Origin of the sequence: Solirubrobacter soli DSM 22325 (assembly GCF_000423665.1) — a bacterium.
GTDB lineage: Bacteria > Actinomycetota > Thermoleophilia > Solirubrobacterales > Solirubrobacteraceae > Solirubrobacter > Solirubrobacter soli.
On sequence record NZ_AUIK01000016.1, the window covers coordinates 222350 to 278486 of the forward strand.

Annotated in this window: 54 protein-coding genes and 2 pseudogenes (2 of these 56 cut by a window edge); 32 read left to right on the top strand and 24 right to left on the bottom strand. The window is 71.8% G+C overall.

Annotated elements, in window-relative coordinates; translation table 11 throughout:
- The 5 genes and pseudogenes from G569_RS48060 to G569_RS64560 form a co-directional block, all read left to right on the top strand.
- Window positions 1–1088 carry the 3' portion of an LVIVD repeat-containing protein gene (locus G569_RS48060; RefSeq protein WP_157592002.1) on the top strand. Its footprint begins 487 nt before the window's first position, so only the last 1088 of its 1575 coding nucleotides appear in the window; the start codon falls outside the window, past its left edge; its stop codon occupies window positions 1086–1088.
- 112 nt (window positions 1089–1200) lie between these two features.
- Complete coding sequence (locus G569_RS0113145; protein ID WP_053226297.1) at window positions 1201–2037, top strand: HD domain-containing protein; 837 nt, start codon at window positions 1201–1203, stop codon at window positions 2035–2037.
- A gap of 10 nt (window positions 2038–2047) precedes the next feature.
- Window positions 2048–3421 carry a protein adenylyltransferase SelO gene (locus G569_RS0113150; RefSeq protein ID WP_028063743.1) on the top strand — a complete coding sequence of 458 codons (1374 nt, stop codon included), beginning with the start codon at window positions 2048–2050 and terminating at the stop codon, window positions 3419–3421.
- Window positions 3422–3448: 27 nt separating this feature from the next.
- Window positions 3449–5071: a peptide chain release factor 3 gene (locus G569_RS0113155; protein ID WP_053226298.1), complete on the top strand. Its 1623-nt coding sequence runs from the start codon at window positions 3449–3451 to the stop codon at window positions 5069–5071.
- Window positions 5072–5080: 9 nt separating this feature from the next.
- Window positions 5081–5869, top strand: a pseudogene (locus G569_RS64560) (BNR-4 repeat-containing protein); the annotation flags it as partial.
- 282 nt (window positions 5870–6151) lie between these two features.
- Here G569_RS64560 and G569_RS66335 read toward each other — a convergent pair.
- Complete coding sequence (locus G569_RS66335; protein WP_037496295.1) at window positions 6152–6808, bottom strand: TetR/AcrR family transcriptional regulator; 657 nt, start codon at window positions 6806–6808, stop codon at window positions 6152–6154.
- A gap of 99 nt (window positions 6809–6907) precedes the next feature.
- On the opposite strand from G569_RS66335, the gene G569_RS48070 reads away from it, so the two are divergent.
- Window positions 6908–8197: an MFS transporter gene (locus G569_RS48070; protein WP_053226299.1), complete on the top strand. Its 1290-nt coding sequence runs from the start codon at window positions 6908–6910 to the stop codon at window positions 8195–8197.
- A gap of 79 nt (window positions 8198–8276) precedes the next feature.
- On the opposite strand, the gene G569_RS0113175 is transcribed toward G569_RS48070, so the two are convergent.
- Complete coding sequence (locus G569_RS0113175) at window positions 8277–8573, bottom strand: GNAT family N-acetyltransferase (RefSeq protein WP_028063746.1); 297 nt, start codon at window positions 8571–8573, stop codon at window positions 8277–8279.
- 34 nt (window positions 8574–8607) lie between these two features.
- On the opposite strand from G569_RS0113175, the gene G569_RS0113180 reads away from it, so the two are divergent.
- Together G569_RS0113180 and G569_RS0113185 are read left to right on the top strand one after the other, a co-directional pair.
- Complete coding sequence (locus tag G569_RS0113180; protein WP_028063747.1) at window positions 8608–8949, top strand: nuclear transport factor 2 family protein; 342 nt, start codon at window positions 8608–8610, stop codon at window positions 8947–8949.
- A gap of 51 nt (window positions 8950–9000) precedes the next feature.
- Entirely contained in the window at window positions 9001–9558 is a 558-nt protein-coding gene (locus G569_RS0113185; RefSeq protein WP_028063748.1) for a hypothetical protein, read from the top strand.
- A 789-nt stretch (window positions 9559–10347) separates the two neighbouring features.
- On the opposite strand, the gene G569_RS57855 is transcribed toward G569_RS0113185, so the two are convergent.
- The 4 genes from G569_RS57855 to G569_RS0113210 all read right to left on the bottom strand — a co-directional run bounded on the left by G569_RS57855 (window position 10348) and on the right by G569_RS0113210 (window position 17963).
- Window positions 10348–12999 carry a SpoIIE family protein phosphatase gene (locus tag G569_RS57855; protein ID WP_157592004.1) on the bottom strand — a complete coding sequence of 884 codons (2652 nt, stop codon included), beginning with the start codon at window positions 12997–12999 and terminating at the stop codon, window positions 10348–10350.
- A 59-nt stretch (window positions 13000–13058) separates the two neighbouring features.
- Window positions 13059–15155 (bottom strand): penicillin-binding transpeptidase domain-containing protein, encoded by a 2097-nt coding sequence (locus G569_RS0113195; RefSeq protein ID WP_028063749.1) that lies wholly within the window; start codon window positions 15153–15155, stop codon window positions 13059–13061.
- A 103-nt stretch (window positions 15156–15258) separates the two neighbouring features.
- A complete protein-coding gene (locus G569_RS0113205) occupies window positions 15259–15711 on the bottom strand; it encodes a LuxR C-terminal-related transcriptional regulator (protein ID WP_028063750.1) in 453 nt (150 codons plus the stop codon).
- 62 nt (window positions 15712–15773) lie between these two features.
- Window positions 15774–17963, bottom strand: coding sequence for a hypothetical protein (locus G569_RS0113210; RefSeq protein WP_028063751.1), 2190 nt, complete (start codon window positions 17961–17963; stop codon window positions 15774–15776).
- A gap of 198 nt (window positions 17964–18161) precedes the next feature.
- Here G569_RS0113210 and G569_RS0113215 point away from each other — a divergent pair, with 198 nt between their 5' ends.
- Both G569_RS0113215 and G569_RS48080 read left to right on the top strand, forming a co-directional pair.
- Window positions 18162–18515 carry an ArsR/SmtB family transcription factor gene (locus G569_RS0113215; protein ID WP_028063752.1) on the top strand — a complete coding sequence of 118 codons (354 nt, stop codon included), beginning with the start codon at window positions 18162–18164 and terminating at the stop codon, window positions 18513–18515.
- Window positions 18512–19159: a cation diffusion facilitator family transporter gene (locus tag G569_RS48080; protein ID WP_053226301.1), complete on the top strand. Its 648-nt coding sequence runs from the start codon at window positions 18512–18514 to the stop codon at window positions 19157–19159. Before G569_RS0113215 ends, G569_RS48080 begins: the two co-directional genes overlap by 4 nt.
- On the opposite strand, the gene G569_RS48085 is transcribed toward G569_RS48080, so the two are convergent.
- The 5 genes from G569_RS48085 to G569_RS0113245 form a co-directional block, all read right to left on the bottom strand.
- A complete protein-coding gene (locus G569_RS48085) occupies window positions 19143–19913 on the bottom strand; it encodes an META domain-containing protein (RefSeq protein WP_169542136.1) in 771 nt (256 codons plus the stop codon). The two genes, G569_RS48080 and G569_RS48085, sit on opposite strands and share 17 nt — an antisense overlap.
- Window positions 19901–20248 carry a DUF1294 domain-containing protein gene (locus G569_RS0113230; protein ID WP_169542137.1) on the bottom strand — a complete coding sequence of 116 codons (348 nt, stop codon included), beginning with the start codon at window positions 20246–20248 and terminating at the stop codon, window positions 19901–19903. The genes G569_RS48085 and G569_RS0113230 overlap by 13 nt, the downstream gene beginning before the upstream one ends.
- 215 nt (window positions 20249–20463) lie before the next feature.
- Window positions 20464–20817, bottom strand: a complete 354-nt coding sequence (locus G569_RS0113235) for a hypothetical protein (RefSeq protein ID WP_028063754.1) — start codon at window positions 20815–20817, stop codon at window positions 20464–20466.
- 29 nt (window positions 20818–20846) lie between these two features.
- The gene (locus G569_RS0113240; RefSeq protein ID WP_028063755.1) at window positions 20847–22070 is read right to left on the bottom strand and encodes a hypothetical protein; all 1224 of its coding nucleotides are present in this window, start codon (window positions 22068–22070) and stop codon (window positions 20847–20849) included.
- Between the two features lie 2 nt (window positions 22071–22072).
- On the bottom strand, window positions 22073–23398 hold the full coding sequence (locus G569_RS0113245) for a hypothetical protein (protein WP_157592006.1): 1326 nt from the start codon (window positions 23396–23398) through the stop codon (window positions 22073–22075).
- A gap of 70 nt (window positions 23399–23468) precedes the next feature.
- Here G569_RS0113245 and G569_RS48090 point away from each other — a divergent pair, with 70 nt between their 5' ends.
- The 3 genes from G569_RS48090 (at window position 23469) to G569_RS0113260 (ending at window position 25674) form a co-directional block, all read left to right on the top strand.
- Window positions 23469–24602 (top strand): low temperature requirement protein A, encoded by a 1134-nt coding sequence (locus G569_RS48090; RefSeq protein ID WP_053226303.1) that lies wholly within the window; start codon window positions 23469–23471, stop codon window positions 24600–24602.
- Entirely contained in the window at window positions 24603–25130 is a 528-nt protein-coding gene (locus G569_RS48095) for a methyltransferase family protein (RefSeq protein WP_053226304.1), read from the top strand. It abuts the gene before it with no gap.
- A 91-nt stretch (window positions 25131–25221) separates the two neighbouring features.
- Complete coding sequence (locus tag G569_RS0113260) at window positions 25222–25674, top strand: DUF4188 domain-containing protein (protein ID WP_211232978.1); 453 nt, start codon at window positions 25222–25224, stop codon at window positions 25672–25674.
- Here G569_RS0113260 and G569_RS0113265 read toward each other — a convergent pair.
- From G569_RS0113265 to G569_RS0113275, 3 genes are read right to left on the bottom strand one after another with little or no spacing between them, the layout of a single operon-like run.
- Entirely contained in the window at window positions 25655–26038 is a 384-nt protein-coding gene (locus G569_RS0113265) for a nuclear transport factor 2 family protein (RefSeq protein WP_028063758.1), read from the bottom strand. The genes G569_RS0113260 and G569_RS0113265 overlap by 20 nt on opposite strands.
- A 10-nt stretch (window positions 26039–26048) precedes the next feature.
- Window positions 26049–27158 (bottom strand): AAA family ATPase, encoded by a 1110-nt coding sequence (locus G569_RS0113270; protein ID WP_053226305.1) that lies wholly within the window; start codon window positions 27156–27158, stop codon window positions 26049–26051.
- Window positions 27136–27786, bottom strand: a complete 651-nt coding sequence (locus G569_RS0113275; RefSeq protein WP_028063760.1) for an RNA ligase family protein — start codon at window positions 27784–27786, stop codon at window positions 27136–27138. The genes G569_RS0113270 and G569_RS0113275 overlap by 23 nt, the downstream gene beginning before the upstream one ends.
- 30 nt (window positions 27787–27816) lie before the next feature.
- On the opposite strand from G569_RS0113275, the gene G569_RS48100 reads away from it, so the two are divergent.
- From G569_RS48100 to G569_RS0113295, 4 genes are all read left to right on the top strand, one after another.
- Window positions 27817–28728: a LysR family transcriptional regulator gene (locus tag G569_RS48100; protein ID WP_053226306.1), complete on the top strand. Its 912-nt coding sequence runs from the start codon at window positions 27817–27819 to the stop codon at window positions 28726–28728.
- 55 nt (window positions 28729–28783) lie between these two features.
- Window positions 28784–29260 carry a quercetin 2,3-dioxygenase gene (locus tag G569_RS0113285; RefSeq protein WP_028063761.1) on the top strand — a complete coding sequence of 159 codons (477 nt, stop codon included), beginning with the start codon at window positions 28784–28786 and terminating at the stop codon, window positions 29258–29260.
- 92 nt (window positions 29261–29352) lie between these two features.
- Window positions 29353–30195, top strand: coding sequence for an HAD family hydrolase (locus tag G569_RS0113290; protein WP_211232979.1), 843 nt, complete (start codon window positions 29353–29355; stop codon window positions 30193–30195).
- Window positions 30192–30836 carry a 2'-5' RNA ligase family protein gene (locus G569_RS0113295; RefSeq protein WP_028063763.1) on the top strand — a complete coding sequence of 215 codons (645 nt, stop codon included), beginning with the start codon at window positions 30192–30194 and terminating at the stop codon, window positions 30834–30836. The genes G569_RS0113290 and G569_RS0113295 overlap by 4 nt, the downstream gene beginning before the upstream one ends.
- Before the next feature lie 18 nt (window positions 30837–30854).
- Here G569_RS0113295 and G569_RS0113300 read toward each other — a convergent pair whose 3' ends face one another.
- Window positions 30855–31202, bottom strand: a complete 348-nt coding sequence (locus G569_RS0113300; RefSeq protein ID WP_028063764.1) for a hypothetical protein — start codon at window positions 31200–31202, stop codon at window positions 30855–30857.
- Between the two features lie 76 nt (window positions 31203–31278).
- Here G569_RS0113300 and G569_RS48105 point away from each other — a divergent pair, with 76 nt between their 5' ends.
- Window positions 31279–34161: an AfsR/SARP family transcriptional regulator gene (locus G569_RS48105; protein ID WP_053226307.1), complete on the top strand. Its 2883-nt coding sequence runs from the start codon at window positions 31279–31281 to the stop codon at window positions 34159–34161.
- Window positions 34162–34239: 78 nt separating this feature from the next.
- The gene (locus G569_RS0113310; protein WP_028063765.1) at window positions 34240–34977 is read left to right on the top strand and encodes a tetratricopeptide repeat protein; all 738 of its coding nucleotides are present in this window, start codon (window positions 34240–34242) and stop codon (window positions 34975–34977) included.
- Between the two features lie 15 nt (window positions 34978–34992).
- Here the strand turns inward: G569_RS0113310 and G569_RS0113315 are convergent, their stop codons facing one another.
- Window positions 34993–35556, bottom strand: a complete 564-nt coding sequence (locus G569_RS0113315) for a dihydrofolate reductase family protein (RefSeq protein ID WP_028063766.1) — start codon at window positions 35554–35556, stop codon at window positions 34993–34995.
- 83 nt (window positions 35557–35639) lie between these two features.
- Window positions 35640–36089 (bottom strand): MarR family winged helix-turn-helix transcriptional regulator, encoded by a 450-nt coding sequence (locus G569_RS0113320; RefSeq protein WP_028063767.1) that lies wholly within the window; start codon window positions 36087–36089, stop codon window positions 35640–35642.
- 61 nt (window positions 36090–36150) lie between these two features.
- Between G569_RS0113320 and G569_RS0113325 the strand changes: the two genes are divergently transcribed.
- The 7 genes from G569_RS0113325 (at window position 36151) to G569_RS0113355 (ending at window position 42974) form a co-directional block, all read left to right on the top strand.
- The gene (locus tag G569_RS0113325) at window positions 36151–36969 is read left to right on the top strand and encodes an NAD-dependent epimerase/dehydratase family protein (RefSeq protein ID WP_028063768.1); all 819 of its coding nucleotides are present in this window, start codon (window positions 36151–36153) and stop codon (window positions 36967–36969) included.
- A gap of 60 nt (window positions 36970–37029) precedes the next feature.
- On the top strand, window positions 37030–39753 hold the full coding sequence (locus G569_RS0113330; RefSeq protein WP_028063769.1) for an AAA family ATPase: 2724 nt from the start codon (window positions 37030–37032) through the stop codon (window positions 39751–39753).
- A 97-nt stretch (window positions 39754–39850) separates the two neighbouring features.
- Window positions 39851–40783, top strand: a complete 933-nt coding sequence (locus G569_RS48110; RefSeq protein WP_053226308.1) for a calcium-binding protein — start codon at window positions 39851–39853, stop codon at window positions 40781–40783.
- A gap of 135 nt (window positions 40784–40918) precedes the next feature.
- Window positions 40919–41530 (top strand): hypothetical protein, encoded by a 612-nt coding sequence (locus G569_RS0113340; RefSeq protein WP_028063770.1) that lies wholly within the window; start codon window positions 40919–40921, stop codon window positions 41528–41530.
- Between the two features lie 64 nt (window positions 41531–41594).
- On the top strand, window positions 41595–41816 hold the full coding sequence (locus G569_RS0113345) for a hypothetical protein (RefSeq protein WP_028063771.1): 222 nt from the start codon (window positions 41595–41597) through the stop codon (window positions 41814–41816).
- 274 nt (window positions 41817–42090) lie between these two features.
- A complete protein-coding gene (locus tag G569_RS0113350) occupies window positions 42091–42450 on the top strand; it encodes a hypothetical protein (RefSeq protein ID WP_028063772.1) in 360 nt (119 codons plus the stop codon).
- Window positions 42447–42974, top strand: coding sequence for a dihydrofolate reductase family protein (locus tag G569_RS0113355; RefSeq protein ID WP_028063773.1), 528 nt, complete (start codon window positions 42447–42449; stop codon window positions 42972–42974). The genes G569_RS0113350 and G569_RS0113355 overlap by 4 nt, the downstream gene beginning before the upstream one ends.
- Here the strand turns inward: G569_RS0113355 and G569_RS0113360 are convergent.
- Both G569_RS0113360 and G569_RS0113365 read right to left on the bottom strand, forming a co-directional pair.
- Complete coding sequence (locus G569_RS0113360) at window positions 42942–44138, bottom strand: hypothetical protein (RefSeq protein WP_028063774.1); 1197 nt, start codon at window positions 44136–44138, stop codon at window positions 42942–42944. The two genes, G569_RS0113355 and G569_RS0113360, sit on opposite strands and share 33 nt — an antisense overlap.
- Window positions 44139–44180: 42 nt before the next feature.
- The gene (locus G569_RS0113365; protein WP_028063775.1) at window positions 44181–45185 is read right to left on the bottom strand and encodes a hypothetical protein; all 1005 of its coding nucleotides are present in this window, start codon (window positions 45183–45185) and stop codon (window positions 44181–44183) included.
- A 42-nt stretch (window positions 45186–45227) separates the two neighbouring features.
- Here G569_RS0113365 and G569_RS0113370 point away from each other — a divergent pair, with 42 nt between their 5' ends.
- From G569_RS0113370 to G569_RS0113380, 4 genes and pseudogenes are all read left to right on the top strand, one after another.
- A complete protein-coding gene (locus tag G569_RS0113370) occupies window positions 45228–45779 on the top strand; it encodes an ester cyclase (RefSeq protein WP_157592007.1) in 552 nt (183 codons plus the stop codon).
- A gap of 155 nt (window positions 45780–45934) precedes the next feature.
- Window positions 45935–46273, top strand: a pseudogene (locus G569_RS66340) (glycosyl hydrolase); the annotation flags it as partial.
- 130 nt (window positions 46274–46403) lie between these two features.
- Window positions 46404–49151 (top strand): glycosyl hydrolase, encoded by a 2748-nt coding sequence (locus tag G569_RS48115; protein ID WP_064750343.1) that lies wholly within the window; start codon window positions 46404–46406, stop codon window positions 49149–49151.
- A 10-nt stretch (window positions 49152–49161) separates the two neighbouring features.
- Window positions 49162–49914, top strand: coding sequence for a class I SAM-dependent methyltransferase (locus G569_RS0113380; RefSeq protein ID WP_028063777.1), 753 nt, complete (start codon window positions 49162–49164; stop codon window positions 49912–49914).
- Between the two features lie 4 nt (window positions 49915–49918).
- Here the strand turns inward: G569_RS0113380 and G569_RS0113385 are convergent, their stop codons facing one another.
- Window positions 49919–51829, bottom strand: coding sequence for a hypothetical protein (locus G569_RS0113385; RefSeq protein ID WP_157592008.1), 1911 nt, complete (start codon window positions 51827–51829; stop codon window positions 49919–49921).
- Between the two features lie 74 nt (window positions 51830–51903).
- On the opposite strand from G569_RS0113385, the gene G569_RS48120 reads away from it, so the two are divergent.
- Window positions 51904–52467 carry a hypothetical protein gene (locus tag G569_RS48120; protein WP_037496309.1) on the top strand — a complete coding sequence of 188 codons (564 nt, stop codon included), beginning with the start codon at window positions 51904–51906 and terminating at the stop codon, window positions 52465–52467.
- Here G569_RS48120 and G569_RS0113395 read toward each other — a convergent pair.
- Together G569_RS0113395 and G569_RS0113400 are read right to left on the bottom strand one after the other, a co-directional pair.
- Window positions 52442–53296 (bottom strand): LLM class flavin-dependent oxidoreductase, encoded by an 855-nt coding sequence (locus G569_RS0113395; RefSeq protein ID WP_037496311.1) that lies wholly within the window; start codon window positions 53294–53296, stop codon window positions 52442–52444. The two genes, G569_RS48120 and G569_RS0113395, sit on opposite strands and share 26 nt — an antisense overlap.
- A 65-nt stretch (window positions 53297–53361) precedes the next feature.
- Entirely contained in the window at window positions 53362–53859 is a 498-nt protein-coding gene (locus tag G569_RS0113400) for a DinB family protein (RefSeq protein ID WP_028063780.1), read from the bottom strand.
- A 29-nt stretch (window positions 53860–53888) separates the two neighbouring features.
- Between G569_RS0113400 and G569_RS0113405 the strand changes: the two genes are divergently transcribed.
- Entirely contained in the window at window positions 53889–54776 is an 888-nt protein-coding gene (locus G569_RS0113405) for a GNAT family N-acetyltransferase (RefSeq protein ID WP_028063781.1), read from the top strand.
- Here G569_RS0113405 and G569_RS0113410 read toward each other — a convergent pair.
- Together G569_RS0113410 and G569_RS0113415 are read right to left on the bottom strand one after the other, a co-directional pair.
- Entirely contained in the window at window positions 54742–55398 is a 657-nt protein-coding gene (locus tag G569_RS0113410; protein WP_053226309.1) for a GntR family transcriptional regulator, read from the bottom strand. The genes G569_RS0113405 and G569_RS0113410 overlap by 35 nt on opposite strands.
- Window positions 55395–56137, bottom strand: partial view of an aldehyde dehydrogenase gene (locus tag G569_RS0113415; RefSeq protein ID WP_028063783.1) — the 3' portion only. 739 nt of this gene lie beyond the right edge of the window; the window shows 743 of its 1482 coding nt (coding positions 740–1482); its start codon lies off the right edge, out of view; it ends in the stop codon at window positions 55395–55397. Before G569_RS0113415 ends, G569_RS0113410 begins: the two co-directional genes overlap by 4 nt.

The window sequence follows — 56137 nt, forward strand, 5'->3', positions numbered from 1 at the left end:
TGCCGTCCGGGCACACGTCGAGCTGCATCCAGGACTGCAAGTACATCTGGACCGGCGGCCCGGCCCGGCGCAGCGACATGCTCAACCTCGGGCCGATCCTGAGCCCGACGGCGCCCGCGCCGTACACGTTCAACCGCCTCGTGGGTGACGGGCGGCCGATCTGGGTCACCGACCTCACGAACCCGGCCAAGCCCGAGGTGTCCGACCAGCCGGTCGACATCTGGCGCAACGACGGCTACACGGACTACTCGCACGACGTCGACGAGGACGACGAGGGCATCGCGTGGGTGAGCGGGCGCGGCGGCGTGCGTGGTTACGCCACGTCGGGCTGGCATCGCGACCCGTACACGAACCGTGACCGCAAGGCCACGCCGTTCGAGCCGGTCCTGGTCGCCGGCGGCGGCGTCGCCGGCACCGCGCAGCCGGTGATGCTGATGCACAACTCCGGTCGTCCCACCGACGGCTCGGTGCGCGCCTCCGGCATCAAGAAGGGCAACGTGCTCGTGGGCACCGAGGAGGAGTTCACGCGCCCGTGCGAGGCCTCCGGCAAGATCGTGTTCTCGGACCTGACGGACTCGTGGGGCGGCGAGCCGGCATCGCAGTCGACGCTGGCCGCGCCATACCGGATGAAGGCGCTCGACACCTTCCATCCGTTCATCGACACGCCCGAGACCGCCAACCCGGCCGCGGGCTGCTCGGCCCACTACTTCGAGATCGAAGGGCCGATGCTGGGCGCCGGCTGGTACGGCCAGGGTCTGCGCCTCGTCGACATCTCCAACGCGCGTGACGTGCGCCAGGTCGGCTACTACCGCGTCACCGGGACCTCGACCGACAACCCGTCCTCGAACTCCTGGGACATGGCGTTCCGGACCGACAAGCGCAAGGGCGATCTCGTCTACCTGTTCGACATGAGCCGCGGCGTCGAGGTGCTGCGGATCAAGAAGGGCGCGTACCACTCGAAGGCCATGAAGGCCGTGACCGCGCCGAGCGTGAAGCAGGACAAGTTCGCCGCGCAGCCGGTGGGCGCGCTGGATGCGTCGCTGACCGCCAACGGCGACACGGCGTTCATCTGCCCGCTCTTCCTGTGAAATAACGGCAAGCAGGGGGGCTGCCGCCCCCCCGCACCCCCCCGCAGCGGGACCCTCGTCGGCGCGTCGCGCGGGCGCGGGTCCCGCCTGAGGTGGCACACTGCGGAGCGCGATGCCCCAGCCCTCCGAGGAGACCGCTCCCGTCGGTCCGCGCCCGCCGCGCGAGTCGGTCGCGGCGATGCGCATCCACGCGCCGACCGAGCGCAACCCGAAGCTCGGCCGCTTCCTCGAGGCGGCCAACGCCAACGACAAGCTCAAGGCGCGCTGGCTCGGCCAGCAGGTGACCGCCGACCGGCTGGAGATGTCCGACCACTCCTGGGTCCACCTCCAGATCGTGCTCAACCGCGCGCTGCACCTCTTCCGCATCCTGCACCGGTCCGGGCTGAAGGCCTCGATCGAGACCGACTACGCGATGTCACACAAGGACGCGGAGGTGGTGATCGCCGGCGGCTGCCTGCTGCACGACCTCGGCATGTCGATCCACCGCAACGGCCACGAGGAGTTCAGCCTCTTCCTCGCCGCCGACCTGCTCGACGTCCTGCTCGAGGACGTCTACGACGACCCCGAGCGGACCGTGGTCGCGTCGGAGATCCTGCACTCGATCATCGGCCACCGCAAGGACGGGCGGCCGCTGACCTTCGAGGCCGGCGTCGTCCGCGTCGCCGACGCGCTCGACATGGAGCACGGCCGCTCGCGCGTGAACGTCGAGACGTCGCTGGCCAACATCCACTCGCTCTCCAGTGCCGCGATCGAAGAGGTGCGGATCGTGCCCGGCGAGCAGCGCGCGGTCCGCGTCGAGATCCAGATGAACAACTCGGCCGGCATCTTCCAGGTCGACTCGCTGCTGGCCAACAAGCTGCGCGGGTCGGGGCTCGAGTCCCACGTCGAGGTCGTCGCCCGGATCGACGCCGAGCACGAGAAGCGCCTGCTGCGCGTCTACCAGATCTAACCTGGACGGTATGACCGTCGCCGTCGCCTTCGAGAACACCTTCGAGCGCGAGCTCGAGGGCCTGTACGAGCCCTGGAGCGCGACGCCCGCCCCGGCGCCGCGGCTGCTCGTGGTCAACGAGGACCTGGCGCGCGAGCTCGGGATCGACCCGGCCGCGCTGACCCCCGACGCGCTGACCGGCGACGGCGTCGCGATGGCCTACTCGGGGCATCAGTTCGGCGGCTTCTCACCGCGGCTGGGCGACGGGCGGGCGCTGCTGCTGGGCGAGATCGTCGACGTGCACGGCCGCCGCCGCGACCTCCATCTGAAGGGCTCGGGCCGGACGCCGTTCGCCCGCGGCGGCGACGGCAAGGCCGTGGTCGGGCCGATGCTGCGCGAGTACGTGGTCGGCGAGGCGATGCATGCGCTCGGCATCCCGACCACGCGCGCGCTCGCCGTGTTCGCGACCGGCGAGCAGGTCGCGCGCGACACGCTCCTGCCCGGCGCGGTGCTCGCGCGGGTCGCCGCCAGCCACATCCGCGTCGGGACGTTCCAGTACGTGACCTTGCGGCGCGACCCGGAGCTCCTGCGGCGCCTGGCCGACTACACGATCGCCCGCCACTACCCGGGCGCCACGTACCTCGAGTTCTACGAGCAGGTCGTCGGCGCCCAGGCCGCGCTGATCGCGCAGTGGATGCTCGTCGGCTTCATCCACGGCGTCATGAACACGGACAACATGGCGATCTCGGGCGAGACGATCGACTACGGCCCGTGCGCGTTCATGGACGCGTTCGACCCGGACACGGTCTTCAGCTCGATCGACCACGGCGGCCGCTACGCCTATGGCAACCAGCCGCACATCGCGCAGTGGAACCTCGCGCGGCTGGCCGAGACGCTGCTGCCGCTGCTCGACGCCGATCAGGCGGTGGCCGTCGAGCGTGCCACCGACGTCCTGAACACCTTCCCGGATGCGTATCGCGACGCCTACGCGCGCGGCATGCGCGCCAAGCTCGGCGTCGAGGCCGACCTCGGCGGCGAGTTGATCGAGCTGCTCGGCGGCGTCGACTACACGACGTTCTTCCGCGCGCTCGCGACCTCGCTGCGCCGTGACGGGGACCCCGCGCGGGCGCTGTTCGACGACCCGTCGGCCTACGACGCGTGGCGGGAACGCTGGCTCGCCGCGCAGCCCGACGCCGACGCGATGGACCGCGTGAACCCCGTCTACATCCCGCGCAATCACCTCGTCGAGGAGGCGCTGACGGCGGCCACGAACGACGATCTCGCGCCGTTGCACCGCCTGATGGAGGTGCTCACGAGCCCGTACGACGAACGCGCGGGCTTCGAGCGCTACGCCGAACCGGCGCCCTCCACGTTCGGTCCCTTCCAGACCTTCTGCGGCACCTGACGAGCGCTCGCTAGCCTGAGAGGCACCGTGTCCACGATCACCGGAAACGCGGTCGTGGAGAGCGGGCGGGTCCTCGAAGAGGCGGCGCGCCGGCGGACCTTCGCGATCATCTCGCACCCCGACGCCGGCAAGACGACGCTCACCGAGAAGCTGCTGCTGTACGCCGGTGCGGTGGCGGAGGCCGGGTCGGTCACGGCGCGCAAGGGGCGGCGCGCGTCGACGTCTGACTGGATGGAGCTCGAGCAGCGTCGCGGGATCTCCGTGAGCTCGACCGTGCTGCGCTTCGAGCACGGCGGGGTCGTCTTCAACCTGCTCGACACCCCGGGCCACAAGGACTTCTCCGAGGACACGCTGCGGGTGCTGGCCGCCGTCGACGCGGCCGTGATCCTGATCGACGCCGCGCGCGGCGTCGAGCCGCAGACCGAGCAGCTCTTCCGGGTCGCGCGGGCGCGCGGCATCCCGCTGATCGCGTTCGTGAACAAGTACGACCGGCCCGGCATGGAGCCGCTGGAGATGGTCGACCACCTGACCGAGCGGCTCGAGTTGCCGCTGACGCCGTTGACGTGGCCGGTCGGCATCCCAGGTTCGTTCCACGGCGTGATCGACCGCCGCGACGAGACGTTCCACCAGTTCGAGCGGGTGACCGGCGGCAGCGCGATCGCGATCGAGCGCGTCGTCTCCGCCCGCGGCCAGGCTGACGAGGAGGCCGAGGCCGCGTGGACGGTCGCCGACGAGGAGCTCGAGCTGGTCTCCGAGGTGGGCGAGAAGTTCGACGCCGAGGCGTTCGGCCGGGGCGAGCTGATCCCGCTGCTGTTCGGCTCCGCCGCGTGGAACTTCGGTATCGGCCTGCTGCTGGACACGCTGAGCGAGCTCGCCCCGTCGCCGCGTCCGCGCCCGCTGAGCGACGGAACGCTGCGCGCCATCGACGAGCCGTTCGCCGCGCTCGTCTTCAAGGTGCAGGCCAACATGGACCCGCGCCACCGCGACCGCGTGGCGTTCATGCGGATCTCCTCCGGACGCTTCGAGCGCGGGATGCGGGTGGACAACGCGCGCACCGGCCGCACGCTCGCGCTGAGCTTCGCGCACGAGGTCTTCGGCGCCGAGCGCTCGTCGCTGGACGAGGCGTTCCCGGGCGACGTCGTGGGCGTCGTCATCGGCGGCGACGTGCGGGTGGGGGACACGCTGCACGTCGGCCCGCCGGTGCGCTTCCCGTCGATCCCGACGCTCACGCCCGAGTCCTTCGTGACGATCTCCAACCGCGACGTGAGCCGGTTCAAGCAGTTCCGCCGCGGCCTGGAGCAGCTCGACCAGGAGGGCGTCGTCCACGTGCTGCGTCGCGAGCACGTCCAGGACCCGGTGCCCGTGCTGGCGGGCGTCGGGCCGATGCAGTTCGAGGTGGCGGTCGAACGGATGCGGACCGAGTTCGGTGCCGAGGTGTCGACCAAGCCGCTCCCGTGGACGGCCGCCCGCCGCACCGACGCCGAGGGGGCGGCGAAGGTGCTGGCCGACCTCGGCCAGACCGACGTCTACGTCCGGGCCGACGGCACGCAGCTCGCGGTCTTCGCCAACCGCTTCGCGCTGGAGCGCTTCGCGCAGGCCAACCCGACCGTGCGCCTGGAGCGCCTGATCGGCGCCGACGAACCGCTGTAGAGTCGCGCCATGGAAGTCGGCTCCGGCGCCTGGTGCTGGTTCGCCGATCCGCGGGCGGTGACGGTCGGCGATGTCACGTTCGTCGGTTGGATCGACGGCGCGGGCGACGTGCGGGTGGCGCGCGTCGACGGCGACCTCGTCACGACCTCGCTGCTGCACCACGGCCTTGGCGTCGACGATCACGACAACCCAGCGCTGCTGCTGCGCGCCGACGGGCGCCTCCAGGTCTTCTACTCGGGCCACGGCGGTCCCGAGCTGTACTTCCGCCTCGGTGACGGGGTGCACTGGGAGGCCGAGCGGCGCCTGGGCACCAACACACCCGGCAACCGCGGCTACACCTACCCGAACCCGGTACAGCAGACGGACGGGCGCATCCACCTGTTCTGGCGCGGCGGCGACTGGAACCCGGCCTTCTCCACCTCGGCGGACGGGCTCGACTGGTCCCCCGCCGCGACCTTGATCCGCGTGCCGCGACAGCGGCCGTACGTGAAGGTCGCCGGAGACGGGCGGGACACGATCCACGTCGCGTTCACCGACGGGCATCCGCGCGAGACCCACACGAGCCTGTACTACGCCCGCTCGACGGGCGGCGCGTGGTATCGCGCCGGCGGCAAGCGCATCCCGGCGCCGCCGTTCACCCCCGCCGACGCGGACCGCATCCACCACGGCGACCGTGCGTGGGTCCACGACGTCGCCTTCGACGCCGACGGGCACCCACGCGTCGTCTACGCCGTGTTCCGCTCGCCCACCGACCACCGCTACCGCCATGCGCGGTGGACCGGCAGCGCGTGGGAGGACCGTCAGCTCACACCCGCCGGCGGGTACTTCGACGAGGACGGGGCCGAGCAGCAGTACTCGGGTGGCATCGTCTTCGACCACGACGACCCGGACGTCGTCACCTCTCACGACCGATCGGCGCGCAGTGGGAGATCGAGCGCTGGCATGGCCCGGCGTGGACGCACGCTCCGGTCACGTCGAACTCGGCCGAGAAGAACGTGCGCCCCGTGGTCGCCCGCGGCGGCGGCCCGCTGTTGTGGATGCGCGGGGCCTACCTCAACTACCGCCGCTACCGGACCGCGATCACGCGCTATTGAGGCGGGAGCGCATGCCGGTGGCGGCGCGGTCGAAGATCGCGCGGTCGTGCGTGAGTTGGAAGTGCTGGTTGGCGAGCGAGCCGAGGGCGTCGAACTCGAAGGCGAGCTGGGCGGGGTCGAGTGACGGGTCGAGCTCGCCCGCCTCCTGCGCCTTACGGATCTCACGCTCGATGAACGCGTCGAACTGGCGCATGTTCTCGCCGATGACCTCGCGGACGGGGTTGTCGGGCCGGCTGTCGAACTCGGCCTGGATGTTGCAGAAGAAGCACCCGCCCGAGAAGACCTCGGCGCGGAAGTAGCGCAGCCAGTCCTCGAGCAGCGCCTCGAGGCGGGCACGGCCGCGGGGGAGGTGCCGCGACGGGCGGACGACGTGGTCGACGAAGCGCCGGCGGGCGGCGTCGATCGTCGCCAGCTGCAGCTCCTCCTTGGAGCCGAAGTGGGCGAAGAGGCCGCTCTTGCTCATGTTCAGCTCGGTCGCGAGGCGGCCGATCGTCAGGCCCTCGAGGCCTTCGACGGAGGCGAGGTCGGCGGCGGCCTGGAGGATCGACTCGCGGGTCGCGTTGCCGCGCCGCTTGCGGCCGTCGGGGTCGTCGGCGACCTCGGGTTCGGCGCGGGCGAGGGCTTCGAGCGATTCGGCGTCCATTTGCGGACGAGAAATTAGCACGATCGTTCGATTGTGTGATACAAAGCACGACCGATCGTGCTTTTAGTTGCTGACACCACACCGCGGCGAGCAGAGAACGTGCTCGCGGTCGCGGCCGGCGCGGCCTTCCTCGCGCTGCTGGACACCACGGTCGCGAATCTCGCGGTCGCCGACGTGCAGACCGACTTCGCCGGGACGTCGGTCCACGGAGCAACCTGGATCATCACCATCTACGCCGTCGTCTTCGCGGCGCTGCTCGCGCCCGCGGGGCGGGTCGCGGACGCGGTCGGACGGCGCAAGCTGTTCGTCGCCGGGGTGGGCGGCTTCACGGTGTTCAGCGCGTTGTGCGCGCTCGCGCCGAGCCTGCCGACGCTGCTGATCGCGCGCGGGCTGCAGGGCGCCGCCGCCGCGGCGATGATCCCCGCCTCGCTGGCGGTCGTGCTCGCCGACACGCCGCCGGAGCGGCGGGCGAAGGCGATCGGCGCGTGGAGCGCCGCGGGCGCTCTGGCCGCCGCGGCCGGGCCGGCGCTCGGCGGCGTGCTCGTCGACCAGATCGGCTGGCGGGCGCTGTTCATCATCAACGTCCCGTTCGGGGTCGCGATCCTCCTCGGGGCGCGGCTGATCCCCGCCGGCGGGGCGCGCGGCGGCCTGCCGGACGCGGTCGGGACCGTGCTGCTGGGCGTGGGTGTCGGTGCGGCCGCTCTGGGCATCTCACAGGGCGAGTCGTGGGGGTGGAGCGACCCGCTCACGCTGATCGCGATCGTCGGGGGCGTGGGTGCGGTCGCGCTCGCGATCCTCCGCTCCCGCCATCACCCGCGTCCCGCGTTGGAGACCGGGCTGTGGCGCTCGCGGGCGTTCGCCACCGCGAATGTGGCATCGCTGCTCTACGGCGCCGCGCTGTTCCCCTGGATGCTCGTCGGCGTCCTGGTGCAGGTGACGCTGTGGGACTACTCGCCCCTGCAGGCGGGGCTGGGGATGACGCCGGGCGCGATCGTCGCGGCCGTCATCGCCGTGCTGGCCGCGCGGCGGACGCCGCGGCCGATCATCCTCGGCGGCGCCGTCCTGCTCGCCGCCGCGGGGGCGATCCTCACCCTCTGGCTGCCCGCGGAGCCGAACTTCCTCGGGTTCTGGCTGCCTGTCGGCGTGCTGATCGGCGCGGGCATGGGAGCGATCACGACGGGCGTCTCGACCGCCGCGGCGCTGTCGGTCACGCCGGAGCGCTTCGCCGCCGCGGTCGGCTTGAACTCCGCGGCGCGTCAGGTGGGCGGCGCGCTCGGCGTCGCGGCGCTGGCGGGACTAATCGGTACTGACATGGCGTCATTCAAGGACATCTACCTGTTTTGCACACTCGCGACGCTCGGCGTCGCCATCACCGGGAGCCGGCTATGAAGATCGAGATCACGATGGAGGAGATCCTCGAGGATCTCTGTCACCCAGGGCTCCCGCCAGGGCGCTGGAACGTGCCGGGTCAGAGCCCGAACTCGGCGCGGAACTCCTCCGGCACGAGCTCGGCGTACTCGGGGTGGCGCGAGATGTATCCGTTGGCGAACGGGCAGAACGGGAGCACTGCCGTTCCGGCGGTCCGCGCCTCGTCCAGGACGGCCGCGATCAGCTGAGACGCGAGCCCCCGCCCTTCGAAGCGTGTGTCGATCTCGGTGTGGATCAACGCGATCAGACCCTCGCGACGGCGATACTGCACGAAACCGGCGAGCTCGTCGTCGACGCGGATCTCATAGCGGTGCTGGTCCGGGTTGTCGGTGATCACGACGGCTGACCCTACCGTCGCAAAGGAGGAGCAGATGGCCAGGACTCCGCAGGAGGTCTTCGCCCACCACGCCGAGGTGCTGATCGGGGGCGATCTCGAGGGGATCGTCAGCGACTACGCCGACGACGCGGTCTTCATCACGCCCGCGGGTGTGCTGCGCGGGAAGGACGGGGTGCGCGAAGGCTTCACGAAGCTGCTCGCCGACGTCCCGAACGCCGAATGGGACGTCCCGACGCAGATCTTCGAGGGCGACGTGCTGTTCATCGAGTGGTCCGCGAAGGCCGCCAACTCCCGCGTCGAGGACGGAATCGACACCTTCGTCTTCCGCGACGGCGAGATCGTCGTGCAGACCGTCCGGTACACGTTGATCACCTGAACATCATTTAAGGTTTGGCGAGCGCGCCATCTGGACACTTCGCGCGGCGAGATGATGAGGCCCCTCCTCGCCGCGCTGGGCGCGCTCGCCGCCCTCGCCGTCGCCGCTCCCCAGGCTCGCGCCGCCTGCCCCGACAAGCCGCTGGACCGGACGTTCCTCCCGTGGCTCGACCCCGCCTTCTACCAAGAGGCGCCCGACAGCGGCTTCGAGATCGGCGGGACCTGGACCCTCGCCGGCGGCGCTGCCGTCGTCGACGGCAACCAGCCGTACCTCTCCGGCTCGAAGTCCCTTGCGTTGCCTGCGGGCTCGTCGGCGACCACCGCGCCGATCTGCGTCACCGTCGCCCACCCGACGATCCGCTTCTTCGCCCGCAACACCGGCGCCGCTCTGGCCCCGCTCACGGTCACCGTGAAGTTCAAGACGCTCTTGGGCCTGTCGGTGGAGCTGCCGGTCGGCGTTCTCATGGGCGGCGATCAGTGGCAGCCCACGCTGCCGCTGCTGCTCGTCGGCAACCTGTTGTCCGACGAGGTCCGCTTCACGTTCAGTGCCGCGCCCGGGAGCGAGTGGCAGATCGACGACGTCTACGTCGATCCGTACAGCAAGGGCTGAGGGGGCGTGGCATCGGTGGGCGGCATGGCGTTTTGAGGCCGTGCCGGTATTCGGGGAACGGCCTAGCACTGAGGGAGGGGGAGCGCTGCTGCGCCCTGGCCTGATCGGTCGTGCCGCCGTCCAGCGCGGCGCCTGGCCGTGCTGACTCGCCGCGCCGTGCCTTGACGAAGTCAAGTTACGGTCCACGGAGACCGTGCGAGATCGGTTGTGATCACTTTCGCCGGTGGTGGCGCTTCTCGACCGAAACCGCACTGTTCGACGTGGCACGTTCGTGGGGGTGTTCGACGTTCCGCCCCCGTACAGGGGCGAAACGTTCGCCACCCCCCCTCGGAGTGCAGATGGACGTTCCTTGGGCCGATAGGGGTGTCCAGTAGACGCGCGGGACGAAGGCTCGAGCACCCGCCGGCTCTCTGCCCCTCCCCCTCAGTGCTAGGCCGTTCCCCGAATACCGGCACGGCCACGCAACCACGCGACCGCCCACCGATGCCACGCGAGATCGTTTGCGCTCGCTTTCGGCGGCCACGGCGCTTCTCGACCGAAACCGCACTGTTCGAGCTGGCACGTTGATAGGGGTGTTCGACGTTTCGCCCCCGTACAGGGGCGAAACGTACGCCACCCCCTCGGAGTGCAGATGGACGTTCCTCACGCCGATAGGGGTGTCCAGTAGACGCGCGGGACGAAGGCCCGAGCACCCGCCGGCTCTCTGCCCCCTCCCCCCTCAGTGCTAGGCCGTTTCCCGAATACCGGCACGGCCACACAACCACGCGACCGCCCACCGATGCCACGCCCCTACGAACGCACACGCAACGCCAGCAACGCCAAATCGTCGCGCGGCGGGCCTTCGGCCTCGGCCTCCGCGGTCTCGGCGAGGTGGGCGACGATGCCCGCCGCGTCGAGGCGGTGGGCGCCTGCGACGGTGCGGTCGAGGTGGGCGCGCGACCAGACCTTCGGGGCGGTGACCTCGGTGAGGCCGTCGGTGTAGAGGACGAGGGCGTCGCCCCGTGCGAGGTGGGTGACGCGGTCCTCGAGGTCGACGTCCTCCAGGACGCCGAGCAGGGTGCCGGTCATGCCGATCTCCTCGACCAGGCCCGTTGAGCGCAGGACGCGGGGGAGCGGGTGGCCGCCGCTGGAGACGGTGACGATCACGGAGCCGTCGGGGTGGATCTCGAAGCGGGCGATCGCCAAGGTGACGAAGCGGCCGGCGCGCTGGCGCAGCATCGCGGCGTTGAGCCAGCGCAGGATGCCGGCGGGGGAGCGGTTGCGCATGACGGCGGCGCGGATCGTGTAGCGGACCATCGCGGTCACGGCGGCGGCCTGGGCGCCCTTGCCGCAGACGTCGCCCATGACCGCGAACCACTCGTGCTCGCCGGTGGAGAAGACGTCGTAGAAGTCGCCGCCGACCTCGATGCCCTCGCCCGCGGGGCGGTAGTGGGCGGCGATCTCCAGCCCCGGGATCTCGGGGAGCTCGGGCGGGAGGAGCGACTGCTGCAGCGTCTGGGCGATCGCGGCGCGGGTGCGGTAGAGGCGGGCGTTGTCGACGGCGGCGCCGATCCGCAGCCCCAGGTCCTCGGCCAACGCGATCTCGGGCTCGGAGAAGCCGTCGCCGTAGAGGACGATCGAGCCGGCGGTGCCGTCGCGGACGAGGATCGGCACGGCGAGGATGGTCGGCCGGCCGGTCTGGACCCAGAGCCGCGGCGTGCCCCGCGCGACGACGTCCTCGAGCCCGGCGGGCGGCTCCAACCCGCCCCGGCTGGCGCCGAGCACGCGCAGCCGGCCGTCCTCGAGGAGATGGATCGCGCATCCGTCGCCGAGGGTCGACGCCGCGAGCCGCGCGACCTCCGGCAGCGTCTCCTCGACCTCGAGCGAACGCGCCAGCGCCCGCGAGGACTCGGCGAGGAAGCGCTGCGCCTCCTCCGCCTGCTTGATCTCGGTGATGTCCTCGATGACGCTGATCGCCAGCCGCGCGCCGCCGTTCTCGAGCACGGGGGACGCCTTGACCCGCGACCAGCGCGACTCGCCGGGGTGGCGCACGACCAGCGGGTCCGCCGGTGCGCCCCTGAACACGCGCCGGCCGGGGAGCAGGTCGGCGGGGATGCCGAGCCGCGAGCCGAGCTCGTCCGCCCCGCCCAGCAGCCGCGCCGCGGCGGCGTTGACGTACACCAGGTGCCCGTCGGGGTCCTCGGCCGCGACCGCGTCGGCGACGCCTTCGAGGATCGCCCGCAGCTCGGCCGACGTGCGCCGCATCAGCTCCTCCAGGCGCAGGTTCTCGAGTGACACCGCGGCCTGCGCGGCGAGGTGTTCGAGCAGATCGCGCTCGACGGCCGAGAACGGGTTCCCGGTGCGCGCGACGGCCAGCACATGACCGCGCCCGACCGCGATCGCCAACGCCCCGTCGCGCTGCACGCCCAGCGCGAGCTCCGCGGCGGCCAACGCCCCCGAGTCGCCGATCGTCAACCGCGGGGTCAGGACCCCCTCGTCGTCCAGCGCGCTCAACTGCCCGCACTCGGCCTGCAGCGCCTCGATCGTCGTCGTCAGCAGCATCCGCTCCAGGGCCGCGCGATCCTCCACGGGCGACTCCGACTCACCCGCCTGCAACCGCCCGGCCTGGCGCCGCAGGTCCTCGGCGCGCGCGTCCAGCGCGCGGGTGGACCGCCGGAACGCGCGCTCCAAGGCCAGCTCGTGCGCGATCCGCCCGCTCCGCTCGCGCGCGATCAACCCGAGCAGCGCCCCCGGCGCGATCGCCAGCAGGTACGCGTGCTCGTGGACCTGTGAGGCCAGCACGGCGAGGAACCCGATCGGCGCCAAAGAGGCATCGATCACGTAGACGAGCGCCAGCACCGGCGCGAGCTCGGAGGGCGAGATCCCGGAGCCGAGCCACTCGCGCAGCGTCGAGGCGGCGAAGTCGAAGCACAGCTGCGCCGCCAGCGCGAGCAGCAGGATGCCCCAGGCCGCGTCGACCGCGTTGCCGTCGGAGAACGCGGCGATGATCAGCGCCGCGCCGATCGAGTACCAGCCGTCGGCGATGACCACGAGCAGCCGCTCGGGGTGCGCGCGGCGCCGGAACAGTTCGGGCAGCTCGCCCAGCAACGCCCCGATCGCGACCAGAAGCGGCACCGCCGCCGCCGGGGTGAGGAAGAGCATCGGCACGAAGACGAGCTCGGTCGGGCGGATCAGCCCCGGCCCGAGCTGGAAGCGCACCCGCCGCATCAGCGCGTAACAGACGGTCAGCAGCACCGTGCTGGTGACATCGTCGGCCGCGGGCGCGAGCACGGCCATCACGACGGCGACCGCGATGAACAGCCCGGCGGCCGCGCTCTCCACCCGCCGCTCGCGCGGTGCCAGGCGCCGCGACACCGCGGGCCGGCGCCGTTCGAGCAGCGCTTCGGCGACCGCGGCTGCGGCGCCGACGGCGACCGTCGGCTTCTTCAAAGCCGCACCCATGCAGGGAGTATCCGGATCCGGACACCGGAGCTCGCCGGTTGTCAGCGCGCAGACGATTCTCAGAGGGTTGCGCTCGACCCCGCGTGGAACGCGTCGTCCTTGACCCCGAACCAATGCGAGAGGATCAGCCGGGCAGCCGGCGCCGCGGTCTCAGCCCCAAAGCCGCCTTTCTCGACTGTCACCACGACGACGATCGGGCGCTTGGGGTCGTTGACGAAGCAGACGTACCAGGCCTGGTCCGGGTTCGGCGCGCGCTCGGCGGTGCCGGTCTTGCCGTAGACGCGGTAGCGCTTCGGGAAGCCCTTGAAGACGTCGGCCGACGTCCCGCCCTGCTGGTTGGCCGCGCGGTAGAGCCCGTCGAGCACGGCCTGGCGGTCGTCCGGGTCGAGCTTGATGTGGCGTCTCGGGTCGGCGGGGATGCCGTGGATCGGGAACCCGTTGCCGTCCTCCACGGTCATCCCGAGGTGCGGTTTGACGATCGTGCCGTCGTTGGCGATCGCGCTGTAGGCGACGGCGAGCTGCAGCGGCGTCGCCTGCAGGTCGCCCTGGCCCACGGCGAGGTTGACGTTGTCGCCGGGCGTCCACGGCTTGTCGATCCCGTCGCACTTCAGGAAGGCCGCCCACGTGCCCGCGGTCAGGTGCGCCTTCTCCACGCACGCGAGGTACGCCTTGTAGCCCGCGGTGCGCCACTTGGCGTCCGGGACGAGCCCCGCCTGCTCGCCCGGCAGGTCGATCCCCGTCTTGTGCCCGAATCCGAACCGCGCCGCCCAGCGCTGGATCAGGTTGTCGTGGTCGTCGGCCGCGGCACCGAGCTGGAAGAAGAAGATGTCCGAGGAGACCTTCAGCGCGTCCGAGACGTCGATCGTGCCGAAGCTCGCTTTGCCGGCGTTCTGGTAGTGCTGCGTGCCGAGGTCCCAGCTGCCCGAGTCGTCGATCGTCGTGTCCGCGTCGATCAGCCCGCCGGACAGCGCGGCGAACGCCGTGATCGGCTTGAACGTCGACCCGGTCGGATACGCGGACTCCGTCGCGCGGTTCACCAGCGGCGCGTCCGTGGCCTGCGACGTCAGCTCCCGGTAGGTCTGCTGCGAGAACGGCTTGGCCAGCCTGCTCGCGTCGAAGCTGGGGGAGGACCCCATGCCGTAGATCGCCCCGTCGCGCGGATCCATCGCCAGCCACGCGCCCGCGCGGGTCGGGTTCTTGGAGGCCTGCATCGCCCGGGCCAGCGCCGAGTCCCCCGCCTTCTGCAGCCCGAGGTCGAGCGTCAGCTGCAGCCGCTCGCCCTGCTTGGGCTCGGTCGTCCGCACGCCCGCCTGCTCGTCGAGCCGGCCGTTGGCGTCGACGGTCACGCGGCTGGACCCGTCCACCCCGCGCAGGACGTCGTCGTAGTGCCGCTCGAGCCCGCTCGTCCCCTTGCGCGTGCTCTGCGAGACGGTCCCGAACAGCTGCGCCGCCAGCGACCCGTGCGGGTAGTCGCGCACGTACGCGTCGGTGATGACGACGCCCGGGAACTCCTCCGGCCGCTCGCGCATGTAGTCGAACTCGGCGCGCGGGACGTCGGTGCGGATGGTGATGTTCGCGTACGGCGCCTCCGCGAGCCCCCGGATCACCCGCTCGTGCACGGTCTCCGGCTTGATCTCGAGGACCCGCCCGATCCGCCGGTAGAGCTCGTCGTCGCCGGTCAGGGGCGGGATCGGCACCGGCGGCGCCGCGCTCGCCGCCTTGCGCAGCCGCCTCGCCTCCACCCGCTCCGCGCGCGTCGAACGGCGCCCGTCGTCACGCAGCTGGCGCTCGAGCGCCTTGCTGCGCGTCTCGGCGTCGACCCGCACGCGTTCGGCGGCGGAGAGCGCGTCGTGGTAGTCCTGGCCCTGCTTGCGCTCCGCCTTCGGCAGGGTGGACGGGACGATCTGCACGACCGCCGCCCGCCGCGTGGTCACGAGCTTGTGGTTGCCGCGGTCGACGATGTCACCGCGCGGCGCCTCGATCGGCAGCACGCGCCGGCCGTTGTCGCGGGCGAGCGCGACGAAGCGGCTCCCCGAGAGGACCTGCAGCGACCAGAGCCGGAAGAAGACGGTCGCGAACAGCACGAACGCGATCGCCCCGAGCACGGCGACCCGCCACGCGAGCTGCGGCGTGATCGGCGGGATCCGTTCGTCCATCGGCTAGGAGTTGCCCCTCACGCCGTTTCTGTGACGCCGGCGCGCACCGCCTCCACCCGGTTGCGCACACCGAGCCGCACGTAGATCTCGCGCAGGTGGAACTTCACGGTGTTGCGGAGATGAACAGCCGCTCGGCGATCTCGTCGTTGGAGCGGCCGAGCGCGACCTGCTCGAGCACCTCGCGCTGGCGCTCGGAGAGCAGCTCCGGCTCCTCGAGATGCTCGATGAAGCCGCGCGGGTAGACGACGTGGCCGTCGAGCACGTCGCGCAGGATGCGGACCGCCTCGCTCGAGTGGGCGGCCAGCGGGATCACCCCGTTGACCGCGTGGCGGACGAGCGCGCGGGCGGTCGGGCCGTCGAGGTCGCCCAGCAGGGCGATGATCGGCACCTCCGGCCAGTCGGCGCGGGCGGCGGCCAACCCGTCGTGGGAGACCACGACGGCGGCGGGCGCGCCTGGTCCGGTGACATCGAATCCGGCCTCGCTCAGGAGACGGCTGAACGCCTCGGCGATCAAGGTGTCAGGGAGGCCGATGAGAATCCGTTCGCTCTCGGGCACGGGTCGAACCTAGTGATCCGACATGAACCGGAGAACAGACCATCGGCCTCCCCACATGAGGATCAGCCCGCGAGGCTGATCTTCGCCGCGGTCACCTTGGAGGAGACCCGCATCACCTTCACGGTGTGGTTGGTCGCGATCGTGCGCGTGTCATGGCCGACGACCTTGGTGTGGTCGAGCAGCCGGATCGCGATCCTCGCGTGCTTGTCCGACGAGGAGACCTTGACCTCGAGCCAGCGCGTCTTGTGCACGCGGGCGATCAGGGCGCGGTCGAGCTTGGTCTTCTCGGTCTTGGCCGGCTTTCCGCTCAGGACGGCGTCGGCCGCGGGGGCGCCCATCGTCGCGATCGCCTGGGCGGTCGACGGCGTGTCGGTGCTGGGGCCCACGCTCGGGGTGGCGGGCGCGGGGCCGGTGCTCGGCGGCGGGGTCGGGTCGGCGGTCGCCGTCGAGAAGTCCACGTCGCGGCTGCGCAGCAGACCCTCGTCGATGTACTCGGCGATCACGTTGACCTTGTCGCCGTTGGAGTCGAAGACCTCGAGCGCCGCGTTGCCGTTCCTGTCGAGCGCCGCGCAACGGACGCTCGGGTCGATCTGGCTCGGGGTCGGGACCTGCGCGGTGTTGACCGCGAAGGCGGTGCTGCCGGTGCCGACCGTGCCGCTGAACAGCCGGTAGGAGTCGGCGTCGTGGTTGACGTAGAAGCACACCCGCTCACCCGCGAACGCCGTGCCGTCGACGTCCTGCCCGTGGGCGACGAGGATGCGCGCGTTGGCGTTCTCCGCCCCGGCGCCCTTCGTGTACACGTGCAGCGACTTGTCGAACAGGTTGGGGACGGTCTTGGTGACCGGCACCGAGGGCATCGCCGGGTAGTCGACCGGCTGGCCCGGGTACTTCGCGGTCGCGGTGATCGCGGCCGTGCCGATCGTCGGGATGCCCTGCAGGTCGCAGCCGCGGTTGGCGTTGTGGATCGCCGCGGGCAGCGCGTCGTAGTAGAAGCCGCCGGAATACGGCTTGAACTCGACCTGTGCCTCGCCGTGCTCGTCGGTGAAGAGGGCCACGTCGCGGTCGCCGGACGGGGTCGTGCGAGGCGTGTCCCAGCTCCCGCCGCCGGGGAACGCGACGGTGCGGTTGCACGTCGTCGGGGTCGGGACGTTCGTGCGCAGCGGGATCGTGCTCCAGTCGGTGTACTTGCCGAAGTAGTTCAGCCCGAAGTCGTTCTGGACCAGCCAGTCGGTGCCCGACGAGTCCTCGCCCGCGGCGGTCGCCGGGACGTACTGCTGGTAGTACGGCGCGTACAGGTTGTGCGGCTTGGACGAGCCGGTGCCGTCGCGGCTGTCGACGACGGCCTTGCTCACGCCGAGCAGCGATCCGGCGCCGTCGATCTGGCCCGGCGTGTTGGGGGCGATCTCGATGTCGACGCGCGCGGCGGGCATCGGGGCGTCGTCGGCGGTCAGCTGGCCGTCGGACAGCAACGTGTTCGGCCGTGCAGGGTCGAACGGCCCGACGACGTTGTTGACGCTGTCGCCGAAGACGCGGCTGAACGGTCCGTTCATCGTTCCGCCGTTGCAGTCGTCGACCTGGTCGATCAGCGCCTTGGGATCGACGCCGCTCGTGCAGAAGCCCGGGACGTGCGTGTCGGGCGTGGGCGAGCTCGTGTCATGGATGTCCCACAGCGTCGACGGGTCGTCGACCTGCGTGTCCGACGTCGTGGCGAGCGCCTTGGCCAGCGCGGGCCAGTCGGTCGGGAGCGTGTACTTGCCGCCGGGCGCGGCCGGGTCGGTGAACGTCCCGGCCTCCTTGACGTCGAGCCGGTTGGTCGTCGGCACCGCGGTCAGCGACGGCGTGCCCAACTGCATCCAGATCGCCAGGAACTGGTGCTCGAAGAGCTCGTCGTGCAGCTTGTTGTCGCTGAACGCCTTGAGCTTGATGCGCGCCAGCCCGTCCTTGAGCGAGACCACGTTGACCCGCAGGCAGTCGCCGATGTGCGCGATGCTCGGGTTGAACACGCTGACGTTGTCGACGTCGCCGTTGGTGAACGACTCCACCGACACCGCCACCTGATCGGGATCGACGTGCTCGAGGATCGGCGAGCACGTCATCAGCCGCAGCTGCGTTCCCGCCCAGGCGGTGTACGGGATGTTCGTCGCCTGCAGGTCCGGCGGCGTGGGCTTGGCCTGAGCGGCACCCGTGCCGGCCAGTACAGCGGCGGCGCCGATGCCGAGCGCGAGGCCCAGGCGCCTTGCTGAATTCGTCAATGCTCCTCCTTTGTGAGCACTGGCGGGCACCATCCGTCTGCGGTGCCCTTTGCGTCGTTCAGGTTCTCGGGTCTCAGGGTTCGCTCGCGACGGCCTCACGGGCGGTTCGCCCCGGTCTTCACAGGCGGTCCGCGCCCACCCGACCGGGCAGGTGAAGGTTCGTACATCTGAAGAGTCATTCAGCTATCCTTGGCGTGGATGGGGCACCGGACCGGGCATAGCGATGTCACACGGTTGCTCGGCGACGACGGCTTCGCGCAGGTCGCGGCGGACTCGATCCAGGCGCTCTCGGCGCCGAGCCGGCTGCGGATCCTCGCCCGGCTGCACGCCGGGTCGGCATCGGTGAACGAGATCGCGCTCGCGGCCGGGATGGAGGGCTCGGCGGTCTCGCACCAGCTGCGGCTGCTGCGTCACCTCGGGCTCGTGACCGGCCGGCGGGTGGGGCGCCAGGTGGTCTACGAGCTCTACGACGATCACGTCGCCGAGCTGCTCGAGCAGGTCGTCGGGCACGTGGAGCACGTGCGGCTCGGCCAGGCGGGGCGGGCGGCGTGAGCGCGCATACCCACGGCCACGGCCACGCCGCGCACGGCCATTCGCACGGTCTCGTCGACGACTCGATCAAGCGCTCGCGGGAGGGCGTGCGGGCGGTGTTCCTCGCGCTTGTGGTGCTCGCGCTCGCGGCCGCGCTGCAGCTCGCGGTCTTCGCCGCCTCCGGCAGCATCGCGCTGCTCGCGGACCTGATCCACAACGTGGGCGACGCCGCGACCGCGATCCCCCTCGGCATCGCCTTCGCCCTGCGCAGCGCCCGCGCCGAGCGCTGGGCCGGCCTCGCCGTCGTGCTCGCGATCTTCGTCAGCGCGTGCGTCGCCGGCTTCGAGGCGATCGACCGCTTGATCACGCCGGTCGAGGTCGACCACCTGGGCGCCTTGGCCGCCGCGGGGGTGATCGGCTTCGCCGGCAACTGGCTCGCCGCGCTGATCCGCTCCCGCGCGGGTCGCCGGCTCGACAGCCCCGCCCTGGTCGCCGACGGCGCGCACGCCCGCGCGGACGCCTACGTCTCCCTCGCCGTCGTCGCCTCGGCGGCCGTGGTCGCGGCCGGCGTGCCGATCGCGGACCCGCTGATCGGCCTCGCGATCACGCTCGTGATCCTGCGCATCACCTGGCAGTCGTGGAAGACCGTCAGGGGCTCTGCGTGAAGATCGCGGTGAACGTGCCTTGGGCGGTGAGCAGCGAGAGCTGCGAGCCCTCGACGCGGTAGCTCTTGGTCGCTGTCAGCGCGGCGAGGAAGGCCTGTTCCTGCTCCATCACGCCGTCCGGAGTGGCGCACAGCTTGCGGGTGGCGGCGGGCTTCGCGATCGTGATGGTCCCGCCGCTGAGCTGGTAGGTCGTCGTGTACGTGTTGCAGCCCGCCGAGCCGGTGAGCTTCCCGTCGCGGGTGAACGTCGCGGTCAGCTCGGTGCCGGGCTCCGGCGACTTGACCGCGTCGCCGTTGAGGATCGACGTCGCGACCCAGTCCCCGACCGGGCTCGGGACCCGGAAGCGCAGGAGCTCCTTGCCATCGTCGCCCAGCAACACGAGCTCGCCGTCGTCGATCCGCCATGACCGCACGTCCTTCAGCGCCGCCAGGAACGCCTGCTCGACCTCGGCGGCCGCGCCGGTGCAGGCCATCTGCGTCGCGGCGACCTCCCCGATGTCGAGCGTGTCCCCGTCGACGGTGGCGGACGCGGAGAAGCGGTTGCACCCCGTCGACCCCGACACCTGCCCGTGCGCGAACGTGATGCTCGGGGCGACCTTCTCCCAGCCGGGGACGTCGATCCCGGAGACGAGCGTCCACGGCGTCCCGGGGATCGTCGCCGTGGAGGCTTCGCCCTGGTTGTCGTCGCCGCATCCCGCGATCGCGAACAGGGCGAGCAGGATCGCGCAGGCGAGCGCCGGTCTCACAACAGCCACAGCGCCGCTCCGATCACGACGGTCCCGACGACCTGGGCGAGCCAGAAGGACGTGTGCCTGGTCTTGTGGCGCAGGATCAGCATCCCCGCCCACCCGCCGAGCGCGCCGCCGATCAGCGAGATGACCAGGAGCGCCGTCTCGGGTACGCGGCGCCCGCCGCGCTTCGCCTGCAGCTTGTCGTAGCCGTAGACCAGGAAGGTGACGACCCCCATGCCGACCACGTAGGCGATGATCGCCGCGACATCGGTTGCGACGACGAGCGCCGCGGCGAGGGCGATGCCGGCGACCAGGGCGCCGGCGATGGCTCTCCTCGTGAGCGTGCGCTTGCTCGGCATGAGCGCTCCAGTCTGACGATGCGACCATTTCCGCGTGGCCTTCGTCCCAGACGACTTCCAACGCCACGCGGCCTCGATGAGGCGTGGCCGTTCGAGCGCGTCGCCTCCGCCCGGCCGGCGTAGCGAAGGGATGTCGAGCAGGGGTGCCCCTCGGCAGTCCCGCGTGACGAAACCCGCGAGGGTCACCCCACGCGGGCGATGACCGCAGCGGGCGCTCAGGGCGCCGCGTCGATCAGCCAGCGGCCGTCGACCTTGCGCAGCCGGGTGACGGAGCCGCTGCTGTAGCGGGCGCGCGCGGTGTCACCGTCGACGTCGATGCCGGTCAGCCGCTCCTTGGACGGGATGAACGTGATGGCGACGATCGGCTCGTTATCCGTGGGATCTGGCGTCCAGGCCTCGGCGCACGTCTTCGCGTCCGGGCGGAGCGAGGTCTTGAGGAACTCGCGCCGACCGGCGGCGGTGCGCCCGGCGCACACCGCGTCCCAATCCTTGTTCGCGTACGCGCGGCCCTCGTCCGCGATCGTCGCGCGGATCTGCTTTTCATCATTGCCGCCGCAGCCGGCGAGCAACAGAAGCAGTGCGATAGGCGTTCGTGCGTTCAGTACGCGGACTGTAGACGGGCTCGCGCGGTGGCGCCGCCGGAGCGGGCCGTGAGCGTCACGACGCCGCGCTCTTGGCCCAATCGTCGCGGGGGACGGAGCACGACGTCGCGTTTGCCGGCGCGGGCGAACCGGATCGTGCGGGCGTAGTCGCGCTTGCCACGGCGCAGCAGCAGACGCACGGTGCCCCGGTGCGAGGAGCGGACCGTGACGCGGAGGTTGGCGAGCGACTGGACGCGGGCGTTGACCTCCAGCGAGAGCGGCGGGCGGGGGCCCCGGACGTCGGGTCCGGCGGTCTCGTCGCCGCCGGCGAGGTCGCGGCCTTCGGCGGAGACGGAGAAGTACGCGTCGCCGGGGCCGAGGTCGGGGACGACGAGGCGGACGGTCCGTCGCTCGCCGGCCGCGAGGGGCGCCAGGAGGCAGGACTGCAGGCGCGGGTCGTCGTTCCCGCCGCGGAGCCCGTAGTAGGGGGCCTGCTCGCCCACGCACGCGGGGCTCCAGGTGCCCAGGCCCGGGCTCGGGAAGAACGAGGCGTCGACCTTCGGACGGTCGGCGGTGCGCGGGCCGGCGTTCTCGACCGTGACGTCGAACGCACGGCGCCAGCCGGGCAGGCGCCGCGTGGTCGCCGAGGCGCGCAGGTTCGTGCGGTCCTCCGTCTCGTCGCCCGCGCCGTCGCCGTCGACGTCCGGCTCGGTGATCGGGTCGATCGTGAGCTCGCGGCCGCGGAGGACCTGGCTCGCGGTGCGGCGGTCGGGGATCGCACCGCCGAGCGGCGGCTGGTAGACGTCGACCGACTGGTCGTTGCAGATGTCGCTCTCGCCCTCTTCGGGCGAGCAGCGGATCTGGGCCGTGATGGCATGGCCGCCCGTCTCCTGCTCGATGCCATACGTCACGCTGCGGTAGTCGGCGAACACGTGCGGCGCGGGGAAGGTGTAGGCGCCGGGCTCGGCCGGGAGCAGCACGGGCTGGCCGACGTGCACCATCCGCGGCCCTTGCTCGCCGAACGGCGGATTCTCGAAGACCAGCAGGCGGATCGTGCCCGCGCGCCCGCCGGGCTGGACCGTGACGCGGTACCCGGTCAGCAGCTCGGGATGGTCGCCCTCGAGCGTCATCGCCCCGTGCCAGTCGCTGTAGAGCGTCGCCGGGCCGTCGGGCGTGAACGAGTCGGGCCCCTGCGCGGCGAACGCGAGCACGGCGAGCGGTGCGATCAGGAGACGGCGCACGATCAGTCCCTCCCCGGCAGGTAGACGCCCAACTCCGCGCTGCCCTCGCCGCCGGCGCCGATCCGCCCGTGCGGGATGCGCGCATCCATGACGAGGTTCCCGAAGCCCTCGCGGCGGAACTGCGCCAGCGCCGCCCGCGTCACCCGCATCTTCACGACGCGGCTCTTGCCGACCCTGATCGCGAAGCGCCCACTCGCGGCGGCCTTGCCGTCGCCCTCGAAGATGCGCGCGATCGCGGTGCCGCGGCAGACGCCGTGGGGCGCGGCCACACACGCCACCGGAACGGTGATCGTGCGGCCGCGCAGCCGCGTGCTGGCGATGTACGCGTAGGCGATCTCGGTGGTCGGGCATGGGTCGGTCGACGGCGTCGGGGCGGACGAGACGGGGATCGCGGCGACGCGGGCGCACCCGTTCGCGATCCACGCATACCCAGAGGCGTCGCCCGCGGCGTCCACGAACACGTTGGTCGGCGGGCCGAGCGCGGTGAGTTGCCCGCCACCCACCGGCAGCGCGACGGCGCGGCCGGTCTTGTCGATCCCGGTGAGCGTCTCACCCGCCAGATGCACGCGCCGGAGCCCCTTCGTCTGAGGCACGAGGCGAGCCGCAGCGCCCGGCCCGGCGACCATGACGCCCGCCTGCGTCGCCACCGCCAGGCGACCATCCGGCGCCAGGCTCAGGTCCGCGCCGCGCTCGCGGTCGGCCAACGGGACCGTGACCAGTTCCGCGCCCGTCGCGAGATCGAGCACCGCCACGCGGTTCGGGCCGGCCATGGCCGCGGCCGCCAAGCCGCCCGAGATCTCGATCGGCGCCGCCGACGCCCGCGCCCACGGGATCGGCGTCAGGCCCGAGATCGAGTCGAGCAGGAAGGCGCGGATCGGCCCGTCCGGCTCCGGCCGTGCCTCGACGATCAGGGCGCGATCGCCGTCGACGTCGACGAGCGCGGGCTCCCACCCCTCACGGACCGGCAACGTCCGCGCGACTCCGATCGGCCCTCGCGGCGGCCCGCTGTACACGCGCCACTCGACCGTGTGGTCACGCGCGTCCTCGATCTCCGCGATCAACGCCACTCGCGAAGCGGATCCCGCGAGTCGCCACTGCTCGTCCTCGAAGACGTGGTTCATCCGGGGGACCGTCAGCACGGTCTGCGGCGTACCCCCGCCGCGCGGGACCGCCACGAGCCGGCTCTGCCCGTTCCACGGCTGCTCGAGGACGACCGCATCCGGTCCCGCGAGCGTGACCGCGGTGAGCTCCGGACCGTCGTAGACACCGACCGTCGCGGCACCCGCCGGAGCGGCCGCGAGCGCCCACAGGACCACGGCGGCTGCCACCACTCGGCACATGCTCACCGCATACCCTGCGCCTGGGCATTCGATGCGTCCAGGCAATAGGATCGCGGCGATGCGGCTTGCGGTCTCTCGGGCGCCCGGTGCGGAGCGCGCGGTCTCCCCGCTGGAGCTGTTCTTCGACCTGGTCTACGTCTTCGCGATCGGGGAGCTGTCGCACCATCTGATCGAGCACGTCGACCTGCGGACGGGTGCCGAGACGCTCGTGCTGGCGCTCGCGGTCGTCTACGCGTGGTACATGATCGCGTGGGGCGCGAACTGGCTGGACCCGGACCGGCTGCCGGTGCGGCTGCTGCTCGTCGGACTGATGTTCGCGAGTCTGCTGATGTCGGTGGCGATCGCCGACGCGTTCGACGAGCGGGCCTGGCTGTTCGTCACCGGCTTCCTGTTGATCCAGATCGGGCGCTGCGTGTTCCTGATCGTCGCCCAGCGCGGGCGGCCGCTCGGAGAGCACTTCGTCAACGACCTCGTCTGGGAGCTGGCGGCGGGCGTGCTGTGGGTGGCGGGAGCGTTCGCCGACCATGACTCGCGGCTCATCCTCTGGGGCCTGGCGGTGGCGGTCGGCTACGCCGGGGTGACGACGCTGCACTGGCTTCCCAGGCGCGGGAAGCGCATCGACCTCCGGCACGCGGAGATCGCCAGCGAGCATCTGATCGAGCGGTTCCGGCTGTTCTTCATCATCGCTCTGGGCGAGACGGTGCTCACGATGGGCACCGCGTTCACCGACGAGCCGTTCGCGCTGGATCGCCTGCTCGCGCTCGCGTTCGGCTTCACGGCAACGGTCGCGCTCTGGTGGAACTACTTCGAGCGGGCCGAGGGGATCGCCGTCGAGGCGACCGAGACCCCGGAGGACGCCGGCGCCGTCGGCTGGTGGGGCACGCTGACGCTGACCCTGATCGTGCTGGCGTTGATCGCGATCGCGGTCGGCGACGCGCTCGCGATCGCCGAGCCGGCCGATGACACGACGCTCGGCTTCACGGCGCTGACGTTCGGCGGGCCGGCGCTGTTCCTGATCGCCCAGGCCGTCTTCATCCGCGCCACGCTCGGGCACGTCCCGCGCTCGCGGCTGCTGGCGCTGGCCGCGCTCGCGATCCTCGCGGTCGCCACCGCGCCGTTCTCGCTGCTCATCGGCATCGCGGCTTCGAGCGCTGTGCTGGTCGCCGTGGCGATCCCGGCGACGGTCGGCTAGATGGCGCAGATCACGCTCGCGGCGTGGGCGCTGCTCGAGGTCGGCGTTCGCGTGTGGGAGGTCGTCCGCGGCAAGGGCCGGCGGGCGCACGACCGCGGGACGCGCGTCCTGGTCGCGCTCTCGCTCGGCGCGGCGATCGGGGTCGTGTTCGCCACGCGCTCGGCGCAACCGGCGCGGACCGCGGGCGTCGTCGTGATGTGGCTGGGTCTCGCGCTGCGCGTCTGGGCGATCGCCGCGCTCGGCACCAGGTTCCGCACCACCGTCGAGGTCGACGCCGACCAGACGGTGATCACGACCGGTCCCTACCGGTGGATCCGCCACCCGTCGTACGCCGGGCTGCTGCTGATCGTGGGCGGCTTGGGCCTCGCCCTCGGCACCTGGCTGTCGTTCGCCGCCGCCGTGCTGATCCCACTGCCGGCGCTCGTGTGGCGGATGCGCGTCGAGGAAGCCGAGCTCAACCGCGTGCTCGGCGACGCCTACGCCACCTACCAGGCCGGCACGGCGCGGTTGATCCCGCGGGTGTGGTGATTCTCAGCGGTCCGGTGGATAATGCGTCGGTGACCCGCCGTGGCGGGTCGCGCGAACAGGAAGCGTGATGACCGAGATAGCTGGAAGGCGCATGACGGCCGACATCGACGGCGACTTCGTCGTCTTCCTGATCGGCGCGCGGTTCAACAGCAAGCTGCAGATCGCCCGCGGGCTCCTCGACCTCGGCGGCCGGCGCGGCATGAAGCACATGCTCGACTACCTCGTCGAGCGGCCCGAGAAGGGCCTGCTCGCCTACGAGATGGGCATCCCCACGATCGTTCAATACTGGCGTTCGTTCGAGCACCTCGAGGCGTTCGCCAGGGACAAGGACGATCCCCACCTCGACGTCTGGCGCCAGTACTGGCGGCGGGTCGGGCACAGCTCGCGGACCGGGATCTGGCACGAGACGTACCTGGTCAAAGCCGGCAACTACGAAGCCGTCTACGGGAACATGCCGCCGCACGGCCTGGGCAAGGCGGGACGCCTGGTTCCGGTCTCGGAGTCCTCGGCGGCGCGGGAGCGGCTCAAGGCGCTGCACGCCTGATCGGCTCGGCGAGCGCGGCGCGGTCGGGAGCCGGCTCGAAGGGGTCGGCGAAGTACTGCGTCTCGTGGGTCACGCGGCCGTCGGTGAACTCCATGACGCTGACCGAGAAGGTCGGCACGCCGTCGTAGGTGATGACGCACTCGCTCAGCCAGAGGTCGCCGCTGCCGACGATCCGGCGGACGGCGAAATGCCGTTCGGCCGGATGCCCGCCGCGCTGCGCCTGGATCTTCTCGCGACCGCGGAATCGCTCGCCCGACTGCGGGTAGTCGAGGACCGCGTCCGCGGCGTAGATCGCGTGTTCGGCCTCGATGTCTCCGCGCTCGGAGGCGTCCCAATGCGCCTGGATGCGGCTCCGGATGTCCATCAGGCGAAACCTACCCGCTGAAGACCTCGAGCCGATGACACTCGGTGGCGCTCGGGGCCTCCCAGCGGTCGAGCATCCGGTCGATCGCCGCCCACGGGACGGGGTGGCGGCGGTCGCGGTTGCGGGCGCTGAGGACGTCCGGCGGCGTCTCCACCGCGACGATCGTGACGTGGGCGTTGTAGTCGGTCAGCAGGGAGATGGTCTGGGCGCGGATCTGGGCGGTGAGGTTGGTCGCGTTCCAGATGAACGGCTCGCCGGCGCGCAGGTGGCCGCGGGCGCGCTCGCGGGCCTCCTGGATGATCTGGCCCTGGGCGACCTTGTCGGAGCGCTTGGCGCCGCGGCGGCGGCGGAGGTCGTCGAGTGAGATCGTCGGGCGGCCGTTGTGGTGGGCCGCGACCCAGTGGTCCTTGCCCGCTCCCGGCAGGCCGGACAGCACGACGACGCGCGAGCGGGTGTCGTCGTGGGCCGCGTAGGCGGGGTCGCGGTCGCGGCGGGTGAAGTAGGTGAACCGCGCGTGGTCGTTCGCGAACGGGTACGCGCGGTCGAGGCAGCCGAGGTCATTGGCCAGCTCGGCGAACAGGTCGACGTTGACGGTCAGCGCGTCGATGTCAGGCGCGATCCGGCCGAGCGCGTCGGCGCGGGTCAGCAGGTGTTGGCGGCGCGCGCCCGCCTCGAGCGAGATCTCGATCGTGCGGCGGACGGCGTGCTCGGAGTCGATCAGGTGATACGGCGCCATGTGATGGCGGACCAGCCCGCAGATGCGCTCGCGCGCGAACGGGTGCACGCCCGCCTCCCACAGCACGCGGCGGGCGATGATCGCTCCGCGGCGGGCGTGCCCGGGCGCGGTCCAGCGGCCGTTCTCCCAGCGCGTCGTCGCGTGCTTGCCGACGTCGTGCAGGAGTGTCGCCAGCCAGAGCTCGCTGCGGTCCTCGGGCTCCAGCGCGCGCCATGCCGGCGAGCCGACGAGCTCCTCGGCGACCAGTTGGGTGTGACGCAGGACGTCGCCCTCGCCGTGGAACTCGGGGTCCTGCGGCGTGTCCGCCAACGCGCGCAGCCAGTCGAGGTCGAACGCGCGCAGATCGAACGCGGCGCCCGGCTCAGGTGCCGGCGGCAAGGCCATTCGCGCTCACCTCGCCGTGCATCCAATGCCGGTCGGTCTTCACATGGTCCTTGCGCACGAGCTTGCCGACCGCCCGCTGGTGATCGGTGAACGCGTCCGCCCAGCGGACCACGACGCCTTCGCGCTCCGGCCCGAACGCCGACGCTCCGCCGAGCAAGGCGACCACGCGCGCGTGATCGAACACGCCGCGGTACAAGACCGGCACGAGATCGACACCGAGCCGCGAACTCCACGCGACGGTGTCATCCCAGCTCAGGCAGACGTCGTCCTCGGAGTAGACCGCGAACAGCTGGAAGTAGCTCGGCAGCGCGTCGTAGGCGATCGAGTGACGCCCGAACGTGTTCTCCCCGCAGATCCGCCAGCCGTCCGGCAGCGCGTGCGCGACCCGCCCCGCCAGCGCCCGCACCCACGTGCGCGTCGGGTGGTAGCCGGAGGAGATCGAACGCGCGTGGCAGTACCCGTCGGCGTAGATCGTCGTGTTCTCGCCGTCGAGCTTCTCGGTCACCACGACCTCGCGACCCGCGAAGCTCGAGTAGTCGGCGAAGGCGTGATAGCCGTCGGCGCCGCGGTTCGGGCTGTCCGGGAGATGCCACGTGCGGGGGTACTTGACGCGCTCGACGGGCCTCATTGACCGCCCGCCATTGTAGGTTCGGGTCCGGTGACGGTGGATCTCGACACGCGGCTGTTGCGCGCGTTCGTCGCGGTCGCGGAGGAGCTGAGCTTCACCCGCGCCGCGGAACGCCTCTTCCTCGCGCAGCAGGCACTCTCGTCGCAGATCCAGCAGTTGGAGGCGCGGGTCGGGGTGAAGCTGTTCGAGCGCACGACGCGCAGGGTCGAGCTGACCGAGGCGGGGGAGCGGCTGCTGCCGCACGCCCGCGCGGCGCTGGCCGCGCTCGACGCCGCGACCAAGGAGCTCGACGCGCTCCGCCGCCAGGAGCGTGCGACGTTGCGGGTCGGGATGTCCGGCACGGCGATGGTCCCGCTCGTGGGCGAGACGATCCGGCGCTTCACCGAGGACCATCCGGAGGTGGTGCTGGCGGTCTCCAACACGGCGCTCAACCAGCCGTCGGCGGGGCTCAAGGAGGGCGCCGCCGACGTCGCGTTCGTCCGCCCGCCGTTCCTCGACGAGGGCATCTCGATGGTGACCGTGCAGACCGAGCCGCGGTACATCGCCGTGCCCAGCGACCACCCGCTGGCGGGGCGTGACCACGTGCGCCCGGAGGATGTCGTCAACGAGCCGTGGATCTGGGTCGAGGGCGCCGACCCGCGTGCCCGCGCGTTCTGGTCGCTGGAGGAGTTCCGCGGCGGCAAGCCGCTGCGCGCCGGGACGCGGATCACGTCGATCGAGGAGGCGTTCGGCGCGGTCGCGGCGGGCGTGGCGATCACGTGCCAGGGCGAGTCGGCGGTCAAGGCGATCGGCGCCGGCTGGCCGCAGCTGCGCTTCCTCCCGCTCAAGGGCGTCCCGCCGGCCCAGATCGCGATCGCCTGGCGCACCTCCGCGGACTCCGAGCTCGTGCAGGCGATGATCCGCACCGCGATCGAGGTCGGGGCTCACAACCGCGAGCCGTGAGCGCGGCGCGAATCGTTGTTTCCCAACGGCGTGTCACCGCCGCACGATCTGCGGCATGACGACGATCGATCCCTACCTCACCCACCAAGGCGACGCCTGGTGGTACGGCAACAGCCTGTTCGAGTTCCTGATCCCGAGCGACGCCACCGGCGGCCGGATCGCCGTGTTCCGCTCGACGATGCCCCAGGGCTTCAGCCCGCCGCGCCACATCCACACCCGCGAGGACGAGGTCTTCCTGATCGAGGACGGCGACGTCACCTTCGACATCGAGGGCCGCCACCTGCTCGCCGGGCCGGGTACCAGCGTCTTCATGCCGCGCGGCGTGGTGCACACGTTCCGTGTCCAGAGCGAGACCGCGACGATCCTCGGCGTGATGACGCCCGGCGAGTTCGACGGCCTCTTCCGCGACCTCGGCGTCCAGGCGGAGCGGCGCGAGCTCCCCGAGCCCGGCGTCGTGCCGTTCGACGTCCCGCGCGTGATGGCCGAGCAGCGCCGCCGCGGCACGGAGGTCGTGGGGCCGCCGATGGGTTAGCTTCCATGGGGCCGACCGTCGAGGAGCGAGAAATGACCGCTGCATTGACCAGTTGGAGGGACGGCCCCGCCAAGCGGAGCATCATCGATTTCGTGACGTCCGCGACACGGGATGGGCCGACGTTCATCCCGGAGGCGGACCGGATCGCCACGTTCGACAACGACGGCACGTTGTGGGTCGAGCAGCCGGCGCCGCCGCAGCTGGACTTCGTGTTCCGCAAGTGGGCGGCGGAGATCGAGGCCGATCCCTCACTCGCCGCTCAGCAGCCGTACAAGGCGCTGATCGAGAAGGACGAGGCGTTCTTCGAGGGGGTCGCGACGCAGGATCCGGACACCGTGGCGACGCTGCTCGAGGGGTTCACCCGCTCGTGGGCCGGTACGACGCCCGACGAGTTCGACGCGCAGGTGCACGAGTGGGTGAGGACCGTCAAACAGCCCAAGCTCGGCGTCCCCTACGTCGAACTGGTCTACCAGCCGATGCTCGAGCTGTTCGCGTACCTGCAGGACCACGAGTTCCGGGTGTTCGTGTGCTCCGGCGGAGGCCGCGACTTCATGCGCGCGTTCGCGGAGACGACCTGGGGCATCCGCAAGGAGAACGTCATCGGCTCCGCCGCCGGTTACACGTACGCCGACGGAAGGATCGTCCGCTCGGACCAGCTGGTGGGCGGCCTGGACCTGGGGCCGGGCAAGCCCGAGCACATCTTCGCCCAGACCGGCCGGCTGCCCGTGTTCGCCGGTGGCAACGCCGACGTCGACATCGAGATGCTCGCCTGCGCCAAGTTCGCACTGCTCGTCAACCACGACGACGCGGAGCGCGAGTTCGCCTACACCAAGGCCGCCGAGAAGTCCCTGGCCACGGCCGAGCAGCAGGGCTGGACCGTCGTGAGCATGAAGAACGACTGGGTCACCGTGTTCGACCACGACGGCGCGGCATGACCGACCTGACCGCCATCGACATCCTCGTCGACCCCGACGACGACACGATCCGGCACGCGCGACAGTGGAACGCGCGGATGCGCGAAAGCGTGCCGACCGGGTTCGCGCTCGACGCCACCCACCAGCCGCACATCACGACGCTCCAGCGGTTCGTGCGCACCGAGGACCTCGACGAGGTCTACACGGTCGTCGAGCAGACGCTGGCCGCGACCGACGTCGCGGCGCTCTCCTACCGGGCCGTCGCGATCGGACACGGCGACTGGGGCGTGCCCGGCCAGGGACTCGCGGTGATCGTCATCGAGCCCAGCCCGCAGGTGCTCGACCTCCAGGCCGCGCTGCTGGCCGCGGTGGCCCCCTTCACCGACTCGGGAGGCACCGCCGCGGCGTTCGTGCGCGATCCTGGAGAAGAGATCAGTCAGAGCACGATCGACTGGGTCGACGGGTACGTCCCGAGCCAGTTCGGTGCGGGCAACTACGTCGCCCACATCACCGTCGGGTTCGCGACCCTCGAGGACCTCGAGCGCATCGAGGCCGAACCGTTCGACGCCTTCCCCGTCCACCCGGCCGGCCTCGCGATCTACCACCTCGGCAACAGCGGCTCGGCTCGCGGGCAGCTCAAGGAGTGGCCGCTGACCGAGTGACGCCCGGGGACGACGTCGTCACGCGGGTGTGCGGGCGTGGCGTCGGCGCATGCGACCGGCCGTGCCCGCGAGGATGCCGAGCGCGAGCAGGCTGCCGCCGATGCCGATCGCCGCCCAGGCGACGTCGGGCTCGGAGCTCGTTTGCAGTGGCGTGGCGGGCTGTGCCGCCGCGGCGTCGATCGCGTCGGGTGAGCGCAGGTCCTGGTGAGGCTCCGCGGCGTCGATGGCGTCGGGCGACCGGCGGTCCTGGTGGTGGTGGTGCGACACGGCGGCGGCAGGGGTCTGCTCGATCGGTCGCGCGGAGGCGGCCGGGGCGGTGAGCGCGGTCGCGACGAGCGCGATGGTGGCGATGCGTGTGACGTTCATGCGGCCACGATCGAGCGACGCGGCTGCAGCGCGCCTGCAGTTCGGCAGCAGTCGGGAGTAGGGTCGCACGGGAGCGATGCAGTTCGGGATCCTGGGCCCACTTGAAGTGCGCGCCGACGGCCGTGCGGTGATGCTCGGTGGCGCCAAGCCGCGCGCGGTGCTGGCGGTGCTCGCGCTGCACGCGAACCAGTCGGTCAGCGCGGAGCGCCTGGCCGTGGCGCTGTGGGGCGAGGACGTGCCCCCGAGCGCGGTCAAGACCGTTCAGGTCTACGTCGCCCGCCTGCGGAAGGCACTCGGCGACCCGGACCGTCTCGTCACCACGCCCGCGGGCTACTCCCTGCGCGTGGGTCCCGGTGAGCTGGACGCCGAGCGGTTCGAGCGCCTGCTCGGCGACGGCCGGCGAGCACTCAAGGCGGGACGCGGCGACGACGCGGCCGCGGAGCTTCGCCAGGCGCTCGACCTGTGGCGGGGTCCGCCGCTGGCGGAGCTCGCCTCGGCGCCGTTCGCGCCGGCCGAGATCACGCGGCTGGAGGAGCAGCACCTCGCCGCCGTCGAGCTCCGGGTCGACGCCGACCTCGCCGCCGGACGCCACGCGGAGCTGGTCGGCGAGCTCCAACAGCTCACGGCCCGGCAGCCATGGCGCGAGCGCCTCCACGCGCAGCTGATGCTCGCGCTCTACCGCAGCGGCCGCCAAGCCGACGCGCTGGAGGCCTACCGGCACGCCCGCGAGGTCCTCGTCGAGCAACTCGGGATCGAGCCAGGAGCTGAGCTCCACGAGCTGCACGAGGCGATCCTCGCGCACGATCCCGCGATCGCCGCGGCCGCCAGGTCGGACGAACGGGGCGACGGCAGCCTCCCCGCGCCTCCGAATCAGCTGATCGGGCGCCGCCGCGAGCTCGCCGACATCGGCGAGCGGCTGCGGTCGAGCTCTGGGCGGATGCTGACGCTCACGGGGCCGGGCGGGGTCGGCAAGACGCGCCTCGCGCTCGAGGCTGCCCGCGCCGTGGCGGCGGACTTCGCCGACGGTGCGCGACTCGTCCAGCTCGCGGCCGTGTCCGAACCGGAGGCCGTGCCGGCGGCGATCGTCAGAGCGCTGGGCATCGTCGTGCTCGCCGGCGAGTCTCCCGGTCAGGCCGCCGAACGCTTCCTCGCCGCCAAGCATCTGCTCCTCGTCGCCGACAACTTCGAGCATGTGCTCGCCGCCGCGCCGTGCATCGGCGACCTGCTCGGCGCGTGTCCGTCGCTGACCGTGCTCGCCACCAGCCGCGAGCCGCTCGCGCTGCAGGCCGAGGAGCGCTACCCCGTCGCGCCGCTCGAGTTGCGGCACGAGGCCGTGGCGCTGTTCGCCGAGCGCGCGCGAGCGCACGATCCGGAGTTCGCGCTCGGCGACGGAAACGCCGCGCCCGTGGCGGAGATCTGCCGGCGCGTGGACGGACTCCCGCTGGCGATCGAGCTGGCGGCCGCCCGCTGCGGGCTGCTGTCGCCGGGCGAGATCGCCGCGCGCCTGGACGCGGCGCTCGGGGCTCCGGGCGCCGCCGCGCGCGACGCGCCCGCCCGCCACCGGACACTTGGCGCGACGATCGACTGGAGCCACGCGTTGCTGAGCGCCGACGAGCAGCGTTGCTTCGCGCGCTTCGCGGTGTTCGCGGGCGGCGCGACCGTCGCAGCGGCCGAGACGATCACCGGCGGCGGACTGGACACGCTCGACGGCCTGGTCACCAAGAGCCTCCTCACACGCCGCCGCGACACGCCGACTCGCCTGGGGATGCTCGAGACGATCCGCGCCTATGCCGCCGAGCGCTTCGCCTCCGCCGCCGATGTCGACGCCGTCCGCGAGGCCCACTACCGCTATTGCCTGGGACTCGCCGAGCGCCACGGAACCGATCGCGCGCTTCGCGGGTCCGCCGCCCGCGAGCACGTCGCGACGATGGACGCCGACAACGAGAACCTCCACGCGGCCCTCGTCTGGGCGGTCGCGAAGCCGAGCGGCGAACCGGCGCTGGCGATGGTGGCGGCGCTCGGCGGTCACTGGATCACGCGCAACCGCTACGCCGACGTGGTCAACTGGGCTGACCAGGCCCTCGACCTACCGGCCGCCGATCCGGCACTGACCGCCCGCGTCCTGCGCACGAAGGGCCGCTGTCTCTGGATGGTGGGTCGCATGGCCGAGCAACCCGCGACCCTCGCCGCGGCGGAGGCCGCCGCGCGACTGGCCGGCGATCCGGTACTCCTCTCGCAGGTCCTCCAGAGCCGCGTCCATCACGAGACGGACTCCTCGCGACCGGAGATCGCGAACGCCTTCGCCGACGAGGCACTCAGCTGGGCCCGCTTGGCCGGCGACGACTGGGAGCTGGCCGAGGCGTCCCGGGCAAAGGCGATCGCCTCGCCCGACGTGGCCGAGTTGCGCCGGCGCGTCGACGCGGCCGCCGCGCTCCTCACCGCTGTCGGCAACGTCCAGGAGCTCGCGGGCCTGTTCAGCGGCGCTTCGTACTCCGCGCTCTGCCTCGGCAGCGACCGTGACGCGGCCGAGTACGCCGCGCGGGCGATCTCGACCGAGCGGGCGCTGGACGATCCATACGGACACATGATCGACTGCGGCAACCTCGGACTCGCGGCGCTGCTGACCGGCGAACCCGACACCGCTTCGCGCGCCTTTCGCGAGGAACTCGCCCTCTGCCGCGAGATGGTGATCCGTCCCGTGGTGTTCGAGGGCCTCCGCGGCCTGGCCGCCGTCGCCGTCGTCCACGGCGACGACGCGCGCGCCGCGACACTCGTCGGCGCCGCCGACGTCCATCGCTACGCCTGGCCCGAGGACCCGATCGAGGCCAGGCTCGACCGCGCGTTCTTCGACGGCGCCCGCACCCGCTGTGGAGCCGACGCCTGGAACGCCGCCACGCACCAGGGCGGCACGCTGAGCTTCGAGGACGCGATCGCCTACGCCCTCGGAGAGGTGCCCTGACGGTTCCGGGGCGGTGACGGGTAATTCCAGGGTCGGTTCCCGATTGCGCGGCGTCGCGGCGACCGGCGAAGGTGCCGCATGACCATGACGCTCGAGGAGCGTGAGACGTACGTCGCCGCGCGTCGGCTGGACGCGCACGAGCGCTTGATCAACGCCCAGGCGTTCATCGCGTCGGCCACGGTGCTCGCCGGGGAGCTCCGGGAGGCGGGTCGCGCCGAGGAGGCGTTGGCGCTGGCCGAGGAGAGCCTGACGATGTGTCGGCGGCGGTTCGCCCGCCGTCGTCGCTACTGGGACATGCTGCCCCGATGTCTCGAGGTCGTCGCCGAACACCGGCGCGCCCAGGGACAACGATCCGCCGCGCTGCAGGCGACCCAGGAGGCGGCGGCGATCCGGCGCAAGCGCGGGTTCTCCGGCCGTCACCGCGATCAAGCCTTCGCGGTCGGCAGCTGCCTGTGGGACCTGACGGACGACCTGCGGGCGGTCGGGCGGGCCGACGATGCGGTCGCGGCCGCCCGAGAGGCGATCCCGGCGTGGGCGTGCGGCGCCGTCGAGCTTCCGAACATGCGCGGCGCGGTCGGCGTCAGCTACGACAAGCTCTCGCGCGCCCTCGGCGACGCCGGGCAGTGGCCGGAAGCACTGGTCGCGAGCCGCGAGGCCGTCGCGATCCTCTCAGAGGAGCCGCCGACCGCGGACCTCGCCGACAGCCTGACGCAACTCGCGACCGTGCTGGCCACCCTCGGACAGGACGACGAAGCCCGCCGCGCTCGCGAGCAGGCGTCGGCGATCAGTCAGGACGAGCACTCGCCGAGCCCCTAGCTCCGCGTTGCGTACTCAGCGCCTGGTCTCGTACCTGGTCAGGAGCACGCCGTCGGGAAACGTCCGGGTCTCCACCAGCTTGAGTTTCACCCAGTTGTCCAGGGCGGTGAAGAACGGTGTGCCGCCGCCCACCAGGACCGGGTGGGTGACGATCGCGTACTCGTCGATCAGCCCCGCCCGCATGGCCGCCGCGGCGAGGGTGGCGCTGGCGACGTCCATGTCACCGCCGTCCTCGGCCTTGAGCCGGGTGATCTCGGCGACCGCGTCGCCCGTGACCAGGCGGGCGTTCCAGCCGACCGCATCGATCGTGGAGGAGAACACCACCTTGGGCATGTCCCGCCAGCGGCGGGCGTACTCGATGTGCGCCGGTGTGGCGCCGGGCTGCTGGTCGGCGGTCGGCCAGTGGGAGCTCATCCCCTCCCACAGCTTGCGCCCGTACAGCGCCAGGCCCGTCGCCCCGACCCGGTCGGACCACCACTGGAAGAGCTCGTCGCTCGGCAGGCTCCAGCCGAGGTCGTCGCCGGGCGCGGCGATGTAGCCGTCCAGGGTCACGTTCATGGCATAGGTCAGTTTCCGCATGGCGTCAGCCTCCCGGGAGTCGGTATCGGGCGTAGAGACGAACAGGGCGCCGGAAACTCATCGGTGAGGCCACACCGAGGGATTCAGGACCGCGTGCTTGCGGAAGTGGCGCGCGTGAGCAACTCGCGCAGTTGGGCGGCCTCGCGGTCGTCGAGATCGGCGAGCAGCTCTCGTTCGGCAGCGTCGCTGGCGTGCGTCGCCTGTTGGAGCGTGGCGTGGCCCGCGTCGGTGAGCAGGATGACGTTGCGGCGTCGGTCCTCGGTGTCCGGGCGGCGCGCGACCAGCTGCTTGCTCTCGAGCGAGTCGAGGAGGCCGACCATCGTCGTGCGGTCGATCCCCAGGCGCGCGGCCGCCTCCTGCTGGGACTCGGGCTCGCGGCCGTCGAGGAACAGGAGCACCGCCAGCTCACGGGCGCTGATGCCGGCCGGCCCGAGGTGCTGCTCATGCAGGGTCTCGAGGTCCACCAGGGCGCGCTTGAGCAGGTAGGTGAGCCGGCGGCTGAGCCCGGGCCCGAGGTCGTCCTCTCTGGCCATGCGGCAATTCTACTGCTAGGCTGATCGTCAGTAACACTGACGATCATGGACGGAGATGATCATGACCGCTGTTCTTCTCACCGGCGCGACCGGCCTCGTCGGCTCGCGTCTGCTCCCGCGCTTGGCTGAGGCCGGCTTCGACTGCCGCGCGCTCGTCCGGAGTGACGTCGCGCTCCCGGCCGGCGTGACCGGTGTGCGCGCCGATCTCGGTGACCCCGGTTCGCTCCGGGAAGCGGTCGAGGGCGTCGACGCCGTCGTCCACCTCGCGGCGCTGTTCCGGACCGGCGACGAGGACGCCATCTGGCGGGCCAACCGCGACGGCACCCGTCACCTGATCGACGCCGCCAAGACCTACGCGCCACAGGCCCGCTTCGTGATGGCCAGCACCGGCAACGTCTACGACGCCGATGCCCAGCGCCCGGGCCGCGAGGACGACACGGCCACCCCGACGGCCGCCTATCCCGCGAGCAAGCTGGCCGCCGAGGCGCTGCTGCGCGACAGCGGCCTGACCTGGGCGATCCTGCGCCTCCCGTTCGTCTATGGCGACGGCGACGGGCACATCGCGTCGATCCCCGCACTGGCCCCGCGCTTCGGCCTGCATCCCGCCCACACCTACTCCGTCGCGCACCACCGCGATGTCGCGATCGCCATCCGACTCGCGTTGACCGGGGCCATGGACGGCCGCATCGTCAACATCACCGACGACGCGCCCGTGACCGTCTACGAGCTGGCCCAGTACGCGGGCAACCCGCTCCAGGGCTCGGCAGACCCACTGACGAACCCCTGGTCAGGTCGCATGGACGGATCGCTCGCGCGAGAACTCGGCTTCGAGCCGACGGTGCCGACCATCCACGCGGCCGCCCGCGAGGGAATCCTCTAGCACTTGGTCGAGCCGGTTCACGGCCGACGTTGACCGGATCGATGGCGTCGCGTACGGTCGGTGGAGGTGGTCGTCGGCCGGGAAAACGAGCTCCACGCGCTCGATGGGCTGGTCGCGGACCTGGTCGCAGGGCGGGGCCGGACGCTGGTCGTGCGCGGCGAGCCGGGAGCTGGGAAGACAGCCTTGCTCGAGGCCGCGGTGGAGCGCTGTCCGCCGAGCGTGACGGTGCTGCGCGCGCGGGGGGTCGAGAGCGAGGTCGAGCTTGCGTTCGCGGCGCTCCGCGATCTGCTCGGGCCGGTCGCGGACGCGCGCGCGACGCTGCCGGCGCCTCAGGCCGCGGCGCTCGCGGGGGCGCTGGTCCTCGGGCCGCCGCAGCCGGGCGAGCGCTTTGCCGTGTGCGCGGCGACGCTCGGGCTGCTGCGTGCGGTCGCCGAGCGGGGGCCGGTCCTGGCGGTTGTCGATGACGCCCATTGGCTCGACGCTCCTTCGCTTGAGTGCGTGCGGTACGCGGCGCGGCGTTCGCAGGGCTCGGTGGCGTTCGTGCTCGCAACGCGGGACGCCGACGATGACGCCGCGATGCCCACGCTGTCGCTCGGCCCGCTCGCGCGCCCGGACGCGCTGGCGCTCCTGAAGCGCGTGGCGCCCGACCTCGCCGCGCCGACCGCCGCGGCGCTCGCCGACGCCGCGGCGGGCAGCCCGCTTGCGCTGGTCGAGCTGCCGGCAACGCTCACCGCCGGACAGCGGACCGGGCGGGCGCCGCTCGAGTTGCCACTCGCGCCCGGGGGGCGCCTGCAGGCCGCGTTCGGTGCGCGCCTTGCCGGCGTGTCCGCCGCGGCGCGTTCGGTGCTGCTCGTCGCGGCGCTCTACGAAGGCGACGATCTGACCACGATCGCGGCGGCGTCGGCGCGCGCGGGCACGGACTCGCGGCTGCTCGAGGCCGCCGAGGCGGCGGGTCTCGTGCGGCTCGATTCCGAGTGCCTTAGGTTCGTCCACCCGCTCGCGCGTGGCGCAGTGCGCGGCGCTGCGACGCCAGGCGAGTGCCGCGTGGTGCACCGGGCGCTTGCCGGTGCGCTCGACGGCGAGCGGCGAGCCTGGCACTTGGCGGCGGCCACGGTCGGCACGGACGAGGCAGTCGCGGCGGAGCTCGAACAGACGGCGGGTGCCGCCGCCGCGCGCCGCGGCTTCGCGTCGGCGGCTGCGGCGGCGGAGCGCGCCGCGCAGCTGTCGCCGGCCGGCGCGGCGCGTGCCCGACGGCTGCTGCTCGCGGGCGAGACGGCTGGTGCGGCGGGCATGCCCGAGCGGGCGGCGACATTGCTCGAGAAGGCGGCGCGGGCGGCCGTCGAGGAACCGATGCGGGCCCGCGCCCAGCATCGGCGCGGCCTGGTGATGTTGTGGAGTGGGGCGGTCGAGGAGGCGGTCGGACTGCTCGTGGCGGAGGCCGACCGGGTCTCCCAGTCTGCCCCTGAGCAGGGAGCCGCGATGCTGGCGGACGCCGCCGCCGCGTGTACCGCCGCCCGTGGCAATCGGCATGCGCTGGTCCTGGCCGAGCGTGCGGTCGCGCTGCTTCCTGGGGTCGCTGCGGAGACGCGGGCTCATGTGCTGGCGATCCACGGCTACGTGCTCGTTCTGCGGGGGCAGACGGCCCGCGCGCTGCCGGTGCTGGCCGAGGCCGCGCGGTTGGGTGCGGACGTGGACGAGCTCGAGCCGGCGGCGCAGTGGAAGCATCTCCTGCTGCGGATGCGCATCCCCGCCGATGAGCTCGAGGGCGCGCGGGCCGAGAGCCTGCGCCTGTGCGAGCGTGCGCGCGGGGCCGGGGCGCTGGCCGTGCTGGGCGGAGCGCTCGTCGTCGCTGCCGACGCTGCCTGGCGCCTTGGCGACTGGGAAGGCGCCGACGCCGCGGCCGTCGAGGCCATCCGCGTCGCCGAGGACACGGGGCACGGCGTCTGGCGCGGCCTTGCGCTCGGCGTGCGGGCGCGCCTCACCGCGGCACGCGGTGAGGAGCAGGAATGTCGGCGCACGGCGACGGAAGCGCTCGCGCTGGCATCGGCAAGCGGGATGATCTCGGGCCGCCGCTATGCGTACGGCGCGCTCGGCTTCCTCGAACTCGGCCTTGGCCACGTCAATGCCGCGATCGTTCAGCTGGAGGCCGTTGAACGCATCAGCGCGCAGCTCGGCGTCGAGGAACCCACGACGGTGCCGTGGGCACCGGATCTCGTCGAGGCCTACGCGCGCGCCGGGCGCGATGCCGACGCGCGGCGCGTATGCGCGACGCTCGCCGGCCAGGTGCGGTCCAGCGGTTCGGTATCTGCGGCTGCGGCGCTGGCCCGCTGCCGCGGGCTGCTGTCAGATGACTTCGATGCGGCGTTCGCGGAGGCGCTCGCGCTCGATGCTCGGTGCCCGCAGCCTTTCGAGCGTGCCCGCACACTGCTCTGCCTCGGGCAGCGCCAGCGGCGGGCGGCGCGGCGCGCGGAGGCTCGTGAGCGGCTGCGGGAAGCGCGCGACGCGTTCGCCCGGCTCGGCGCCGCGGCGTGGGAGGCGCAGGCGGCTCACGAGCTGCGCGCCGCGGGAGGCCGACGCCGCGGCGCCCGCGCCCAGACGCTGACGCCGCAGGAGCGGCGAGTCGTCGCCGCCGTGCAGCGAGGCGCTTCCAATCGCGAGATCGCCGCCGAGCTGTTTCTCGCCGAGAAGACGATCGAGTTCCACCTCCATCACGTGTACCGCAAGCTCGGCGTGCGCTCGCGCACGCAACTCGTCGCTCACATCACGCGCCAGGGATTCCCCTAGGCCTCAAGCTCGACGCGGAATGCGCACCCGGCGCCCGCGTCTCCCCGTCTGACGCGATCGGCCCGACGGGCCTCCCGCGACGAACAAGGGATACATCTTGCGCTTCATCGGCATCATCGCGGTCGCCGCTTCGGCGACCGCCATCACCGGGGCCGGCATCGCGGGCGCCCAGGTCGAGCCGGACCCGACCAGTCGCTGCGAACTCGCGATCGAGCAGGAGCCCGGCACGAACGTCGTCCGCGGCCCCAACTTCGCCGGCCAGATGGTCGGCACGCGCGATCGCGACATCATGATCGGCACCGACAAGGGCGACACCATCAGCGGCCGCGGAGGCGACGACCTCATCTGCGGCCAGGGCGGCGACGACATCATCAAGCCCGGCAACGGCAACGACACGATCTTCGCCGGCGGGGACCGCGACGTCGTCCGAGCGTCGAGCGGCGACGACATCATCGCCGGCGGCGAGAAGAACGACGTGCTCAACGGTGGGCCCGGCGACGACACGGTCGACGGCGAAGCCGGCGACGACACGATCAACGGCGGCCCCGGCGCCGACGACCTCAACGGCGGCGAAGACGACGACACGGTCGACGGCGGCGCCGGCAACGACGGACAAGGCCCCGATCAGCTCGACGGCGGGCCCGGCGAGGACACCGTCAGTGGCGGCTCAGGCGCCGACGTCGTGCATGGCGGGGTCGACGACGACCGCGTCGACGGCGGCCGCGGGCAGGACGACGTCTTCGGCGACGACGACGACGATGACATCCGCGGCGGGCCGGGTCGCGACTTCCTCCACGGCTCGACGGGCAACGACAATATGTCCGGGGGCGCCGGCAACGACCAGCTCAACGGCGACGCCGGCAACGACAACCTCTTCGGTGGCCCCGACGACGACACCGGCTTGTTCGGCGGCGACAACGACGACGTCCTCAATGGCGGGAGTGGCAGCGACGCGCCCTGCGAGGCGGCCGACGCGGTCGACAAGGACGGCGTGCCCGACAACGACGCCACCCCGGTCAACTGCGAGTAAAGACGCAAGCTCCCAGGAGGCCGAGATGGCCCCGTACTGCCCGGCACACGACGTGATGAGGATCGGCGGCGCTGCCCATTGCGAGCGGCCCTCGCATGATGTCGGCGGCGCGTCGACGCTGCGCGTGCTCGGCCGATGACGAACGTCGCCCCTGCGCTCGGTGTGCTCGCCGGTGTTCTTGCCGTCATCGACGCCATCCCGTACGTGCGCGACACCCTCCGGCGGGCAACCACTCCGCACCGAGGCACGTGGCTGATCTGGGCCGTGCTGGCGATCGTCGCGTGCGCGTCACAGAGCGCCGATGGCGCCTCGTGGAGCCTGCTGATGCTCGCGACCCAGGCCGTCGTGACCACGCTCGTCTTCGTGCTCGCCATCCGGCTCGGCACCGGTGGGCTGAGCCGCGCCGACCTCATGCTGCTCGCGATCGCCGGCACCGGCGTCGCGGGATGGCTGCTCGCCGCTGCGCCGGTCGTCGCGACGGCGTGCATCGTGGTGGCCGACCTCGTGGCGGCGGCGATGATGGTGCCCAAGACCTGGCGCGATCCGGCCTCCGAGACGCTCTCCACGTTCGTCTGCGCGAGCCTGGGCGGCGCGCTGGCGTCCGCATCGGTCGGCGCGCTGGACCCCTCGCTGCTGGTCTACCCGCTCTACTTCTGCGCCGTCAACCTGGGGCTCGCGTTGCTGATCGCGCAGCGCCGCGCGACGCTCCGCGACAACCACGCGCAGCGACGCTCCGTCGCTCACTGACATCGCAGGGAACGCTCTGCGCCCGGCCGTTGAAGCGGCGGCGGGGTCGGCCACCGAAGACCTCGTGAAAGGAAGCACCGTGTTCCAGAAGCACCTCAGTTACGCCAACGTCATCGGCAGCGTCGCGCTCTTCGTCGCGCTCGGCGGCAGTGCGGCGGCCGCTGCGCCGCAGATCCGCAAGGACGCGGTCCGGTCACCCGAGATCCAAGCGGACGCGGTTCGCTCGTCGGAGATCCGCGACGAGAGCATCACGCTCACCGACGACGCCCTCGACTCAACTGGCTGATCCAGGCCAAGGCCGACGTCCGCACCTTCGGCAGTCGGGCAGCGCCGGCGTGGATGAGATCGCTCCCACGAACGTGAAGCTGACCGGTCTCGAGGTCGGAGCCGTCACCGGCCCATGACCCCGATCGCGTGCTCACACCGCACGGCACTTTGAGCCACGGGAGGGCTCCATTGCACATCTCGACGCCCGCGACGACGTACGTCCGTCGGGCGATGCCGCGGCGTGTGGTCCAGGAAACTCCCAACGGCGATGAATTCCCGGCGACCATCCGGTCATGCTTCTCATGACCCTGTTGACGCTCGCCGGAGCCGTCCATCCGACGGCCGCGCCTAGCACGCCGCAGCCCGCCGAGGCGGTCGTGATCCGCTTCAAGGCCGACAAGACCCGCGACGGCACCTACCGCGCCGAGGCCACGCTGAAGGGCTGCAGCACACGCAGCTCGGGCACCCGCAACGCGGCGGCCAAGGGGCACGACGTGCGCCTTCGCATCCGCCCGCCTCGCTCCGGGTGGTGCGCCGGCACGTACAAGGCGACCGTGTACTTCAAGCAGGAGCAGCACTGCCCGCCGACGATCAGCTGCGGCGGCACCGCGGACGTCGCGATCGGTTCGACCCGCTTTACGGTGGGCGGATGATCGTCTACTCGATGAGCTGCTCGGCCGACGGCTACATCAACGAGCCCGACGGCTCGTTCGGCTGGACCGCGCCGACCGACGAGCTGCACCGCTTCCACAACCAGCGTGTGGCCGAGACGGACGTCCAGCTGATGGGCCGGCGTCTGTACGAGACGATGCTCGTCTGGGAGACCGAGGAGTTCACCGATCCGACGATGGCGGAGTTCGCCGAGATCTGGCGCGGGCTCGAGCGGATCGTGTTCTCGACGACGCTCAAGACGATCGAGGGCACCGGGCGCCTGGCGACGCGCAGCCTCGCGGAGGAGATCGCCGCCCTCGGTGACAAGACGATCGCCGTCGGCGGCGCCGGCCTCGCCGCGGAGTGCATGCGCGAAGGCCTGATCGACGAGTTCCACCTGTTCGTCGCTCCGATCGTGGTCGGCGGTGGAACGCCGTACTTCCCCCCGGACGCGCACATCGACCTCGACCTCATCGAGACGCGCACGTTCGGATCAACCGTCCACCTCCGCTATCGGCGCGTCTGAGCCGCCCTCGACGAGCCGCGGCCCGTAGGCCGGGGGCGCGACCAGGAACGCGGTGCCGAACCCGGTGCCGATGCCGATCACGCACACGCCGACCCACGTCGTCGGCTTCCATCCGATGCCCTTCTCGAGCGCCATCAGACCGAAGTAGCTGAACCACAGCACGATCGCTGCGAGCGAGCCGACGAGCCGGATGCCGCCGAGCGTCAGCCGTTTGTCGCGGGCGGGCGCGAAGGCGCGCTGCATGAGGTCGACCGCGAGGCCGGTCAGCGTGAGCGTGATCAGCGTCCAGGCGTCGCGGTACTGGGTCATGATGTTCATCAGCAGGCCGAACGCGAGGTACGTGATCGTGAAGGTTCCCGCGGGCACGCGCCAGCGGCGGAGGATCAGCAGCGTCGGGCCGAGCAGCACGATCGTGGAGATGACGATCGAGGCCAGCGACTGCCCGACCGTGTAGTAGTGGTACGGGAAGAGGTTGTCGCCGTAGCCGCGCAGCCCTTCGGAGAGCCCGATGCGCTGGTTGCTCATCACGTCGTGGAAGCGCTTGAGGTCGTTCACGAACGCCTTGGTCGGCGCGACGTTGGTCATCCACGCCGACAGGTACATCGTGATGAAGTTGACCATCGCGATGAAGAGGATCCCGCTCAAGAGCGCGGGCAGATAGCGGCGCATGTCGGGCGCGATGTCGCGCTTGGCCCACATCGAGCGAAGGCCGGTCGAGGAGACCAGCAGGCCGCCGAGGAAGAGCGCGAGGTGGGGCGGGGAGACGATCGCCTCGACGTTGATCTCGAAGCCGTAGATCGAGTGCCAGATCAGGTCGGCGGGCCCGGCGATGCCGAGGATGCACAGGCCGATGATCGTCACGCCGTAGCCGACCGGGATCGCTTTGAAGTCGAAGCCGCGGCGGCGGCGCGGCTGGTACTCGACGATGACCTTGCCGACGTAGATCGCGAACACGGTGATGCCCGTGTAGAGCAGGTTGTGCGCGATCGTGAAGAACGACTCCTGGCCGACCTTGTTGTTGTGGTTGCGGCCGTCGAAGAACAGCGCGGTGATCGGCCAGAACGCGATGATCATCGCGATCAGGTCCTCGCGCCAGGTGGTGTGAGGGCGGACGCCGCGGGCCGCCGCGGGCGCCTCACGGACGGAGTCGAGCAACTGGGACACGGCTCCGATCGTCCTCGAAGCCGTGTTGGGAACTGATGAGAACTACAGCGCGGTCTTGATCGCGTTCTCGAACGCGGCCACGCCGAAGGAGCCCTCGAGGCGGGCGGTGACCTTGCCGGTCTTGTCGATCACGAAGAGCCACGGCTCGCTCTCGAGGTTGAACGCCGCCAGCGGCGGGCGCACCCCGGCTTTGAGGTTGTTGTCCTTCCAGACCTCCTGATGGATGAACTCCATCTGCTTGCCGTACTTGGCCCGCATCTGCAGCGCCAGGTCGGTGACCGGCCCGCACACGCGCGAGACGCACAGCTGTGGCGTGGAGAACAGCAGCGCGACCGGCTTCTTGCCGACCACGCTCGCGAAGTCGGTGTGCATGTCGCTCGGCGGCTTGCGCGTGTCCAGGAGCTCCTTGTTGCCCTTCAGCGACTCGAGCGTGTCCGTGGCGACCTTCGGCGCCGCCTCGCCGACGTCGGGGATCCTGTCCTGCGCCTTGGTCTTGACGTTGATCTGGGTCGGCGCGCCGACCAACCGCCCGCCGTTGCGCGTCATCACCAGCACCGACCACGGCCCGGCCTTGTCGAACTTGACCGGCGCGGCGTAGACGGCCGCGAACGGGTCGGTCTCCTTCGCCGCCTGTTCGGACCGGTAGCGCGGAGTGGTGAGCAGCACGTCCGCGGGCGCGACGAACGGGCCCTGAGCGGGCTCGTTCGGCGTCGGCGCGATGTAGATCGCCGTCGGCCCGTAGATCGCCTTGCCGTCCTGGCCGATCACGCCGAACACGAACCGGTTCTCGCCCCCGGCCGTGAACACCGAGCTCGCCAGCGCCGCCTGCGGCCCTGCCGTCACCAGATCGGCCACCTGCTGCAGCGTCTTGCCCGCCGGGTCCGGGAACGACGCCGCATCCGGCGTCTGTGCCTCACGCACGGCGTCGCGCAGGCCGGGCGTGTCGGGCACCTGCTCGACGGGGTCGGGGGGCGTTTTCTTGTCGCTGCCGCCGCACCCCGCAACGATCAGGGCGCACACGAGCAGCGCGGAGACGATCCGTGACATCTCATTAGCGTATTTGGAGCGGACCGGTCGGACTCTTGCCAGGTGAGAAGGCGAGCAACGGAGGCCGAGATGTCCGGCAGTGCCAAGGTGGCGGTGAAGCGGTTGTTCGAGCAGGCGTGGGGCGAGGGCCGGCTGGACGAGCTCGAGACGCTGATCGATCGCGGCTATCGCTCTCACATCCACGAGGTCGGGGCCGGTCGGATGGTGCGCTGGGTGGGGCCGGACATCCTGCGCGTCGAGCTCAGCGCCTATCGATCCGGGATGCCGGACTGCAAGGTCGAGGTCTCGGCGATCGTCGCCGAGACCGACGTCGTGATCGCGCTGTTCACCGTCGAGGGCACGAACACGCAGGCGACCGTGGTGGAGCCGCTCGCGGGCGTGCACGACGTCGAGATCGAGCCGACGCACATGGCGATCCGCGCGACCGGCACCGCCAGGGCCCGCGTCGAGGCCGGGCGGATCGCGGAGCTCGAGATCAGCTGGGAGCTGCTCGGGCCGATCGAGCAGATCCGGTTGTTCGCCGACGGGACGCTCAGCGTGCGCGACCTGGTGATCACGCCCGCGCCGCTCGAGGAAGGCGCGGCACCTGCATGAGCGTTTGAAGGCGTATTTGGTCGTTTAGATTGACAATCGACCAATAGCGCGCAAATCTTCTCGCCGTACCCCAGAGGAGGAGTGCTGTGAGGAGAGGTCTCCTGGCGGTCGCGGTCGCGGCCGCCGTCGTCGTGCTGCCCGCGTCCGCGCAGGCCGTGGGCTTTGCCGATTCGTTCGCTTCACCCGCCCGGCAGTACCAGCCCAAGTTCCGCTGGTGGTGGCCGAACGCGCTGGTCGACAACGCCGAGATCCAGGCCGAGCTGGACCAGATGGCCGACGCCGGCTTCGGCGGGGCGGAGATCGCCGACGTGCACCACAGCGCCAAGCAGGCGCTCGACCCCGCCGGCCACGGCTGGGGCACACCCGCCTGGCAGTCGGCGGTCCAGGCCGCGCTCGAGAAGGCCAAGGCGCGTGGAATGACGGTCGACATCACGGCAGGCCCGTCGTGGCCGTCCGCGGTCCCGAGCATCACGCCCGACAGCCCGGCCGCGATCAAGGAGCTCGCCTACGGCATCGCGACCGTGGCGCCGGGCACGACCTTCCACCGGCGCGCCGCCCGCGCCCGCCCTGGCCGCCCCGTCCGGTGTCACCCAGCAGAAGCTCGTCTACGTCCAGGCGGCGAAGGTGACCGTCGTGGGTGCGCCGCCCAAGACCGCGTACACGCTCGACGGGTCGACGGTCACGAACGTCCCGATCGCAGCCGACGGCACGGTGAGCTGGTCCGCGCCCGCCGACGGCAACTGGATCCTGATCTCCTACTACGAGCGCGGCACCGGCCAGAAGCCCGAAGGCAGCGGCCACACGACCCCCGACTCCTACGTGATCGACCACTTCAACCAGACCGGCACGAAGGCGATCACGGACTTCTGGGACACGCACATCCTCAGCCCCGAGATCCGCTCGCTGCTCAAGGACGCGGGCGGGTCGCTGTTCGAGGACTCGCTCGAACTGGAGACCACGTCGGCGCTGTGGACGCCCGGGTTCGCCGACGCGTTCCAGCAGCAGCTCGGCTACAGCCTGCTCCCGTACCTGCCGCTGGTGGCCAAGAACGCCGAGAAGGTGGTCTTCAACTACACCGACTCGACGACCGCGGCGAGCGTGCGGCGTGACATCAACCTCGTCCTGACCAACCTCTACAACGAGAACCACCTCAAGCCGCTGAAGGCCTGGGCGAACGCGCTCGGACTCAAGCTCAGCATCCAGCCGTACGGCCTGCAGACCGACGCCATGCAGGCGTCCGCGCTGCTCGACATCCCCGAGGGCGAGTCGCTCGGCTTCAAGAACCTCGACGACTACAAGCGCCAGGCCGGCGCGCGCGACCTCGCGGGCAAGACGATCCTGTCCAACGAGGCGGGCGCGACCGCGGGCGGCGCGTACAGCACCACGTGGGAGACCGAGCTGCGCAAGCTCGCCCCGGAGTTCGCGGCGGGCGTCAACCAGAACATCTTCCACGGCTTCTCCTACGCGACCACGCCGGAGTCGCGCTGGCCGGGCTTCTCGGCGTTCTCGCCGCTGAGCAACGCGCCCGGCTACGGCGAGTCCTGGGGTCCGCGCCAGCCGACGTGGAAGCACGCGTCGGACATCAGCGGCTACTTCGCGCGCAACCAGGAGGTCATGCAGACCGGCCGCAACACGCCGGACGTGGGCGTGCTGATCCAGACCGGCTACGTCGCCGCCGGCTACGGCGCGCCGTACTTCACCGCCGACACCCGTGAGGCGGCGCAGGTGCTCAAGGACGGCGGCAACCACGTCGGTTGGACGAACGAGCAGATCTCCGAGTCGATCCTCGACCTGCCGAACGCGACCGTGCGCGACAAGCGACTCGCCCCGGACGGTCCGAACTTCAAGGCGCTCGTGCTCGAGGGCGACGTCGCGTTCAGCCGCGCGATCCTGCTGCGGATCGCGACCGCTCAGAAGCTGCTCGACTGGGCGAAGGCGGGGCTGCCGATCGTGATCGTGGGCAACTGGTCGGCGCCGAGCGTCCCGGGCCTGCCCAAGGCGGGCGAGAACGCGACGCTGAAGTCGTTGATCGACCAGTTGCTGGCGCAGCCGACGGTCCGCAACCCGCTGACCAAGGACCTGATCCCGACCGCGCTGGCCGACCTCGGCGTGCAGCGTGACGTCGAGTACCCGGTCGCCCCGCTCGAGACCGCCCACCGGGTGGACGGCTCGACCGACTACTACTTCGTCGCCAACAGCCACGCGACGCAGGCCGCGAACGTCGATGCGTCCTTCGCCATGACGGACCCGACGGCGGTGCCCTACGTCGCCGACGCGTGGACGGGCAAGCTCGTGCCGGTGGCCAACTACAGCGTTTCGAACGGCCGCCTGAAGACCCGCATCGCGCTCAAGGCCGGACAGACGACGATCCTCGTGTTCGGGCATGACCTCGCGGCGTTGCCCGTCCACGCGACGTCGACCACGGCGGACGCCGTGCGCGCCTCCGGCGCGACCCTCGTCGCCCGCGCGGCGGCTCCCGGCACGTACACGACGACGCTGTCGGACGGCCGCTCGGTCGACACGACGATCGCGTCGGTCCCGGCCGCGCAGACGCTCACGCACTGGAACCTGTCGGTCGACGACTTCCTCCCGGGCGCGACGCCCACGCAGACCCTGCACGCCACGCACACGCTGACGCTGGACGGGCTGAAGGCGTGGTCGGACATCCCCGAGCTGGCGGACGTCTCCGGCATCGGCACCTACACGACCACGTTCGACTGGGCCGGGGGTGGGGCGTATCTCGATCTCGGCGAGGTCTTCGACACCTATCGCGTCAGCGTCAACGGCGTCACGCTCCCGCCCGCCGACCAGCTGAACACGACGGTCGACATCGGCCCGTACCTGAAGCCGGGCGCGAACTCGATCACGGTCGAGGTCGCCACGACGCTCCTCAACCGCCTGCGCGCCGGTGACGTCGCCTATGCCAACGCCACGCGCCAGAAGTACGGCCTGATCGGCCCGGTCAAGCTGACGCCGTACGGCGAGTCGCCGGTGTACGCGCGCACGGACACGCCCGGGAGCGTCGGCGGCAGCGTCCCCGCGACGCTCGCGCTCTCGCTCGGTCCGGCGGCCTCGTTCGGCGCGTTCACGCCGGGGGTCGCGCGGACGTACACCGCCTCGACGAGCGCGAACGTGCTGAGCACCGCGGGCGACGCGGCGCTGACCGTCGGCGACCCCGGGCATCTGACCAACGGGTCGTTCTCACTGCCCGAGCCGCTGTCGGTCCAGTTCAGCCGCGCGACCTGGTCCGCGCCCGTGTCCAACGACCCGGTGACGATCGCGTTCGCCCAGCACATCGGCGCCAACGACGCACTCCGCACCGGGAGCTACTCCAAGACGCTCACGTTCACGCTGTCGACCACGACCCCGTAGAGTCGCGCCCATGAGCTTCGTTGTCGCCGGGGACTCCTACGACAAGTTCATGGGCCGCTACTCGCGCTTGCTCGCGCCCCAGCTGGCGGACTACGCCGGGGTGGCGAGCGGGCAGCGGGTGATCGACGTGGGCAGCGGCCCGGGCGCGCTGACGGAGGTCCTCGTCGAGCGCCTGGGCGCGGCGGCGGTCGTCGCGGCCGATCCGTCGCCGCCGTTCGTCGCGGCCTTGCGGGAGCGCCTGCCGGGCGTCGAGGCGGTCGACGCGCCCGCGGAGACGCTGCCGTTCGCCGACGACGCGTTCGACGTCGCGCTCGCGCAGCTCGTCGTGCACTTCATGAAGGACCCGGTCGGGGGTGTGCGCGAGATGGCTCGCGTCACCCGCCCCGGCGGCATCGTCGCCGCCAGCGTCTGGGACCTCGCCGGCGACCGTTCGCCGCTTGCGCCGCTCTGGCGGGCGGTGCGCGCCCTCGACTCCTCCGTGCGCGACGAGTCCGGCCTCCCCGGCGCGCGCGAAGGTCAGCTCGTCGGCTACTTCGAGCAGGCGGGCCTGACCCGCATCGAGGCGACCGAGCACGAGGTCCCGTTCAAGCCGGCCACCTTCGAGGAGTGGTGGGACCCGTTCGAGCTGGGCGTCGGCCCGGCGGGGCAATACGTGGCTTCGCTCGACGACGAGCGCCGCGTCGCCGTGCGCGAGCGCTCCCGCGAGACGTTGGCGACGGCGAAGCCCGCGGTCGCGTGGGTCGCCCGCGGCGTCGTCGCCTAGGGCGTCAGAACAGCTCGCCGAACGACTCGTAGCCGCACTGGCGCGCCGGTTCGCGGCCGGGGAGGACGAACGTGTGCGAGCCGTTGTTCGCCGGCCCGCCCGCGAAGTGCACGTCGCTGACGGCGACCCGCGGGCCGAGCACGGCGAGGTAGACCTTCAGGTCGCCGAACGCGGCGACCCGGGCCTTCACGCGGCGCCCGCCCACGAGCCCGACGTCGACGCCGCGCACCCCGCGTCGCGCGACGCCGTAGATCACCGTCTGCCGCCGGTCGCAGCGGACGCGGACGTTGATCGAGTTCGCCTTGGTCGGAACCGCTCCGTCCAGGCAATCGTCGTCGTCGAGCGCGATGCAGCGCACGCGGTCGCGCGGGTCGATGGGGGTGTTGAACGCGCCGGTCCGCAGCCGCTCGGAGCCCACCCGCAACGCCGTCTTCGGCGCTCCCACGAGCGCGGGATCGTCCGCCGTGCCGCTGGTGAACGTGCGGCCGAGGCTGCGCCCGGCGGCGTCGAGCAGCGTCGCGCCCTTGACGAACTTGCCGACCGGCGCCGGCACGAGCACGAAGTGCAGGAAGTCGTGGTACTGGCCCGTGTATCCGGTTCCCGGCACCGCGGGGGCGCGGAGCTTGGAACCGTCGAGGAACTCGATGTCGATCGCGGCGACCCGCGCGGGGAAGATGCCGGCGACGAAGCCCCGCCGGAAGTCGGAGAACACCGAGTCCGGCTCGTAGCCGCCGGCGGGCGGGTCGTAGCAGTCGAGGCCGTTGAGGTCGAGCGTGTCGATCCCCGCGCAGAGGCGCTCGCCGTCGTCGCGGACCAGCAGCCGCGGCCCGGCGTCGCCCAGCGACGCGGCGGTCTCGGTCCCGGGCGGGATGCCCGGCCGCTCGTCGAGCTCGCCGTAAAAGCGCCAGTCCTCGTAGGGGTAGTCGGTCCTGCACCGGCGATCGGGCGGCGCGACGAGCACCTGCCCGCCCGCGAGTGTGCGGCCGTTCGCGTCCAGCGCGACGGCGCTGCGGATCGCCTCGCCGCGCGGAAGGAGTGTCAGCACCATCTGCCCCGCGTGCCCGAACGGCAGCGCGCGCGTCCCCGTGGTCACCGTGCGCCCGCTGCCGAGCGTCACGGTCAGGTGGTCCGTCCCGGCGGGGACGAACCCGGTCAGCGTCGTCGGCACCCGCCCGCACCCGCGCCGGCCGCCCAGGATCAACGGCACATCAGGCTGCTGGCAGGCGACGTCGTGCTCGTCCCCTCCGGAGCCATTCACGCCGACCTGGAGGCACAAACCCTCGTCACGATGCTCGGGCGCGTTCGGGAGCGCCTGCACCTCGGAGAACAGCTGGACCCACGCGCGCACGAGCGCGCCGCCCGCGCGGCGTCGCAGCACCCGCGCCTTCCGCAGCACGGAGTCGGAGACCGGCACGCCGATCACGGTGCCCGACGCGTCGAGCACGCGCACGGAGTCCGGGTCGTCGTCCGCGTCCTCGCCGAGCGTCAACTCGCCGAGGAAGAACCGCACCCGGCCGGCGTCGCGGCCCGTGTACGCCTCGCCCGCGACCGTCGGCAGGCGCAGCACCTTCCCGCCCGCGTAGGTGAGCTCGACCGTGGCGGCGTCGGCGCTCACGGCGCCCCCGGCGTAGACCTGCATGCTCCCGTCGGGGCGCTCCACCGACCCGCTCGCGACGATCGCCTGGTCCGGCCACACCGGCGCGTCGCCGCTGTCCGGCTCGACCAGGCGGCCGCCGTCCTCGTCGACGTCGGGCGAGGTGAGCGTGACCTTCAGTTGCGGCTCGCCGTCCTCGTTGGTGGTGTCCGCGACGTCGAGCGTCAGCCCGGGCAGCCCGCCCGCCACGACCTGCGCATCCGCCCGGCCGGCCCACACCCCGAACGCGATCGCGGCGATCAGGACCAATCTCACGCTCATGCGGCCGACCGTCTCAGAGCCGGCCGCGGCGCACAATCAGGGCGCACCCCTCAGATTTGCGCGAGGCTCCTGGCATGGTCGATCTCTACTGGCTCCCACTCGGCGCGGGAGGGCACAGCGTGCGGATCAACGGGCTCGTCTACGAGGCGATCGCGGCCACCGCCCAACGCCGTCCGCGCCGCGCGCTCTATCACTCGGCGCTGGAGGTCGGTCCGGAACCGTTCGCGATCGAGATGGCGCCCGTCTGGAACGTGCGCGACGCCGACCGCGGCGTCGTGGTCGAAGGCGCGGTCGGGAGCCGGCTGCTCGGCCGGTTCGACCTGTTCCGCTACGAGGTCCGATGCTGGCGCGGCGGACGCATCCCCGACATCGGCGAGGCGGTGGGCGGCCCGCGGCGCTTGACCGACGACCCGGTGATCGCGGCGCGCGTGCTCGAGCTCGTGCCGAGCGTCCCGCCGCTCGTCTGGGGCCGTGACGAGCTCGGGACGGGTGACATGTGGAACTCGAACTCGGTGATCGCCTGGCTCGTGTGCCGTGCCGGGATCGACATCGACGGGGTCCATCCACCCGCCGGCGGGCGCGCGCCCGGCTGGCGAGCCGGCGTGGTCGCCGCTAGGGGGCGATCAACTGGTCGGTGACCCAGCGCGCCACACCGGCGGGGTACGGCGGCGTGAGGCCGAGGACGACGTGCTGGAACCCCGCGGCGGTCGCCTCCGCGATCGCGCCGCGGGTGGCCGCGGGGTCGTCGTAAGAGACCGGCAGGTGGATCGAGCGGGTGATCGACGCGCGATCGCGGCCGAGTTCCGCGCAGTAGCGGTCCAGCAGCGCGCTGCGTTGCACGGCGTCCTCGAGGTCGCCGCCCGGGATGTTCCACCTGTCCGCATGCTTGGCGACCACCCGCAGCGTCGGGGCGGAGCGTCCGCCGATCATGATCGGCGGGCGCTTGACGGGCTTCGGGTTGCAGAACGCCCCGGTGAGCTGCACGTACTCGCCGGCGAAGTCGAACGGCTCCGTCTCCGTCCACAACCGCCGGATCACGGTGCAGGCCTCGTCGAGCGCGCGCACGGAAGGGCCGAAGTCGTGGAACGGCAGCCCGTGCGCCTCGTACTCGCGCCGCGCGATCGGATGGCCGGGGCGCGAGCCCGCGCCGATCCCGAACTCGAGCCGGCCGCCGGCGACGACGTCGACGGTGGCGCCGATCTTGGCCAGCATCGCCGGCGGCCGGAACCGGTTGCTCGTCACGAGCACGCCGATCCGCAGCCGCCGCGTCTGCGCCGCCAGCGCCGAGAGCAGCGTCCAGCCCTCGAACGCCGGCCCGTTCGGATCGCCCGCGATCGGCAGCAGGTGGTCGAACAGCCACGCGTGCTCGATCTCGGCGATCTCGTCGGCTTCCCGCCACACCCGCAGGACGTCCTCGTACGCGACCTGCATCGGGGCGGTCATGATCCCGAAACTGGGGTGTGGCATGTGCGGCTCCTCGAAACGGATAGGCTGTCCACATCACAGTAGCGGACAACCTATCCGTTTCGCCGTTACGCGCCGTCCGGGAGGAACTCGCGGTCGCGCATGATGTCCAGCGCCTGGCCGACGTGGTGGGCGAGGTGGCCGGTGATGATCGGCGTCCACTCGGCGATCGTCATCGTGCCCAGGTCCGGGATCTCGACCGTGCGCTCCAGCAGCGCGTCGTCCGTCGCGGGGACGCAGTGGGCGAGCGAGCGGCGCGTGCTGGCGAGCTGGCGGGTGGCGATGTCGACCGTCGGCGGCGGGTAGCCGGTCAGGTCGTGCCCGATCTCCTCGCGGAAGAAGAAGTCCAGCTCGGGGTCGTCGCGCAGGCGCTGCAGGTCGCCGAGCCAGATGATCGTGCAGACGTTGATGTGCGAGATCACCTGCGCGACCGTCCAACCGCCGCCGCTGTGGGCGCGGTGCAGGTCGCCGTCGGTGAGCTGCTCGACGATCCCCTGCAAGCGCCCGAGCGCCTCGTCGACCTCCTGCGCCGCCTGTGCGGGCGTGACCGGGCTCTGGGTGCTCATGGCTCTCCTCCTTTGACACGATGCGGCCGATGTCGGTCGCCGACGATGGGTGGGCGCTGTCGCGCTGGCGTGCGGTGGTGTCGCTCCTCGACGACCCGCATCCCTTCCTGACGCCCGAGTGGCAGCGGGCGTGGTGGGCGCATTTCGGGGCGGGCGAGCTCGAGCTCATCGATCTGGGCGACGCGGGCGTCGCCGCGTTGCAATGCCACGGCGACACGCTCCGCTTCCTCGGCAACCGCGAGACGACCGACTATCCCGGGCCCGCCATCGCGCCAGGTTGCGAGGACGCGGCGGCGGCGCGCCTGCTGCGCGCGCTCGGCACCCGCCGGCTGGAGTTCGAGAACGCCCGCCCACAGGACCCGTTCGTCGCACGGCTGCAGGCCGCCGCACGGGTGGAGCGCGACGAGCCGGTGGCGATCCTCGACCTGCCGGACAGCTGGGCCCGCTACCTGCGCGGCCTCAGCCGTCACTCGCGCCACGAGCTGGACCGCAAGCGGCGGCACTTCCCCGCGGCGCGCCTCATCGCGGGTGACATCGAGACGTTCGTCGCGTTCTTCCGCGACGCGCCGGGCGCGAAGGGGACGTTCCTGACGCGGCCGATCGAGGCCTTCTTTCGCGCCGTCGCGCCGCTGGGCCGCCTCGACGCCCTCGAGGTCGACGGCCGGCCGGTGGCGATCACGCTCGGCTTCCAGACCGCCCGCACCTACTACCTCTACAACATGGCCTTCGAGCAGTCCGCGCGGGCGCTCTCGCCCGGCATCGTATTGCTCGGCGCGCTGATCGAGCGCGCGATCGAAGACGGGCTCGACCGCTTCGACTTCATGCGCGGTCTCGAGCGCTACAAGCTCGAGCTCGGCGGCAGGCCGCAGCATCTGATCCGCCTTAGCCTCTCCGCAGCAACGCGCTGCGGGCGCTGAGGATGTGCACGCGCATCGTCGCGGCCGCCCACTCGCCGTCGCGCGCGCCCACCGCGGTGAGGATCTCGCGGTGGTGGCGCATCGCCTCGTACCGGCGGCGCTCGTCGTAGGAGTGGTAGACGCGCAGGATCAGCGGCGTCTCGACGATGCTGGCCAGGGAGATCATCAGCCGGCGGTTGCCGGTCGCGCGCAGCAGCGAGGCGTGGAACTCGTTGTTGAGCTCGCCCAGCTCGTCGAGGAAGCCGGGCTGACGCGAGTCCTCGATCGCCTCCATGCGCAGGCAGCACTCCTCGAGGTGGCGCAGCTCGAGCGCGCCGATCTTCTGCGCCGCGATCTGCGCGCCGTAGCTCTCGAGCTGTGCGCGCACGCCGTAGACCTCGGCGATGTCCTCCTCGGTCCACGAGCTCACCCACGCGCCGCGCCGTGGGCGGAGCTCGACATGGCCCTGGTGCTCGAGCTGGCGCAGCGCCTGGCGGATCGGCGTGCGGCTGACGCCGATCCGCTCGCTCAGCTCCTCCTCGGGCAGGCGCGACCCCGCGGGGTAAGCCCCCTCGATGATCGCGCGGCGGATGGCCTGATAGGCGACGTCGACCGCGTCCAGGACGGGGTCTTCGTCGCTCACCCGAGCGTGAACGGATCGCGGGTCGCGCCTGACGTCTCGATCCAGATCGACCGCGTCTCCGTGTACTCGCGCAGCACGTCGTAGCCGTTCTCGCGGCCGATGCCACTCGCGCCGAACCCGCCGAACGGGACGTTCGGCCCGACGACCCGGTACGCGTTGATCCAGACCGTTCCGGCACGCAGCTTCTGCGCCACCCGCATCGCGCGGCGCACGTCGAGCGTCCAGACCGAGCCGGCCAGCCCGTACTCGGTGTCGTTGGCCTTCGCGATCGCCTCCTCCTCCTCGCGGAAGCGCATCGCGGCGACCACCGGGCCGAAGATCTCCTCACGCACGGCGGGGGAGTCGCGATCGACGTCGGTCAGCAGCGTCGGCTGGACGAAGTACCCGCCGAGCGAGGTGTCGGGGCCGCCGCCGCACGCCGCGGTGGCGCCCTGCTCCAGGGCGGCCCGCAGGATGCCCGTGACCTTCTCGAACTGCTGCGCGTTGGCCAGCGGGCCCATCTCGGTCGCGGCCTCGAGCGGGTTGCCGAGCACGATCTCGCGCGCCCGCGCCGACACGCGCTCGACCAGCTCGTCGTGCACGTCCTCGTGGACGATCAGCCGCGAGCCGGCCATGCAGGTCTGGCCGGTGGCGGCGAAGACACCCGCGATGACGCCGTTGGCGGCGGCCTCCAGGTCCGCGTCGGGGAAGACCACCTGCGCGGACTTGCCGCCGAGCTCGAGGGTGACGCGTGCCAGAT

Excerpts from the sequence above, each read along its gene's own strand:
- G569_RS0113145 (WP_053226297.1), top strand. The coding sequence starts at position 1,201 with ATGCCCCAGCCCTCCGAGGAGACCGCTCCCGTCGGTCCGCGCCCGCCG.
- G569_RS0113230 (WP_169542137.1), bottom strand. The coding sequence starts at position 20,248 with ATGCCGAGCAAGCGCACGCTCACGAGGAGAGCCATCGCCGGCGCCCTG.
- G569_RS48090 (WP_053226303.1), top strand. The coding sequence starts at position 23,469 with ATGCGGCTTGCGGTCTCTCGGGCGCCCGGTGCGGAGCGCGCGGTCTCC.
- G569_RS48105 (WP_053226307.1), top strand. The coding sequence starts at position 31,279 with ATGCAGTTCGGGATCCTGGGCCCACTTGAAGTGCGCGCCGACGGCCGT.
- G569_RS0113385 (WP_157592008.1), bottom strand. The coding sequence starts at position 51,829 with ATGAGCGTGAGATTGGTCCTGATCGCCGCGATCGCGTTCGGGGTGTGG.
- G569_RS0113195 (WP_028063749.1), bottom strand. The coding sequence starts at position 15,155 with ATGGACGAACGGATCCCGCCGATCACGCCGCAGCTCGCGTGGCGGGTC.
- G569_RS0113180 (WP_028063747.1), top strand. The coding sequence starts at position 8,608 with ATGGCCAGGACTCCGCAGGAGGTCTTCGCCCACCACGCCGAGGTGCTG.
- G569_RS0113285 (WP_028063761.1), top strand. The coding sequence starts at position 28,784 with ATGACGACGATCGATCCCTACCTCACCCACCAAGGCGACGCCTGGTGG.
- G569_RS48120 (WP_037496309.1), top strand. The coding sequence starts at position 51,904 with ATGGTCGATCTCTACTGGCTCCCACTCGGCGCGGGAGGGCACAGCGTG.
- G569_RS0113395 (WP_037496311.1), bottom strand. The coding sequence starts at position 53,296 with ATGCCACACCCCAGTTTCGGGATCATGACCGCCCCGATGCAGGTCGCG.
- G569_RS0113295 (WP_028063763.1), top strand. The coding sequence starts at position 30,192 with ATGACCGACCTGACCGCCATCGACATCCTCGTCGACCCCGACGACGAC.
- G569_RS0113150 (WP_028063743.1), top strand. The coding sequence starts at position 2,048 with ATGACCGTCGCCGTCGCCTTCGAGAACACCTTCGAGCGCGAGCTCGAG.
- G569_RS0113340 (WP_028063770.1), top strand. The coding sequence starts at position 40,919 with ATGACGAACGTCGCCCCTGCGCTCGGTGTGCTCGCCGGTGTTCTTGCC.
- G569_RS0113320 (WP_028063767.1), bottom strand. The coding sequence starts at position 36,089 with ATGGCCAGAGAGGACGACCTCGGGCCCGGGCTCAGCCGCCGGCTCACC.
- G569_RS0113275 (WP_028063760.1), bottom strand. The coding sequence starts at position 27,786 with ATGAGGCCCGTCGAGCGCGTCAAGTACCCCCGCACGTGGCATCTCCCG.
- G569_RS0113265 (WP_028063758.1), bottom strand. The coding sequence starts at position 26,038 with ATGGACATCCGGAGCCGCATCCAGGCGCATTGGGACGCCTCCGAGCGC.
- G569_RS0113405 (WP_028063781.1), top strand. The coding sequence starts at position 53,889 with ATGTCGGTCGCCGACGATGGGTGGGCGCTGTCGCGCTGGCGTGCGGTG.
- G569_RS57855 (WP_157592004.1), bottom strand. The coding sequence starts at position 12,999 with ATGGGTGCGGCTTTGAAGAAGCCGACGGTCGCCGTCGGCGCCGCAGCC.
- G569_RS48095 (WP_053226304.1), top strand. The coding sequence starts at position 24,603 with ATGGCGCAGATCACGCTCGCGGCGTGGGCGCTGCTCGAGGTCGGCGTT.
- G569_RS66335 (WP_037496295.1), bottom strand. The coding sequence starts at position 6,808 with ATGGACGCCGAATCGCTCGAAGCCCTCGCCCGCGCCGAACCCGAGGTC.
- G569_RS0113355 (WP_028063773.1), top strand. The coding sequence starts at position 42,447 with ATGATCGTCTACTCGATGAGCTGCTCGGCCGACGGCTACATCAACGAG.
- G569_RS0113315 (WP_028063766.1), bottom strand. The coding sequence starts at position 35,556 with ATGCGGAAACTGACCTATGCCATGAACGTGACCCTGGACGGCTACATC.
- G569_RS0113260 (WP_211232978.1), top strand. The coding sequence starts at position 25,222 with ATGACGGCCGACATCGACGGCGACTTCGTCGTCTTCCTGATCGGCGCG.
- G569_RS0113365 (WP_028063775.1), bottom strand. The coding sequence starts at position 45,185 with ATGTCACGGATCGTCTCCGCGCTGCTCGTGTGCGCCCTGATCGTTGCG.
- G569_RS0113400 (WP_028063780.1), bottom strand. The coding sequence starts at position 53,859 with ATGAGCACCCAGAGCCCGGTCACGCCCGCACAGGCGGCGCAGGAGGTC.
- G569_RS0113215 (WP_028063752.1), top strand. The coding sequence starts at position 18,162 with ATGGGGCACCGGACCGGGCATAGCGATGTCACACGGTTGCTCGGCGAC.
- G569_RS0113350 (WP_028063772.1), top strand. The coding sequence starts at position 42,091 with ATGCTTCTCATGACCCTGTTGACGCTCGCCGGAGCCGTCCATCCGACG.
- G569_RS0113310 (WP_028063765.1), top strand. The coding sequence starts at position 34,240 with ATGACCATGACGCTCGAGGAGCGTGAGACGTACGTCGCCGCGCGTCGG.
- G569_RS0113325 (WP_028063768.1), top strand. The coding sequence starts at position 36,151 with ATGACCGCTGTTCTTCTCACCGGCGCGACCGGCCTCGTCGGCTCGCGT.
- G569_RS0113270 (WP_053226305.1), bottom strand. The coding sequence starts at position 27,158 with ATGGCCTTGCCGCCGGCACCTGAGCCGGGCGCCGCGTTCGATCTGCGC.
- G569_RS0113380 (WP_028063777.1), top strand. The coding sequence starts at position 49,162 with ATGAGCTTCGTTGTCGCCGGGGACTCCTACGACAAGTTCATGGGCCGC.
- G569_RS0113185 (WP_028063748.1), top strand. The coding sequence starts at position 9,001 with ATGATGAGGCCCCTCCTCGCCGCGCTGGGCGCGCTCGCCGCCCTCGCC.
- G569_RS0113300 (WP_028063764.1), bottom strand. The coding sequence starts at position 31,202 with ATGAACGTCACACGCATCGCCACCATCGCGCTCGTCGCGACCGCGCTC.